This window comes from Halomonas korlensis (assembly GCF_900116705.1).
Lineage (GTDB): Bacteria > Pseudomonadota > Gammaproteobacteria > Pseudomonadales > Halomonadaceae > Halomonas > Halomonas korlensis.
The window spans coordinates 1-46460 of record NZ_FPBP01000018.1; the positions used below are offsets into that span (position 1 = coordinate 1).

Below are 46460 nucleotides of genomic sequence, written 5' to 3' on the forward strand. Positions count from 1 at the left end.
TTGTAGTGGTCAACTAATCCCGGACAGTATTTTAAGTTTTTCTTCAGCGACCACGGGTGGCATGCCGTCATTGAAGGTATGAGGACGTTGCCTGTTGTAGTAGTCCATCAGGTAGTCGCCAATATCCTTTCGTGCATCAGGAATTGAGCGGTAACCGAGTGAAGGGATCCATTCGCTTTTCAAGCTTCGGAAGACTCGCTCCATCGGGGCATTGTCCCAGCAGTTTCCCCGGCGACTCATGCTTTGCTCCATGCGATAACGCCAGAGCCTCTGACGGAACAATCGACTGGCGTACTGACTGCCTTGGTCAGTGTGGAAGAGAACCCCGGTCGGCTTGCCTCGTTGCTCGTAAGCATGAACCAGTGCCTTTACCACCAACTCGGCATCAGGTCGGTCCGATAATGCCCAACCCACAATACGACGGGCGTAAAGATCCAGAACGACCGCCAGATAGCTCCAGCGCTGGCCGGCCCACACATATGTGATATCGCCGCACCACGCCTGGTCTGGGCGACTGACGCTGAACTCACGGTTCAACCGATTAGGAATGTCTGGCCTCTCCACGGTGGCCTGCTTGTAAGCGTGTGGCCCTGGCTGTTTGCAGATCAGCCCCAGCTCACTCATCAGTCGACGGACCTTGAAGCGTCCGATTTTGACACCTTCGTCATTGAGCATGCTGGTGATCATCCGGCTGCCCGCTGAGCTTCGGCTCTTGCGGAATATCCGGCTCACATCGGCTCGCAGCACGACTCTTTCGGCATCCACTACGGACCGTCTGCGGCGATAGTCGTAATAGCTGGACCGGGATACCTCAAACGCTTTACAGACCATCTCAACCGGCTCCTGCTCACTTAACTGGTCTATCAGCGCGTACGATTCATCTCGTCCGACATCAAGAGAGCGGTAGCCTTTTTTAGGATCGATTTTTCCCGTTCCAGGCGCTCACAACGGGCTTCCAATTCCTGGATCCGCTGCTGCTCCGGCGTCAGCGCTTTGGACTGGGGAGTCACCCCGCCACGCTCTTCAGAGAGCTGCTTCACCCATCGCCTGAGGGCGTTTTCGCCGACATTCAAAGAACGGCTGGCTTCGGCAACAGAGTAGCCTTGGTCAAGCACCAGACAGGCCGCTTCCTGCTTGAACTCCGGTGTAAAAGATCGTCGTTTCCTGGTCATCAGACACCTCGTGAACGGTGGCAATGTTACCACCTACGTTGGTGTCCGGTTTCATTGGACCACTACACCTACCTACATGAAAGAAGGCCGCCCGGAGGCAGCCTTCTGTTAAAGGTCATTTTGGTAACGTTCTGTTAAAGGTCATTTTGGTAACGTTGTCAGTGTGTCGATGAAACCAATTCTACAGCAGCTCGTGCGTCTTCAGAAATGCTTCGGCGACCTCATCGACCGACTCTCTTTCGACATCTACCCGGGCATTGAGCTCGGCCATGGTGGCATCGTCGAGTAGCGCGGAAACCGTATTCATCAGCTCGGCCAGCTCAGGATGTGCTTCCAGAATTTCGGCACGAACCACTGGTGTCATGGCGTAGTCCGGGAAGAACGTTAGGTCGTCCTCCAGCACCGTCAGGTCCAGAGCCGGTATGCGGCCGTTGGTGGCAGTTGTCATGGCCACGTCGACCTCTTCCTGGTCCAGCGCAGTGAGCGTAAGGCCCTGGTCCATGCGCGAAACGTTGCGGCGGCCGAACTCGAAGCCGTAGGTCTCCTGCATCGGCCTTAGGCCATCGTCTCGGGAATAGAAGGTCGCGTTGGAGGCCAGAGTCAATTCATGCCCGTCATTTATGGTCGAGGCTAGGTCGGAAATGCTGTCGATGCCCAGTTCCTCGGCCTGGCCTCGGCGCATGGCTAGGGCATAGGTATTGTTGGCCTCTGATGGATCGAGCCACACCAGGCCTTTTTCGCCGTCCAGTTCCTTGACGCGCTCGTAGGTCTCTTCCGGCGACAGCTTCTCCTCCACGCCGTTGTAGCTGATCAGCGAAGTGCCGGTATACTCCCAATAAAGGTCGACCTGGCCGCTCTCTTGGGCTCGGCGAAGCACGGCAGTGCCCATACCCGAGCGTTCGTCCACCTCGTAGCCATGGGCCTCAAGGTACTGGCCTGTCATGGAGGCCATGATCAGCTGCTCGGTAAAGTTCTTGCCGCCCACCGTAATGGTCTCGGCGGAGGCCAGGCTGGACGTCAGACCTGCCGTGAGCAAGACGAGGGTTGGAAATATTGGCTTCATAAAGTTTCCTTTTGCGAAAATATGCGTCGTAGGCCGATGCCAAGCATCGGCCTACGAGCAGGGGGTTATCGAAGAAAAAGCGTTACAGCAGATCGTTGTCCTGCAGGAAGGACTCGGCCACGTCCTCTATGGTCTCGCGCTCCACGTCGACGCGAGCGTTGAGCTCGGCCATGGTTTCATCGTCGAGCAGGCTGGAGAGGGCGTTCATTTGCTCCGCCAGTTCGGGATTGGCCTCAAGGGTTTCCTCACGCACTACCGGGGTCAGGGCATAGGCCGGGAAGAAGCCTTCGTCGTCTTCCAGAACGCGGAAGTCAAAGGCCGGGATACGACCGTCCGTCGCGAACACCAGGCCGACATCGACGTCGCCATCGCGCAACGCCGGGTAGACCAGGCCGGTGTCCATGCGCTGGATATCGCCGCGGCTGACACGGAAGTCATAGGCTTCCAGCAGCGGGCGCCAGCCATCCTCGCGCGCATAAAACTCGGCATTCAGCGCGAAGCTCAGCTCCTCGCCGTCGTTGATCGTCTCGGCCAGATCGCTGAGCGTTTCGATACCACGCTCCTCGGCATCCTGTTCACGCATGGCGAGGGCATAGGTGTTGTTGGCATCGGAGGGCTCGAGCCATACCAGGCCCTTCTCGGCGTCGAGCTCCTTGACGCGCGCGTAGGTCTCTTCCGGCGACAGTTGCTCGGTGACGTCGTTGTAATTGATCAGTGACGTACCGGTGTATTCCCAGTACATGTCGATTTGACCGTTCTCTTGCGCCTGGCGCAGGATGGCCGAACCCATCCCGGCGCGCTTTTCGATCTCATAACCCAAGCCTTCGAGGTACTGGGCGGTCATGCTGGTCAGGATCTGCTGCTCGGTGAAGTTCTTGCCCCCCACCACGATCTCGGCTTGCGCGGCCGACAGGGTGCTGGCCAGGGCGAGGCCGGTCAGGGTGGTCATCAATGGTTTAATCATATTATTTGTCTCCTGCTTGTCGATTGGTGTTGTTTCAAGGGACTGTCAAGCGCGAGCGGGGTTGACCCCGCGTGGCACGACAAGAAAGGCGATGGACGCGATCAGCGCATCGACGACGATCGCCAGCAATGCCGTGGGAATGGCCCCGGAAAGCATCATCACCGTGTCGTAAAGATCAATGCCGGTAAAGATCAGCTCGCCGAGGCCGCCCGCCCCGATGAGAAACGCCAGCGGCACCGTGCCGACATTGATGGCCAGTGCGGTACGGATACCGGCGAAAATCACGTACAGGGCGTTGGGCAATTCGACTCTGAACAGGCGCTGGGCCGGCGACATGCCGATCCCGGCGGCGGCTTCCATCAGCGCCGGCGACACCCCTTTCAAGCCCACGTAGGTGTTGCGCGCGATCGGCAGCAGCGTGGCGACGAACAGGCCGAACACGGCCGGGACGATGCCGATGCCCAGAAAGCTCATCGACAAGGCCAGCACCGCGAGGGTCGGAATGGTGGTGCCAACGTTCAAGACCTGCATCAGCGACTCCGCCCAGCGCGCCATGCCGGGGCGCGACAGCAGTATCCCCAACGGCACGGCGACCGCGATGGCCAGGCCGCCCGAGATGGCGGTCAGCTGCAGGTGCCCGACCACCAGGTACTGCACGTCGGGCAAGTAGAAAAGGAACTCGTCGATCAAGCCGCTGCTCTGTGCCCAGACGCCGGCGATGAAAATCAGCACGGCCAACAGCGCGGTAACGCCTCCCTTCAGCGATCGAATCGGCATCGGCGTTCACTCCTTCGCGGCATTGCTGTCGGGGCGAATGCTGGCGCTGTTGTCGGGGCGCGAGCGAAAGCGCGAGCCCAGATGGTGCGTCATGGCGCGCTGGGTAATCTGGCCGCTCACGCGACCCTCATCATCGACACAAGGCAGCCAGGTGGTGTCGTTGGCGAACATGAGGGAAGCCACCTTGCGCAGGTCATCGTCCAGCCTGACCACAGGCGGCGCGCTCTGGAAATGATCGCGACAGTAGCCCTTGGTGGTGCGGGCGACGGCGCGGGTGATCACCCCGGCCGGCTGGTGGCGGTCATTCACCATCAGGATCGAGTTCTGATAACCGAAGTCATCGATGCGCGATAGCGCCGTTTCCAGCGTGTCGTCGGGGCGCACGCTGCCGATATCGGCACTCACCACCTCGCTGACCTTGACCAGGTTCAGGCGCTTGAGGGCGCGGTCCTCGCCCAGGAACGACTCGATGAAGGCATTCTTGGGCGCCGCCAGCAGGTCGTCCGGCGTGGAGTATTGCACCAGCTTGCCTTCACGAAACACCGCGACGCGATCACCCATCTTGATCGCCTCATCGATATCGTGGCTGACAAACATGATGGTCTTCTTGAGCTCCTGCTGCATCTTGAGGAACTCGTCCTGAATCACTGCGCGATTGATCGGGTCGATGGCCCCGAACGGCTCATCCATCAGCATCACCGGCGGATCGGCGGCCAGGGCGCGAGCCACGCCGATGCGTTGCTGCTGGCCGCCGGACAACTCGCTGGGATAACGCTTGAGAAACGCCTCGGCGTCCATGGCAATCATATCCATCATCTCGCGCGCGCGCTTCTTGTAGCGGTTCTTGTCCCAGCCCAGCAGCTTGGGCACGATCGTGATGTTTTCCTCGATGGTCATGTTGGGAAACAGGCCGATCTGCTGGATGACATACCCGATATTGCGACGCAGGTCCTGGGTGTTCATGCCGCTGGTGTCCTCATCATTGATGAAGACCTTTCCCGACGTCGGTTGAATGATGCGGTTGATCATCTTCAGCGTGGTGGTTTTTCCGCAGCCCGACGGACCAAGCAGAATGCAGATCTCACCGTCCGGCACGTTCATGCTGATGTGGTCGGCAGCGACCACCGCCTCTTTGGGGGTCTCGAAGACTTTGGTCAGATTGTCGAGTTGAATCATAATGATCCTGTTCTGGTGAGCAGCAAGCGGTTCGCACAGGGCACGCCTCAACCGGCGGAAGCGTCACGCTCCATGCCCTTGGGCGTCAGGCGTTTCTGCAGCGCCAGCAGGGAAAAATCGACAACGATCGCCAGCAGGCTCACGGCAATCGAACCGACGATCAACTGGCGTGGGTCGGACTGGGAAATGCCGCGGCTGATGAAGGTGCCCAGGCCGCCGGCCCCGATATACGCCGCGATCGCCATGACCCCGATATTCAACACCACGGCCGTGCGTACCCCCGCCATGATGACCGGGACTGCCAAGGGGATTTCCACCATGCGCAAGCGCTGGTTCGAGCTCATGCCGAGCCCGCGAGCCGCTTCGCGCAGTGCCGGATTGACGTTATTGATCGCCGTATAGGTATTGCGAATGATCGGTAATTGCGAGTACAGCAGCACCGCCAGCACGGCCGGTACGTAGCCGATCCCCTGGCCGAAGATCGAGAGTATCGGGATCATGATGCCGAACAGCGCAATCGACGGAATGGTGACGATAATCGAGGCGACATACAGCACCGACTTCGCCACGTTTTCGTTCTTGGTGATGGCAATGCCGATGGGCACGCCGGTCAGCGTGGCGATGCCCACGGCAACCCCGACCAGCGCGATGTGCTCTAGCGTCCGGCTGCCGAGCAGCTCAATATTGTCGAGCGCGTATTGCAGCAGTTCCAAGCGACGACTCCTCTGTTGGCAGCGTTATTGTTGGCAGGTTGCGATTGACATAGTTAGTGACGTCATGAAACGACTTGATTTGCTGGAGAGTTTGCTCGCTCCATGGCAAATCAAGTCGCTCGTAGCGGTGCAATATCCTTTGCATAGCGAAAAAACCAGCCTAACAGATAAGCCGATCCCTTTTTTACGCCAGTCAATTACGATACAAAATCTCAATCATTAATAATCGTCATACTGGCGCCTGCACAGCGTTGTGCCGGTGCCGAGGAGGGAGCCAAGGGTATATGAAAGCGCCGCTAACCTGGTGCAAAGTAGCGCCAATGCCTTTTCAGAGACAGACCCATGCCCCATCGCGTCAGCCACGACCAGAATTTCAAGAACCTGATTCTCGACTACCCCCGCGAGGCGTTGGCTTTCTTTGCCGCGGACGAGGCAGGGGATATCGATGCCAGCGTGACCATTACTCCGCTGCGCCAGGAGCAGCTCAAGGAGCGACTGGGCGAGCGCTTTCGCGAACTGGACGTGCCGTTGCTGGTGGAATGGCCGGACGGCCATCGCGAAGCCCTGCTGTTCGTGCTCGAGGAGGAGACGAATCCGCAGCGCTTCTCGATTCACCGCCTGGCCCACTACTGCCTGGACCTGGCCGAGCTGCTGGCCACCGAGCGGGTGGTGCCGGTGGTGATCTTTCTACATGACAGTACGGCGATTCCCCGGCAGCTGGCGCTAGGCAGCGAGCGGCATCGCTACCTGGCCTTCGACTATCTGGCCTGTGTGCTGGCGGCGACCCCGGCGGAGCGGTACCTTGATAGCGACAACCTGGTGGCGCGGCTGAATCTGCCTAACATGCAGTGGACGCCGGAGCAGAAGGTCGACATCTACGCCAAGGCGATCGAGGGGCTGCTGACGCTTGAACCGAATATCGAGAAGCAGATCAAATACTTGGATTTTATCGATATTTACACGGAATTAAATGATACCGAACGGCAACTTTACGAATCCCGATACCCTCAGGAGAGCACCGCCATGACCGGACTAGTAGAGCGTTTGCGAACAGAAAGCATACAACAAGGCATGGAACAGGGCATGCAACAAGGCATGCAACAGGGCATGCAACAGGGCATGGAACAGGGCATGCGACAAGGCGAGCAGTCCCTGCTGAGCAAGATGCTGGTGCGCCGTTTCGGCCCACTCGATGACGAAATACAGCAAAGATTGGCACAGGCCACCACCGGCGAACTGGAGCGCTGGGCCGAAAACCTGCTGGATGCCCAGTCACTCGCCGAGGTCTTCGGCGATAACGGTGCATAGAGCCTTTTATCCTGACCGGCCAGGTCCGCCATCTGAATGTAATTGTATAAGCACTTGACGCGTTTCAAGGCCGGCTGATGGCGTCTGGGGAATCTTCACGTCATTGCAATGTGTTCGCTATATTCCATGCGCGACCAAAGGCTGCCCTGCAAGTAGTCGCAGCCTTGGCGACCCAGATAATCGGCTTGCGCGCGGGTCGCCACGCCGTTGGCGGTGACCCGTATGCCGCGTTCGTGCGCCAGGGCGATGACCGAGCGAACAATAGCCTGATGGCGGGCATTGTCGAGGCAGCCATGAATGAAATGCTCGTCGAGCTTGAGGGTATCGATGGGAAAGCGGGAAATGTGGTCGAGCATCGAGTGTCTACTACCGAAGGCATCGACAACCACGCCCACGCCCAGCGCCTTGAGGCGTTCCAGGACCTCCTGGGTCCGCCTGGGGTCGCGCATGAGCGTGCTCTCGGGAAGCTCCAGTTCGAACCATTCGGCCGGAAGCCCGCTGCGTGTCAGGGTCTCATTTACCCCATCAACGAGATCGCCATTCAACAGGTCTTCGGACGTCAGCAGCGCCGCAACCCGCATATTGGCGCCCGCCTCGACCCAGTCCCTTGCATGACGGCAGATATCAAGAAGCACCCACCGGCATAGCTCGGCGAGCTGGTCGTTTTCCTCGGCGATGGGCATCCAGCAGGACGGCGCCAACATACCAAAATCAGGCGAATGCCAGCGGGGCTGGGCCGACAACGCGACGATCTGACCGCTCTGCGCACAGAGCAGCGGGCAATAGTGGAGCGCGAACTCTCCGCGCTTGGGCGCTTCGCGAAGCGCGCGTTGCCGTGCAAGGTGATCGGGGCCGGGATCACCAAGCGCGTGGATGGCAAGCCGGTCGGGGCGAAGGCCGCGATACGGGTCGAGACCTCTGGCCAGGTTGGCATGCCGCATCAGCGCATCGTGAAAGGCCTGGTCGGCAAACGCCTGCAACTTCTCGTCACACAGTTGCTGCACGGCGACCAGGTTGCGTTCCGCCTGCTCCCGTGTGGCGACTTCGTGACGGAGCACCTGGGCCTGCTGTTGCAGCCGCGAGACCTCGCGCAGCTGCTGATCCGGTACTAGCTGACAGAATCCCTCGCCTGGCAACACGCGGGAATGGTGATCGCAGATGGCCTGGAAGGCGTTCTTATCGCCCGGGCGGCGAAAGTGCTGCAGATCATAGCTGCACAGCAGCGTCAGCGGCAGGCGTTGGCACGCGGCATGCCATAACGCCTCCAGGCGCACCGCCGCCTCGGCGTTGCCATCGGCACACAGCAGATTGACCAGCTCGCCGAAGGCGCGCGTCGGCCGGGGTGAGCCGGCCTCGATGTCAGCCAAAAGGTGCCGCTCGAACAGTACCTTATCCGGCATATCATCGCGCATAATGGCGGATAACAAAGAGCGTGCATCTTTTGCGACCAGTTCACCACTGGCCATGGCCGCTTGGGTATTCAGGCCGCGTGCTTCAAGCTGCTCGAGCAGTGCCGAGCGGTGGATCGGCGTCAACAACACCACCAGACGCTCCCCGATCCGGGCGCCCGACTCAAGGAAGTCGGCCACTGCCTCCGGTAGGGTCGTAGCATCCGCGTAGAATTGTACGACGTGATCATGGGGCTGACACTGAGCGGCTAACGACATGAAAGAGCCTTTTGGAAGAAGCGTGTACCAGCATCACTTCGCGTCATGCTTTATAAGAATAAATTACTTTAAAATGTTGATATCACCCGTTGGCGGCCAAGGCGATTCACGTCTTGTAACACCCTGCTGACGAAGGCGTCAAAGCAAAAGAATTAGAAAAAGGCTTCACCCTTCCCGCCACTCTCGGCCGAGCGACGCAAGGGCTGCGGTAGGCAGTCGATGTTAGCGCGACCGTAGAAGCGATAACCCTCGCCTGATTATTCGGGACCCTGCCTCTGACCACTCGCGTCATAAGAAAATACGCTGAAGGTTCGCTTGTGGCTGAAACGGGAACTTCAGACTATGCTGATTAGATACCTGCTTCAGCTGAAAACTCGAAGCGAACCTCCCGGGAAATGCATCCTGCACGATGAGATGATCTGCACGGTGAGATGATTTGTAAGGTGAGATGATTTGTAAGGTAAAGAGTGCAGGGCGGCCGGTTTGCGCTTCATTTCTCTGCATTCCAGAGGGTTGGGCTGTTATAGCGGGAAGGAGAATTGATATGTCTTGTGCTGAACGTGTCGAAACTCAAGCAAGGGTATGGACGTGGTGCAAGAAATGGGGCATCCCGTATCCTTGTCGGCGAGTCAGAACCCAAGTTTTGTATCAATACGAATTTTATCAAACTCGCTATGTTCCCTCCTGGTTCCCCTTCTGGGAGAAAAACGAGGGATGTTGTGAACTTATCGTCTATGAATGGAAAAAAGCAGTTGGGTGGAAAATTCCCAAGCCATATGGATGGTCCTACCACAACCCCCCTGTAGTAAGACTATTTCGAACCAAGCTTGAAACCAATGGGGCTTGCCCAGCCAGGGAGGGGGCGATGCGCGGCCGGCCGGCCGTAACAGCGGAATAGCCGAGACTGGCCGTGTTAACGTTACGGTTCGATATTCTGATGTTGGTAATGAAGATAGTTGGGTTTGAATCCTGAGAACGCTTTCATCTTTTCCCAGTCACAAATAATCAAGCGTTTTTTCTCGAATTCTAACAAACCGTCCTTGCGCATTTGCTGTACCACTCTGTTGATATGCACGTTGGTCAGGCCCATCGCCTCGCCGAGTGCTTCCTGGGTCAGGGGAAGTTCAAAGCTATTGTCGCGTGTGAGCCCGGCTGCGCGCGAGCGCAATAATAGCTCACAGAAAACATGGGCCAACCTTGCATCCGCGATACGGCTTCCTGCACTGACCAGCCACTCACGCAGGATTGCTTCATCAACGAGTGTCGACCAAAAGAGCGCACGCGTAAGCCGGGGGAAATTTTCAAAAATACTATTCATTTCCTGGGCAGAGATGCGAGTGAGCTTCACCGGCGTCAGCGCGCGGATCGAGTGATCCATCTCGTCAAGAATCGTAATGTGGATGTCGCACATATCGCCGGGAAGGAGAAAGGCCATGGTATGTTGATCGCCCCGTTCAAGAAGCTTGTAGCGACACGCCCACCCTTCTTCAATAAGGTGAATGTGATCAGGCTTTTCACCTTCGACGATGATGTCTTCGCCTTTTTCAAAGCTGATACTTTCCTGGGCGGCATTGTTCAACGCTGCTTTCTCTTCGTCAGACAAGTCGGCGAAGTTGCTTAGCTTGTGCAACAAGGGTTGTATCATTGTTCTCTCCATTGCCGACTGCCGGTTAAGTGACGTAAGGAGTTGCTGAACAAATTTATCCTGATTTGCTAAAACATTAAGCGTGGCAGATAACCCCACAGCAGTCGCTGTTTGTTTCCAAAGATAGACTATTTTATCTGGCTGAAGGGTTACCCGGAGCATTAGGAAAGTAATGCGTCGATATAGGGCGGTCAGTCGATAGCATGACGCTAGAATCGCCGTCTCGCCCATTAACAATTCTCTCTATTTCTTAATTATTATACGCTACTCCCAACTCTTGTCGTAATCCTCCCAGTAACGGCCCATGTCGCGTTCGTGGGTGATGTCATACAGGGTGTAGCGGCGGCCGAGGCGGGCGCCGCCATCGCGGGTGAGCGGGCGCCAGGCGATATTGGCGCGCTCGCGGCTCGAGCGGGTGAAGAAGGCGTCGAAGGGAATCGACAGGTAGAGCCCCTTGTCGAAGCCGCCTTCGCCGAAGTCGTCGCCGGCATCGGTCCAGGTGCCCCAGGCGCCCATGCGCACGCCGGAATCGAATTCTCGCGAGAGATCCAGCGTGCCGCCCACGTCCCCGGCCAGGTACTTGCCGACGCTGACCTTGGCCAGCACGTCCTCGATGCCGGTCTCGACGTAGGCGTTGAAATGCCCGGTCCAGGTGTCGTAGTCCCGCAGGCCCACGCCCTGGTCGAAATCGCGCTGCTTGACCCAGTTGACGTCGGCACCGAAGGCAACCGGGCTGTCGAAGGAGCGATACAGCACCTCACCGCCGACCCCGGCGTACATCATCTCGAGCAGCCCGCCATAGCCCATGGCATAGACGTTGTCGCTCAAGTTGCCGGTGCGCGTGTACTGCAGGTGCTCGATGCCGACGGGTGACTCGCTCAGGTAATCGCCGATGAAGGTACGCACCCGCGGCAGCTCGGAATTGGCGATGTAATCGTAGTTGTCGAGGTTGTCGAGCGCCGTCCATGTCACTTCGCCGGAGAACCAGCCGTTGGCGTCGGTACGATACTCGGCGTTGGCCGCGACCATCAGCCGATACAGATAGCCATCTGGCCCGCCGAAGTTCTGATCCAGGCGCGGCCCCAGCCCCCAGCTCAAGCGTTGCGGCGGCGCCTCGTGCAGCACCTCGCCTTCGGGGCCGTCCAGGTTGGCGTGGGCGTAGACGCCATAGCGATGCGCGTATTCCTGCTCGGCCGAGCCGGCGGCGGCGACCAGCGCGGCGCGGTCGTGCACGCTTTCGCGCAGCGCCAGGCCGCGCTCCTGCCACTCAAAGCGGAAGGTGTCGATGTCGTCGTCCGCCTGGGCATGCAGGATGCGCCCGGCGCGCCCCTCGCTCTGGGCCAGCGAGCGAAAGCGCACCGGCTCCGCCTCGACGCGCAGGTCATTGCCGCGGCGCGTGATGCGGTTCACCCGCACCCCCGCGTTGTCGTTCAGCGCCTCGCTTGCCGCCTGCCAATCCTCATAGGACTGGGCGCCGATCGGCAGCGGTTCCGGGTCATTCTTGACCTGGCGCAGCCCGGCCAAATCGACGTTGTAGCTGATGCCGCCCATCGCCGTATCGCCACGCTGCCAGCCGCCATGCAGCGAAAGATTCTCGGTCAGCGCCAGGCGGGCGCCGAGGTTCACGCGGGTGTCTTGCGCCTGGTTGTTGGCCTGGGGCTCGTTGGCGTAATCGTTGCCTTCCACTTCAAACTGCAACACCAGCGGGTCCCACGGCGTCTGGTATTCGACCCCGCCGAAGAAGGCCATCGGGCCGCTAAACAGCTGATCGACCGCGAATTCCCCGCCGAAATCGCCGCCGGCGCGATCCGGGCGCTCATCGAAGCGCTCGGCGAGCCAGCCCAGCGGCGAGCCGATATCACCCGCGTTGCCCAGATACCCCCAACCCAGCCCCAGGCTGACATCGAAGTCGCCCCAGCGCTTGTTGGCGACCAGATACTCCGCCCCGAACAGCGTGGTACCGCCGACATCGCGAAAGCCAACGGCAAGCTCCGGCCAGTAGCGGGTTTCTTCCAGCAGGCGCAGCTTCACATCGAAGCCCTTGTCGAGCATCCGCCGATCGCCGGCAATCGCCTCGCCGAAGCGGCGGTTTTCCACCTCGACGTAGCGAAAGCCACCCTCCAGCCACTCGGTCGGCTGCAGGAACACGTTATAGCGACGGTAGGGCGCAGTGCGGCTGAAGCTCGCCGACAGGGTGCCGACGGGCGCCATACGCGCCGTGGGTGTCTGCATCAGGCCCACGCCACCGAAGTCGCTCTGCCCGCTGCCGAGCCCGCCTGACTGGGCACCGGATTGGACCGGAAGCGCCATCGTCGTCATCATCACGATCGGCAGGGTGAAAACCCGCGTTTTGGCAACGCTTGAGCGGTAAAACATGATCAGTTGGCGTGCCATAGGGCGCAGTCGTCTCCGGGCAGGCGGGTGGCGAGCAGGGCGGGAAGCCGGCGGTTGACCAGGTCGCTTTCAATGCGGGTGCCGGGGAAGGCCGCGCTGGTATTGAAGGGCAGGGCGCCCTGCAGGCCCTGGCGGTTGGGCAGTTCGAACACCACGCGGCTGCCCGGCGCCAACGGCGTAGCCTGGCGGTTCCAGGCGGCCACGCCACGGCGCAGTACCTTGCCGCTGGGCACGATCAGCGCGGCATGGTCGGCCTGGCGCGCGGTCGATGATAAGTCACGATAGACATCGACCAACTGCAGCTCGGCGGACCAGGGCACGCGACGAACGCCATCGAGGCTCCACACTTCCACCCAGTCCGGCACCGTGCAGAAGCCCCAGTGGGCGATCGCCGAGAGCGGCGGCACCTGGCGCAGGTTGGCGCCCAGCCACGGCAGATCGAAGCGCCCCGGCGTGCGGGTGCGCTCGTCGTCTAGCTCACGCAACGTCGCCTGCCAACGGGCCAGGCCTTCGGCCACCGCCGGCTGGCCGGCGGCCCGGGCGCTGATGTTGAGCGTCTGCAGCTCCTCGATAAGCCGCTGGCGCGCCTGAGCGGGCCGCGCCGCCTCGTCACGGCGCAGCGCAAATGCGTGGCTCCACGGGATCGGCGCGGCGTGCTGCTCCAGCGTGCTCTGCCAGCCCTCGACCAGGCTGGGGTTGACCTGCTGGGCACTGCTAACCCATGGCACCAGGCTCAGCGCCAACGCCATCAAGAGCTTAAGACCTACCACCATGGCCGGGCGACCTCCCAGTGAATGCGCGGCCCGCCAGGCCAGGGTGTTTCGTCCACCGCCCACAGGCGCCGCGTGCTCGGGTCGCGCCACAGCGTGGCCTGGGTCTCGCGGCCATCGTCCCACTGGCGCTCGGCCACGCAGCGCTCCACTTGCTGCTCGCCCAGCGGCAGCGCAAGCGCAGCGGGCGACTCGCAGTTCAGTCGAGCATCGGCGCCCAGCGCCCGGGTCAGGCCGTCTGCGTCTTCCCACAATCGCTCGAGGCGATACGCCACCGGCGTTTCCTGCTGCCACGGTACGTAATCCGCCGGCCCTTCGCCCTGCGTTGGGGCGTAACGCGTGCTCAGCAGGTTCTCGCGCAGTCCCGCCGTTGCCTGCAGGCCATCGTGATAGAGGCTGAGCATGCCGTTGTTGCCGGTCGGCCAGAAGGTCGCCGGGCCGCCGGCGGCGCCCAGCACCACCAGCCCGCTGCGATCCCCCGTATCGGCGATGAGCGAGGCAAACGAGATCGCCTCCGCTCGTTCGTTGATGTCGTCATCGCCCGGCAACAACCCCCGAATGGCCGCCCCCTGCGGTGAAACACCGCCACTCGCGCAGCCGCCCAGCACCAGCGCACTGGCGATCAAACCGCCAATACGCCACGTCAAACTATAGAGACGCCACGACCGAGGAAAAAACCGCCAGGAACGCGAAAGAGCCGCCCGTTGGCGGCTCTTGCGTTCACGCAGCAGAGTGATGACTTGCCTCATGCAGAAAGCTCGATCAGTTGGTGCCGGTAGTGCCAGTCGTGCCGGTCGTACCCGAAGTGCCGTTGGACCCGCTGGACGCCGATGCCGCCACTGCAAGGCCCAGGGATGCGGCAATACCAGCGCCGGCCAAGGCCGCAGTGGAAAGCCCCGTGGCCGCCGCCAGGCCCGCCAGGCCACCGGCGGCCGAACCGCCTGCCGCTGCACCCCCCGCTGCTGCGCCGCCGGCTGCACCGCTACTTGCAGACGCGCTGGTCGCGGCACCCGTCGAGCCAGCTGAGCTGGAAGAGGCGCTGCTGGCGCTTGAAGCGCTGGCCGGCGCCTGCGCGACCGCCAGCGGGGACGCCAGCGGGGACGCCAGCAGGCTGGCGATGGCGAGCAGTGCGAAAGCTTTCTTGATCATTTTTCTCTCCCTCTTCCTCTCATGTCATCAGCGTCGGGCCCGATGCACCTGGCCCAACGTCAGCAATTCTCATGGCAGTAATGTAGCAACCGACGCCAATACGAACGCATGGTAGACGCTGAACGAAAGGCTGACTACTCCTTAACGCCCTTGATGTTCACCTCATGCTTGATGAGCTGATTTTTTGTAAGATATCGCTTACAAAGTGCGTAAGACATTCACCTTAGGCCACACAAAAAAATAGCTCGCGCTAGTCACCCTTTCGACTGATGTGTAGGATGCGCTACCGAAGTGCTGAATTAGCTAAGCCAGTAAAAGTAATAACATTTTTTAATAATTTAGTTAACTACGTTTATAAGAAATAACGATACAGCCTCGGCTGCTAAGTCACAACTAAGCCATAACGGCATTTTATTCTCACGCGATCGCCCCTGTAGCGGTCGCGTGGGGCGTGCACGGCACCCTCAGGCCTCGGGAATGCGCCAGCATCCCGGGGCGGTAGCGTGCCCGAATGAACTACAAGGCCTCGACCGCATGCGCACACTTCCCCCGTTGTTCATCGCCCCGTTGTTCATAGCCTTGCTGCTCGGCGGCCTGCTGTCCGGCTGCGCCCTGGCGCCCGGTGGCCATATCGAATCGGACTCCCGCGCCGCGCCCATCGACGACCTGGTCGATATCCAGCCGATCACCCCCGGGCTCGTCGCCACCCTGAAGCAGCGCCAGGCCAGCGCCCAGCCGATGAGCCCCGAGCTTCGCCAACAGCTCGAGGCCTACGACTACCGCGTCGGCCCCGGCGACGTGCTCAGCGTAACGGTGTACGACCACCCCGAACTGACGATCCCCGCGGGGGGCGAGCGCAGCGCCGAGGAAGCCGGCAACCAGGTCGGCAGCGACGGCAGCATCTTCTACCCGTTCATCGGGCGGGTCGACGTCGAGGGCAAGACGCTCGATGAAATCCGCAGCATTCTGGCGCGCCGCCTGGTCGACTTCATCGCCGAGCCCCAGGTCGATGTCACTGTCGCCGCCTTCCGCTCGCAGAAGGTTTACGTCAGTGGCGCCGTGGAAGAGCCCAGCACCCTGCCGGTGACCAGCGTGCCGCTGACCCTGGCGGACGCCATCAGCCAGGCCGGCGGCGCCATGGAGAGCGCCAACTGGCACGAGGTCATCCTCACCCGCGATGGCGAAGAGCAGCGCCTGTCGCTGTATGCGCTGATGCGCGAGGGCGACCAGCGCCAGAACCGCCTGCTGCGCGACGGCGACACCGTGCACGTGCCGAATGCCGACACCCAGGCCGTCGCGGTGATGGGCCAGGTCAACAACCCCGGCAACCTGCCCGTGGGCAACGAGCGCATCTCGCTCACCGACGCCCTCTCGCGCGCCGGCGGGATCGACGAGGAAACCGCCGAACCGACCGGCATCTTCGTGGTGCGCGGCAACACCGGCACAACGGATCGCCTGGCGACCGTCTACCAGCTCGATGTCAGCAACGCCGTCGCCTTCACCCTCGGCAACCGCTTCCCGCTGCAGCCCGAGGATGTGGTCTACGTCACCACCGCGCCGCTGGCCCGCTGGAACCGCGTGATCAGCGCCCTGCTGCCCTCGATCCGCCTGCCCGGCACGGCCGCCGCCACCGGCAATGATGTGGGCGATCTTTAACTGATCCGCCAGCCGCCCCCTTCCTGACTTCAGCACCCGAGCACAACGTTAATGTCCGATACCCCCACCCAGACCTCTCCCCCCGCCGATGACGAGATCGACCTCGGCCGCCTGTTCGGCCTGCTGCTCGATCACAAGTGGCTGATCATCGCCGTCACGGCCCTGTTCAGCGTCATGGGGGTGATCTACGCCCTGCTGGCCACGCCCATCTACAGCGCCGACGCCCTGGTGCAGGTGGAAAGCGAGTCGGGCATGGCCAACCCCCTGGAAGACGTGCGCACCATGCTCGGCGAGGAACCCAGCGCCGATGCCCAGCTGGGCATCCTGCGCTCGCGGCTGGTGCTCGGCCGCGCCGTCGATCAGGAGCGCCTGGATGTCGTCGTCACGCCCAAGCGGCTGCCCATGGTCGGCGATTTCCTGGTGCGCCTGGGCATCGAGCGGCCCGCTTTCGCCGAGAACGGCATCGGCGGGAGCAGTGTCTGGGCGGGGGAGGCGATCAACATCGGCGAGATCCATGTCGATGCCCCCTGGCAAGGCGAAACCTTCACCATCGTCAACGGCGAGGGCAACCACTACGCACTGCGCCTGGCAGGCGAGACCCTGGGCGAGGGCAAGGTCGGCCAGACGTCGGCCTTCCGGGAGGGCCAGGTGCAGTTGAGGGTCGCGGAGATTCAGGCCGCGCCCGGCGCCGAGTTCACCATTACCCAGCGCTCGAAGCTCGCGGCCATCAACAGCCTGCGGGGTAGTTTCTCGGTGAGCCAGCAGGGCAAGGACAGCGGCCTGCTCGACCTCGCCCTGACCGGCCCGGACCCGCAGCGTGCCGTGCGCTCCCTGGACGCCATCAGCCAGGTGTATCTGGACCAGAATATCCAGCGCCAGAGCGCCGAGGCCGAGCAGAGCCTGAACTTCCTGGAGGGCCAGGAGCCGGAGATCCGCGAGCAGCTGCGCGCCGCCGAGGATGCCCTGAATGCGTATCGCATCGAGCGCGACAGCGTGGATCTGTCGCTTGAGACCCAGTCGATTCTGGAGCGGCTGGTCAACCTGGAGGCGCAGCTCAACGAGTTGGAGTTCGCCGAATCGGAAGTCTCCCGGCGCTTCTCGCCCAGCCACCCGACCTATTCGGCGCTGCTGGAGAAAAAGCAGCAGCTGGTCAACGAGCGCGAACGGCTCAACGAAAGTATCGATGACCTGCCAGAAACCCAGCAGCAGGTGCTGCGCCGCACCCGCGACGTCGAGCTCAACCAGGAGATCTACCTGCAGCTGCGCAACAAGATCCAGGAAATGAAGATCGCCAAGGCCAGCACCGTGGGTAATGTGCGCATTCTCGACGAAGCGGTGGTGCAGCCTGGCCCGGTCGAGCCCAAGAAGCCGCTGATTGTGGTGCTCGCCACGCTGCTGGGCGGCATGCTCGCGGTGGGCCTGGTGTTGGTGCGCGGCATGCTCAACCGTGGGATCGAATCGCCCGAGCAGATCGAGGAATATGGCCTGCCGGTGTATGCCACCGTGCCGCTCTCGGACGCGCAGGAAAAGCTGATCAAGCGCATCAAGCGCCGCGGCGACAAGCAGGGCAGCGCCGTTGCCACCGGCGTGCTCGCGCACAAGGCGCCCACCGACACCTCCGTGGAGGCGCTGCGCGCCCTGCGCACCAACCTGCACTTCGCGATGATGGAGGCGGACAACAACCGCCTGGTGATTACCGGCCCCAGCCCCAGCATCGGCAAGAGCTTTATCTCCATCAACCTGGCGGCGGTATGCGCCCAGGCCGGCCAGAAGGTGCTGGTGGTGGATGCCGACATGCGCAAGGGCCATGTGCATTACGCCTTCGATGGAAAGGGCGAGGGCGGCCTTTCCGAGCTGCTTTCCGGCAAGCTGAACTTCGATGACATCCTGCGCGACGGCAACCCGCCGGGGCTGAGCTATATCGCCCGGGGCAGCGCACCGCCCAACCCCTCCGAACTGCTGCTCAACGAGCGCTTCAGCGAGTTTCTGGAAGAAGCCAGCCGCCGCTTCGACCTGGTGATCATCGACACCCCACCGATTCTCGCCGTCACCGATGCCGCAGTAGTCAGCAAGCTAAGTGGCACCACCCTGATGGTGCTGCGCTTCCAGCTGAACCCGATCAGGGAATTGCAGATCGCCCAACGCCGAATGGAAACCGCCGGCGTTACCGTCAAGGGCGGCATCCTCAATGCCATGGAGCGCAAGGCCGCGACCAGTTACGGCTATGGGTATTACAACTATTCGTACAATTGAGTCACACAGTTAAGTCATATAGCTATGTCATAAGGCATATATCATCTATGACAAGTCGATGATCTATCACCAGCCCGACAACCAGGCGTCCCCCGCATATTGGAGTGTGAGAAGTGAGGCGAGCAATCTGCCACGGGTACCTCATGGCTACGTTATACTGAACGGTATTCAGGAGGTGATAGATATGGCGGACAAGAAAAAGTTATTAAAAAACCGTATGTTGCTGGCAGCTGGCTCAGTGATGGAGGTGTGGCCCGATCGTGACTATGCCGAATATATGCCTCAGCGGAGTACTGAACAGCGCTTGGGTGAGTACTGGCGTAGCGTAGGTCAGTACCTGGATACGGGGATTGAGCGTTACAGAAGCCAGGAGCCTGCCAGAAATGGCAACTGAGTGGCCGGAACATGGTTCATCACCCACGCCTGAAACTATGCCACCCGGCTCGACGGAGCCGGCTGAAATTGCCGAGCTATTCGAGAAACTGGAGTCTGGCGTTCTCTCTCATGATGAGCATATACAGCTACCTGGCTGACGCAGGAGTGGGCCGAGCGCCAGGCACCATAGTGACGGTGCCCGTTGGGTTGCTATTCTGGCGGCATGGAGTGCTAGAGGAGGAGAGAGACCATGTACGCAATTGAGTTTGAGACAGATATTCAAAATGGCATGGTAAGGATTCCGGCTAAATATGAGTCGCTGAAGAACAGGCATGTGCGAGTGGTTATCCTGCTTGATGCCGAGGTTGTCGGCAGCCCTGAAAATAACCGCGATGACATGGAGTTGCGTGCCATGTCTGAACACTCTGCTGGTTTGGTAGAAGAGTGGCATGATCTGGCCGAGGACGAGGTATGGAAGTAAAGCAGGGCGAACTCATGCTTTGTGAGTTCTATTTTTCGGACTTCAAGCATTACAAGCTAAGGCCTGTTGTGGTGTTCAGGGATAACCTGCCTTTCGGCGCCAGCTAGCGATGCCGCGGCGGCGTTGCGTAAGGAGCTCCTGCTGGCAAACTGGGGTAGCGGGCCGTCCCGGCTACGGCTATTACAACTATTTATATAATTAAGTCATGCAGTTAAGACATACAACTAAGTCATACAGCTAAGTTCGCTCGTAGCCCTTAGCTCGTCGCTCGTTCCTCATTCGTTGCCCTTTATGACCACCTACCCTCACATCACTCACCACGGCGGCGCCGAAGGCGTCACCGGCAGCTGCCACCGCCTGCAGCTCGCCGAGGACCGCGCCCTGCTGGTCGACTGCGGCTTGTTCCAGGGCGAGGATGCCGACCGCACGCAAACGACGCTCGAGCAGCACCGGATCGATTTTTCGGTCAACGACGTGCTGGCCCTGCTCGTCACCCACGTGCACATCGACCACATCGGCCGGCTCCCATACCTGCTGGCCGCGGGCTATCAAGGCCCGATTCTCTGCTCGGTGCCCTCCGCCCGGCTGTTGCCGCTGGTCATCGAAGACGCCCTGAAGATCGGCTTCACCCGCAACCGCGCGTTGATCGAGCGCTTCCTTGACGAAGTGGCAGCGCGCCTGGTGCCGCTGGAGTATGACGACTGGCACACCCTGGTCGATGACGACCGCCACCAGGTGCGCGTGCGCCTGCAACACGCCGGCCACATCCTCGGCTCGGCCTACGTTGAGGTAGAGAGTCACGAGGTAGAGAGTCTGGATCACCACAGCGACCAAACGCAGCGCACCGTCTTCAGCGGTGACCTGGGCGCGCCGCACTCACCGTTGCTACCCGCCCCCCAACCGCCCGAGCGTGCCGATGTGCTGGTGCTGGAAAGCACCTACGGCGACCGTTGCCACGAAGACCGCACCACGCGAAAGGCACGGCTCAAGGCCGCCATCGATCGGGCCCTCGAGAACCAGGGCACGGTGGTCATCCCCGCCTTCAGCATCGGCCGCACGCAAGAACTGCTCTACGAGCTGGAAGGGCTGATCCACGCGGCCAGCGACCCGCGCTGGCAGGGCCTCGAGATCATCGTCGACTCGCCCCTCGCGGCACGTTTCACCACGGTGTATCGCGAGCTCAAACCCCGCTGGGACGCCGAAGCCCAAACGCGCCTCGACACTGGCCGCCATCCGCTGGCCTTCGACAATCTCTACACCGTGGACAGTCACGACGAACACCAGCAGACCGTCGATTACCTGGCGCGCACCGGGCGCCCCGCGGTGGTGATCGCCGCCAGCGGCATGGTCGCCGGCGGCCGCGTGGTCAACTACCTCAAGCGCATGCTGAGTGACGCCCGCCACGCCGTGCTGTTCATCGGCTACCAGGGCGCCGGTACGCCTGGCCGCGACATCCAGCGTTACGGCGCCCGCGGCGGCTGGGTGGAACTCGACGGCGAGCGCATCGACATACGCGCCCGTGTCGACACCATCGGCGGCTACTCCGCCCACGCCGACCTGCTCGCTTTCCTGAAAGGCATGCCAACGCCACCCCGCGAAATCCGCCTCGTTCACGGCGACCGCGGCGCCAAGCAGGCGCTCAAGGCCGAGATCGAGCGCTGGGCGAATGCCAGCAACCACGACATCGAAGTCGTGCTGTAGCGCACGCTTCATCCCTCCCAAAAGAGGAGCGAGCTCAGTTGATCCAACGATTGGCCCTGAGCCTGGAACCTCCGACAGCAGAAGAGCTTAGGGCTGACGGGTTGCTTGAGGCTCGTCGGCGAGCAGACGAACTTGATAATGGCTCGGTGCAAGCGGTGCGGCACCACCCTGATGGTGTTGCGCTTCCAGGTGAACCCGATCAGGGAATTGCAGATCGCCCAGCGCCGCATGGAAACCGCGGGTGTTAACGTCAAGGGCGAGTTTCTCAATGGCATAGAGCGCAAGGCCACGACCAGTTATGGGTATTACAACTATGGCTATAAATAAATCAAATAGCATGTATTGATAACGCTATCGAAGGTTAAAGATAAAATCGGCAACTATTACCACTGTTTCAAATGCACCGCTGACTAGAGTTATTCGCAGGCAGGCTCTGAAAAAGTGTTGCAGAAACTTCCTTAATTTACTTACGCTCAAGCATTTTTAGGCTCGACTTTTGCCAAACCCTAAAGACCAGCTCTTCAACGCCGACCACCTAAAAACCGGCATGAAAGAACGAGCAGTAAAAAGCGCTGGCATCACCCTGGTAGCTCAGGGCATCAAGCTTTTACTCCAGCTTGGCTCTATCGCCATCTTAGCGAGGCTATTAGAGCCTGCCGATTTCGGTTTGGTGGCTATGGTCACAGTGTTTAGTAACCTGGCTCTCCAGATGATGGAAGGCGGCCTTTCCATGGCCACGATCCAGAGAGACCAAATTACAGATGCCCAAGTGTCCAACCTGTTCTGGGTAAATGGAGCACTAGGAGCAAGCCTGTGTCTGCTCGGCATCCTAATATCACCCTTGGTTGCCTCAATCTACGACGAACCCCGCCTTACCTTGGTAATGGCCGCAATGAGCCTCACTTTCTTGATTGGGGGGCTCTCTGTACAGCACGATGCCCTGCTACGCAGGCAGATGCGCTTCAAGGCCATCTCCATAATCGACATAGTGTCGATGGCGGCTGGAATAGTGGCCGGAATTGCCGCAGCCCTTGGTGGCTTGCAGTATTGGGCGCTCGTGATCAGCCCCATTACCACCTTCGCGACCAAAACCGTCATGCGCTGGTTCAGCGCACGATGGTTGCCATCTATGATGAGCCGTGGCTCAGGGGTACGTCCGATGTTGGGGTTTGGGGCGAACCTGACTGGGGCTAATTTTATCGGATATGTTGCAACTAACCTGACACCGTTCGCAGTAGGTTACATTGGTGGTGCACAATCACTGGGGTTGTTTAACCGCGCGAACATGCTGACGTCTATACCGTCAAGCCAAATGCTTCCACCAGTGATGAATGTAGTGCAGACAACCCTCGCGAGGGTCGCAAACGATCCTGCTCGGCTCAGAAACACAATTACCTCCATTATGGGAAAACTGGTTCTGGGCACAATGTTTGTAACACTCACTATGGCCGTTCTTGCTGATTGGATAGTTCACCTGTTTCTGGGATCGGGTTGGGATGGCGCAGTGTCCATTTTCAGAATGCTCGCGGTTTTCTCGTTGGTGGAGCCCATAGCCGGATTTTTGGCAGTTTCACTTGTGTCTATAGGCAATGCGAAGGCGCTACTTCGCTGGAAATCGATCACACTGTCAATTCTTATCGTTTCGATTGGTATCGGATCATTCTGGGGAGCGTCCGGTGTTGTCGCGGCCTACGCTCTTTCCGGAGTGTTTATCCGGTTACCCGGCTTCCTCTTTTATGCCAGCCGCTTCTTACCTGTGACTTTTGGTGAGTTCAGCAAGGCTCTATTACCTTCCGCAATTTGTGCGACGGGTACTGTGGCGACTTTGTATGCATTGAGAGAAAGCCTTTATATAGAGAGCCCAATTGTAGGGTTGTCAGTGTTTATGGTACTTGCAGCGGTGATTTACACCATGCTGAGCACATTGATAAGGCCAACGCGCCGGGAACTACTCGAAATCATCGGTCTGCTCAAACTTTTAACTTCCAGGAAATTAGCTTCAAAGTGACTATTATACAAAGCCACCAAGCGCTTAACGATACAGTAATCGCTAACGGCTATTGTGTAGGATGCGGTGCCTGTGCCGTGCCGGAACAAAGCCCGTTCAGAATCGTTATGGACGACTACGGGAAGTATCAATCACGTCTGAGCAGTTCTAACGTTTTTGCCAAAACCGAGATTGACTACGAAAAACTCTGCCCATTCGGTACCTCTACACCCAATGAAGATGAAATAGCCAAACAGCATTACGGAGAAACCTGCGAATACAATACGCAAGTAGGTTATTACAAGGGAGTGTATGCAGGGCATGTCACTGAAGGCGATTTCCGCAAGCAGGGAAGCTCTGGCGGTATGGGCACCTGGGTGCTTAATGAGCTGCTAGAAAAGGGGTTGGTTGATTACGTATTACACGTTAAATCCGAGACTGCTGATCAAGACTTGAACAACTTACCTTTCAGGTATCATGTTAGTAAAACTTTAGATGAAACTCAGCAAGGTGGGAAGTCTCGCTATTACCCTATTGAGTTATCTGAAGTGCTGAAAACTGTTCGGAATCAACCAGGGCGATACGCTGTGGTCGGTCTTCCTTGTTTTATCAAAAGCATTCGGTTGCTTCAGGCTCAAGACTCGGTTCTTGCAGGACGAATCCAATATTGTGTGGGTCTGGTATGTGGCCATCTGAAAAGCTCGCACTATGCAGAAAGTTTGGCTTGGCAAATGAGCATCGCCCCGCAAGAGCTTCAGGGCATAGATTTCAGAATCAAAGATCCTTCGGAACCTGCAAACCGTTATAGCACCTACGCCAAAGACACTTTTGGCGAAAAAATAGTGCCAACCAAACAATTGTTCGGTGCAGATTGGGGCGCGGGTGCATTCAAGTACAAAGCCTGTGACTTCTGTGATGACGTTTTTGCTGAAACAGCCGACGTGGTCTTGGGCGATGCCTGGCTGCCTGAGTATGTACAGGATAGTTATGGCACGAACGTAGTCGTAACTAGAAAAGGTGCCATTCAACAGCTTATTGTAAATGCTCGCCGAGAAGGGCGTTTAGAACTTGATGAGCTTGGAGTGGAGAAAGCTGTACAGTCTCAGGATGCTGGGTTGCGGCACAGAAAGGTCGCAATAGGCTACAGGTTGCATTGTGAAAAGGCCGATAACTCTTGGGTCCCAACGAAAAGAACTAGCCCTTCCAAGAGTTTGAACCCCCGGTATGAAATGAAACGGCAGCAGCTGAGGACAGAGCTTAGAGATCTATCGCACCGGTCGTTCCTTAACGCGAAACATACCAACGATCTATCTGCATACATAGGTGCGGTTCAGCCGGTATATAGCCATTACTCTCGTCAAGGGCATTCGTTTTTACGTAGGCTACTTTCTTTTACAAAAAGAAAAATTAAGGCGGTGGTTAGGCTTTGAGTATCTTTTGATCATGAACCGTTTAAAGTTTGGTATTTTAATGAAAAAAGTCGGAATCTTGAACTTCCAGTACTCAACACATAACTACGGTGCAGTACTTCAAGCCGCGGCTCTTGAGAATATTTGCCGCCAACTGGGTCACGAAGCCCAGCATCTCGATTATATGGCCAAGCCAAAAGCTAACCTCAGAAGCTTTATTGGCAAATTACTGCGAAAACTGGGAATAAGAAAAGCGCCGCAGGCAAATCAGGTTGCCAATGAAGAAGCGTTTGAGCGGTTCAGGCAGAACTTCATTAAAAGAACACAGCGCATCAAATCAGCGAAAGAGTTTCCTACCGCCGCAAAAGGCTTTGATTCCGTTATTGTCGGCAGCGATCAGGTTTGGCGCCCGGCATTCGCCAAAGACATGCTGGCCTTTTTCCTCGGCTACGTTCCGAAGGGCGTAGACCGTATCGCCTACGCCGCCAGTTTTGGAACGGCGGCATGGGAACAGGCAGATGACACTGTGTTGACGGAGGCGGTGCGGCAAGAGCTGCAGCAATTTAGAGCGATTTCTTGCCGCGAAGAGTCCGGAGTACAGATCTGTAGGGATGTATTCGGAGTTGGTGCGGAGCATGTTCTCGACCCTCTGCTACTGGTTGATGAGCCGTTTTTTGAAAAGGTTGTTGCCCCGTCTTCAATTCAGCCTGCCGCCAAGCTTGTTTACTACAAACTGGATAGTTCGCCTGAGTTCCAGGAAGATCTGAAGGTGGTGGGTAAAGAGATCGATAGTGATGCGGTAAACATCTACCTGAAAGATTCCAGCGTTCGCGAGTACCGGGAAGTGCCGGATTGGGTAGCGTTGATTCGCAACTCTGAAGTTGTGGTTACCGATTCATTCCACTGCATCTGTCTTGCGCTGCGGTTTGGAAAAGAGGTGATTTTCTGCCCCAACGAGAAGCGAGGGCAAACCAGACTGGATAGCTTGTTTAACATGCTGAACGTTAGCGCAGAGCCGCTGACAGTTGAGCTGAAAACGCCCATGTTCAAACTGGTCAGGCGCGGCGATATCGCCGGTACTCTCGAAAGTTTACGTTCACACTCTATGAAATTCCTGGTGGATGCGTTAAATGATTGATTGTTCAGTTTCAATCATCATCCCCGCCTACAACGTCGAGAAATATCTCAAAGCGGCGCTGGATTCGATAAAAGAGCAGACGGAGCTTCCAGATGAGGTGATCCTGATTGACGACGGAAGCTCTGACAGTACCTTGGCAGTTGCAAAAGCTTTTGCGTTGCCGGTGCCTTATCAGGTTGTGTCCGTTGAGAATGGTGGGCAGGGGAATGCCAGGAATCTTGGCGTAAGCCTGGCTTCAAGTGAGTATGTTTACTTTTTTGATTCTGACGACCTGCTCACGAAAAACTTTGTCAGCACAATCAAGGATCAGATTCGGTACAACCAACGCCCGGATATCATTCTGTTTTCTGGTGAGTCTTTCAATGACAGCGAGTATCAAGGTAACCGCTGTGTAGATTATTCTAGGGGCTTCTCGGGTGTATTTTCAGATCGTGCGCAGTTTCTAGATAAGGCGCTTTCACAAGGTGCCTTGTTTTGTTCGCCTTGTTTGTATGTTTCCAAGATAGCGCTCTGGGGACCGGAAGGCTTAGAGTTCGGTCCGAATTTCCTGGAGGATGAGGCGCTATTCTATCCAGTGATCTTTGCCTGCAGCACATATGTGGTAATTGATGAAGTGCATTTTCTGCGGAGAAACCGAGATGGTTCAACCATGACAATGGCGCCGAATGCAAAGCATGTGAACGGTGCCCTGAATTGCATGGAAACCACTTTGAGCTTGTACAGCTTCAAGAGCCTTGCCACGCGGGAGCGTTGGCATATTCGTAAGCGGCTGGGCTCGCATTGTGTTGTCTATATTGTTACTGCCAGGCGGGCAGGGCTGCCGGTGAGAGTGGGGGAGGTGGTTAGCACTATAGTCAAGAGTAGAAGTGTGAGCTTGGCTGTCAAAGCTTTGTTATATGGCTTGCGAGCTGATCAGTCCGATACGGTTCGCAAGATTAGTAGGGCTGTGAAGCGAGTTGGGGGCTTTGCTAGCGGATGAAAAACCGCTTTACGACGGGCCTCGTAGCACCTTAATTGTAGTAGCTAATGTGGTCATCTGGCGCTTTTGCTTATGGGAGGCACGATGCTGACACCATCTCTTATGCATTATATATCGATCGTTCACGACTTCCGCTAGACGTGGAAAGTGCAGCATCAACTGTCTGAAGTTTAGTGATCTTGAAAATCCACTGCGGTTATGCCGCAGAGAACCACGAGAGACTGTCATATCGTGCTGAATTAACTCAAGGAGAAATACACTTTAAAAAGTAGCATTCGGCGTAAACAGAAAAAGCGCACTGGATGAAAAACACCTAGAAATATTTTTATGCGTTTTCATGAGCGCTATTTAAGATTTTTGTGAGTTAAAGCATGGAATATGATATAACAGTTATAACTCCTGTATACAACGGAGAAGATTACATTAGAAAGTGTATAGAAAGCGTCTTGAACCAAGATGGTGTTAAAGTTCAGCATATCGTTGTTGATGACGGGTCTGTCGATGGATCATATGAAGCAGCGAGAGGGTATAATTGCGTTTCTTTAATTAAACAAAAAAATGCTGGAGCGCCATCTGCTAGAAATTTGGGTCTAACAAAAGCATTGGGTAATTATATAAAATTTTTGGATGCTGATGACTATCTCCTGCCGGGCTGTTTGGAAAAGCAGTTTCATGCTGCGGAGATGAATGAGGGAAAAGTAATAAATTACGGTTTTCGTGATATTGTTTGGGAGCATCGTAGAATATGTAAAAGAAAAACCTTGAGAGCTAATTTGGATGATGCAGTTGCTAGTGGTTCGTTGCCTCAACAAGTGTCTAGACGTATATCTAAAAATTTAATGACATCATTGCCGCTCTATCCCGCAAAAGCGATTAAAAAGGTTGGTGGGTTTGATTTACGGTTAATGTCTTCCCAAGAATGGAATTTGAATATTCGCTTAGCAATAGCAGGTTATAGATTCATGTTCGATGATGTGCACTGTTATACACAAAGGATTCACGACTCACCTTCAAGAATTACCAATAGAAAATGTGACCCGAAAAGTGAATTATTGAATGATAAATATACTTACGAATCTGTAGAAAGCTTACTCGAGCACCAGTGTGTGCGTGACGCTTGGGCTAAAAGGCTAAGGGGAAAAGCCTCAAATTTCATTATGGCGGGCTTTATAGAGGAAGGTCAGAGAATGCTTGATGAAGCTACTTTGTTGAGTGGGCACTCTGTCGTTTCTAACATTTATGGGTATCCATACCGCACTCTCGGTAGTCTCTTTAGCGGAGTTAGTGCAGCAAGATTACATGGACTGTTAATCAAGTCTGCTCGAAAAATCTTATACCGGAAATGATACCATTCAACTGTTTTCAGTCCGAGTTTTTTGCTGGGGCGTATATCCTGCAATATAAGCTTGATTTCCGAGATATAGCTTTCCTATTTTTGGCTCTCTTCCTCCCCTTGCTCCTACGCCTAGCTTCAATCCCAACCAAAAACCTAAGCTTCTTTTCGCTAGCTGCGTATGACACCAGGAACAACGCATGAAAAACCGCGCTATGACGGGCTTCGTAGCGCTTTACCCCTAGGAGCTGTTGTGGTCATCTAACGCTTTTTTGCTCATGGATGGCCCCATGCTGACACCGTCCCTTATGCACCATTTATCGATCATTCCCGACTTCCGCCAAGCCTGGAAAGTGCAGCATCAGCTGTCGGATATCCTGTTTATGACCGTTTGCACGGTGATTTCTGGTGCGGAAGGTTGGGATGAAATCGAGGATTTTGGCCACGCGAAGCTGGATTTTTTGCGTCAGTACGGCGATTTTAGCGCTGGGGTGCCCAGCCACGACACCCTGGCGAGGGTCATGGCCCTGGTGAATGCTGATCAGCTGCAAAGCGCGTTCGCTGAGTGGATGAAAGCCTGCCATGACGTCACCGATGGGGCGGTGGTCGCCATTGATGGCAAGACGCTACGAGGCTCCTATTGCCGAGGCAAGAACAAGGGCGCCCTCCATATGGTCAGCGCCTTCAGTGCGGCCAATGGGGTGGTGCTGGGTCAGGTCAAGATAGCGGAAAAAAGCAACGAGATTACAGCGATTCCTGAGCTGCTCAAGCTGCTTAACCTCTACGGTTGCCTGGTGACGATCGATGCCATGGGCTGCCAGAAAAAGATCGCCACCCAGGTGCTGCAACAAGGCGCGGATTACCTGCTGTCAGTGAAGGGTAATCAGCCCGCCTTGGCAGACGCATTTGAGGCGGCATTCCCCATGGCGAAGGTGGTCAATTTCGAAGGGGATGCCTACGTCACGGATGAGAAGAACCGCGGGCGCCAGGAGACGCGCTACCACATTGTCAGTGATGTTACTGAAGAGTTTCAGGAGCTTAGCTACGAATGGCCGGGCTTGAAAACGGTCGGTGTGGTGATGAGCTTCCGCCAAGAAGGTGACGAAGCGCCCGACGCCCCGATGATTCGCTATACCATCAGCTCAGCCAAGCTGAGCGCCAAAAAGCTCGCCGAAGCGGCTCGCCAGCATTGGTTTGTCGAGAATAAACTCCACTGGTCACTAGACGTCGCCCTTAGAGAAGACGCCTGCAAAATTCACCGCGGACAGGCAGCCGAAAACCTCGCCAGGGTCCGGCATATTGCTTTGAACTACCTGAAAGGCGAGAAGCGTTTCAAGGGTGGAATTCGGCGAAAACAGAAGAAAGCCGCGCTGGATGAGACGTACCTGGCGGACATTCTCGCGGTGTGAGAGTTTTTATGCGTTTTCCCTGCGTATGACACCACTAGCAGTATGCTGGTGTTTCGAGCTTTGGGATTGTGTAAGCGACTTTAAGGTTCGAATTTTTATGAAAGTCTGGTTCTGGCAGTTAATCATAAGCCCTCACATGGTAAATCTTGCATCTGAACTTGCAGAGATAGGAGTAGATGTCTCGTATATTGCTAATCAGGAGATGTCTGAAGATCGAAGGAAACAAGGATGGCTGACACCTCCCTTGGGCAAAGCTGATCTAAAGCTGGTTCCAACTAAAAATGAAGCTGTAGCACTCGCGAACTCGGCCCCTAATGACGTTCTCCATATCTGCCAAGGAATTCGTGGAAACGGCGTTATTTCGGCTGTACAGTCAGCTTTAAAGAAGTCAGATCGAAAGCAAATAGTGGTCATGGAAACAGTGGATGATCATGGTTTTTTCGGTTATTTTAAAAGGTTAATATACTTTTGCTTATTCAAAGTTGCAGATAAAAATTTATTAGCAGTTCTGGCCACAGGCTTGAATACGGCCGATTGGGTTGTTGCCAGAGGAGTAAATCAAAATAAGGTCTTTCCATTTGCCTATTTTCTACCTGAGGCTGAGAGTAGCCATAACTATCCTAAAGCCCCATCTAGCAGGTTTCGTTTTATCTTTGTAGGACAATTTATACAGCTAAAACGATTAGACCTGCTAATTGAGGCGCTAGCCTCGTTGCCAGAAAACCGAGATTTTGAGTTGGCGGTTGTGGGTAGTGGGGCATTGGAAACCGAATTAAAAGAAAAAGCTGAAGCCATGCTTCCTGACCGAGTAGATTGGATTGGTTCGCTTCCAATGGCTCATGTTCGCGAGGAGATGAGAACTGCAGATTGCCTGGTGTTGCCTAGTCGGTACGATGGCTGGGGGGCAGTGGTGTCGGAAGCGCTAATGAGTGGGACGCCTGTGATTGTGAGTAATGCCTGTGGGTCTGCTGTTGTTGTTAAGGCAAGCGGTGTCGGTGGAGTGTTTCGTTCTGGGATTTTAGAAGAGCTTATCTTGCTTTTGCACAAAAGCTTGCTGGCCGGGAAAATCGACCCCAAACAAAGATTGTGTATCTCTAAATGGGCTTCTTGTTTGAGTGGTAAGTCTGGAGCAAGTTATTTGCTTCAGGTACTTGATTCATTGTATTGTGATTCATCTACGGTCTTGCCTCCCTGGCACTCTGAATTAAGTTAATATCTTACTATTCACTAGATAAAAAGTAGGCAATTAGTTGTTAAAGACGTTCTTTTTTCTGATGTTGATGGTTCTATTGCTTATCGGGCTTTTTGTGCCTAATGGTCACCTCGCTTTTTTTATTGCGTTAGTGACTTACATATATATTGGCTTAATCGTAGAGAGGCGTTCAAGTGTTCACATGATGTTTTTTCTAGGCTTTTCTACTTTTATATTTTTGCCGGCAATTTTAAATTGGTACTATTTGGGGGTTGAATTCTCTCTGTATTTTTTAACTACGATTGCGTCTCTCTTGTTTATTTTCTTGACTAGAAAGACCAAAGTAAAGCCCTTTTATGAGCGTGGAGCTGTTGTTTATTTATTCATTTCAATGTGCTTTTTTTGCTTGGCTCTTGTGGTGCTTGGCGAAGGGGGGCTCGTTAAAGGTTTGTTCGCCTTTCTTATTATCCTAATGTCAATGTCCTTTTCTCAGAATAACTTTAGAAGAAACTCGGCAATATTTTCTGCGTTTTTTCTTGTGTTTATTGCTTATGCTTTGTTTTCTTGGAGCGGTTTTGGTCGAACTGTAACTGTTGGATGGTTGCTTCTAGCAGGGCTGCAGTTTGCATACTCAGTTGGGTTTCATATAAACAAATATGTTTTTGGCTTGATCCCAGGCTTAGCTGCAACTCTTTTTTCCAGCAGAGATTTGCTTAAGCTAAAATTTAACAGCTTCGAAGCTGCCCTGTATGATTCTGCCTATGCGCCTTACAGGTTCGCATCTTCATTAATCGAGCAGTTTGAGCAGCGGGGTTATGATTTTGCAGGGTTCTTCGATCAAATAATCTTCACACTCTTCGTATTCGTTCCTCGGGATATATGGCCTAGCAAGCCGTATGGTTTCGGTTTTGAATATACGGTTCGTCATCTCGATACCTATCTGGTTGATGCTGGCCATTCCGTTGCTTCTACATTGATTGGGGATCATATATATTACCTTGGGTATCTGGGTGTTTTCACGTCACTAATTATCATGGCAGTTTTAGCGGTTCCTGTGAATTTTCTATACCGAATCAAAGGGCTGAATGGAAATGGAGTGCTTCTTTTTTCCGCAAGCATGATGGTGCTTGTTTGGGGGGGGATGACATCATTCTCTGCACGTGTCGCGTTGCCGAGTATCATGTTTGTAATTTTATTTATACTTCTCAGGCGTTTTTTGACTCGTAAAGTTAAATTTGTGTGGGAGCATTAAAAGCAATGTCAGAAAGAAAATTGCGTATCCTCACGTTCACTGGCTGCTATCTCCCCGGCTACAAAGGCGGCGGCCCCATAAAAACCATTAAAAACTTGTTCGACCAGGCTGGTGATGAAATAACCTTCAAACTCATCACCAGCGATAGAGACCTAGGTGACTCCTCCCCATACACTTCTGTAACCTGTGGCGCATGGAACCAAGTAGGTAATGCATCTGTCTTTTATTCGCAACCCGGCAAAACCTGTTACGCACAAACCGCTCGTGAGTTGCGTGCCAAAGACTATGATATTGTCTATTTAAACAGTTTTTTCTCGCCCCGGTTTTCTTTTTTTCCGATTTTGATAGCGAAGTCGCTTCGGCAAAAGGTGGTGCTTGCGCCCCGAGGAGAGTTTTCAGAAGGCGCGCTGGCTTTTAAATTCATGAAGAAGCGGTTGTTCATCACAGCATTCAGGTTACTTGGACTGCACAAAAGTACTGTGTTTCAGGTGTCCAGCGATTTTGAAGCTGAAGACATCCGTCGGGCACTTGGCTCCGGGGTGGATATCCGCGTTGCTGAGAATATTGGCTCGCAAGAGTTTGCGGTGTATCTGGAGTCTCGTACTTCTGGCCCTTTGAGGGCCGTTTTTGTTTCCCGTATCTCACCAATGAAGAACTTGCTTGCTGCGCTTGAGATGCTGAGAAACGTTCAGCAACCTCTGGCTTATGATATTTATGGCCCAATCGAAGACCATGATTATTGGCGCGAGTGTGAGAAGGTGATCTCGGCTATGCCATCACACATTCAGGTTCAGCACAAAGGGACGTTAAATCCCGATGAAGTGGTTAAAACGCTAGTGAAATATGATGTGTTTTTCTTCCCGACGAAGGGTGAAAACTATGGTCACGTAATCGCAGAAGCACTTTGTGCGGGTTTGCCTATTTTGATTGCAGACACTACTCCCTGGCGAAACCTTCAAGACCTCGGCATTGGCTGGGATCTTCCGTTGACTAATCCTGAAACGTTCAGCGCCATACTTGATGAGTTGGTGGCAATGTCCGCTAAAGATCACTTCTGTATGCGCCAGAAAGTATTAGCCTGGGCCAAGAATAAATTTGTAAATCCTGAGGCCATTGAGGCTAACAAGGCCATGTTTGAATACGCGTTGATGAAGAAATAGGACTTCGCATGTCATTGGATAAAAAAACCGTATTGATCACCGGCGGCACCGGTTCCTTCGGCAAGACCATGGCCCACTATCTCCTTGACCATGGCTGCAGGGAAATTCGCATCTTGAGCCGTGACGAGACCAAGCAGGAAGAGATGCGCATTGCTTATGGCCGGCCTGAGCTGAAGTTCTATATTGGTGACGTTCGCGATCGACAGTCGGTCGACAAGGCTATGCGGGGTGTCGATCTGGTGTTCCACGCCGCGGCGCTCAAGCAGGTGCCGTCGTGTGAGTTCTTTCCGCTGGAGGCGGTGAAAACCAATATCCTCGGCAGCCAGAACGTGATCGATTCCGCCGTGGAGGCCGGCGTCAGGAGCGTGGTATGCCTGAGCACCGATAAGGCGGTAATGCCTGTTAACGCCATGGGCATGACCAAGGCCCTGATGGAGAAGACCGCCCAGGCCGCAAGTCGCCAGCTAGTGCAGGGGGAGACCACCGTATCGTGCGTGCGCTACGGCAACGTGATGTGCTCCCGTGGCTCGGTTATTCCGCTGTTCATCAAGCAGATCAAGGAAGGCAAGCCGCTGACTATCACCGAGGCCAGCATGACGCGGTTTATGCTGTCGCTGCCGGATGCGATCGAGCTGGTCAACTTCGCCTTCGAGAATGCTCGCCAGGGCGACATCTTCATCAAGAAGGCCCCGGCCTGCACCGTCAAGCTGCTGGCCGAAACGTTGCTTGAGATGTTTCACGCCGAAAACGAGCTGCGCATCATCGGCATGCGCCACGGCGAGAAGCTCTATGAAACCCTGGCCAACCGAGAAGAACTGCGCCGCTCCGAGGATATGGGCGACTACTACCGCGTCAGCTTCGACGACCGCGACCTCAACTACGGCAAGTACTTTACTGAAGGGGACGTGGAAGAGGCCGCCACCGATGACTACCACTCCCACAACACCTATCAGCTCAACAAGCATGAGCTGAAGGATCTGCTGCTGACGCTGCCGGAAGTGCGCGCCGCCCTGGATCGCTGATTTAGCGTCCTCACCCTGCCTGCTAACCCATCAGAGAGTTTCCATGAAGATCGTTATCACCGGAGCCAATGGACTGCTCGGCCGGCACGTCCACCTGCATCTGCGTGCCCAGCCGGCCTACCGCGACAGCCTAGTGCTACTTGATCGGTACGCCTTTCAGGATGACGACAAGTTGGCGGCTGCCTTGGAAGGCGCTAGCTGGGTGCTTCACTGCGCCGGTATCAACCGGGATAGTGACGAGCGGGTTGAGCAGGGCAACCGCGAACTGGCTGAGCGGCTGACTGGGGCGCTTGAGCGCGTTGCCGCCACCCCGCATCTGTTCTATGCCAACAGCACCCAGCGCGACCGCGATGTGCCTTATGGCCGCGGCAAACAGGCTGCGCATCGTGTATTTGACGAGTGGGCGGTGCGCCAGGAGGCCCGCTACACCGAACTGGTACTACCGCATGTGTTCGGTGAAGGCGGGCGGCCCCATTACAACTCGGCGGTGCATACCTTCTGTCATCAGCTAGCGGCGGGAGAAGAACTGGCGATCAACGGTTCAGGCCAGCTGGAGTTGCTGCACGCTCAGGATATCGCGGCGGCAATCGTTGCCGCCTTCGAGCGTGGCCAAACCGGCGAGCTGCGCCTGGAAGGGCGCACCATGAGCGTCGCCAGCGCCGCGGGCAAGCTGGTCGATATGCACCGCAGCTACACCGGTGATGTGATTCCCGACTTGCGCGATCGCTTCGACCTGCAGCTGTTCAACACGTTGCGCTCGTTCCTCTATCCCCATTACTACCCCAAGGCTTTGACGCTGCATAGCGACGAGCGCGGGGCGCTGTTCGAGGGGGTCAAGAACCGCAACGGCGGCCAGGCGTTTCTCTCCACCACCAAGCCCGGTATTACTCGCGGCAACCACTACCACTTCTACAAGGTCGAGCGCTTCCTGGTGGTCAAGGGCGAGGCGGTGATCCGCATTCGCCGGCTGCTGGATGACAAGGTCGAAGAGTTCCACGTCAGTGGAGAGGCGCCGGCCTACGTCGATATGCCGACCCTGCACACCCACAGCATCACCAACACCGGAGACGAGGAGCTGCTGACGATGTTCTGGAGCCACGAGATCTTCGATCCGGAGAAACCGGACACCTACTTCGAGCCGGTGCTGGACCCTGAACCTCCTCATTAAGCGAGCCAGTCGATGAAAGTCATGACCATTCTGGGTACGCGCCCGGAAATTATTCGCCTTTCCCGCGTGATGGCCGCCTTGGATCAGGTGGTGGACCACAAGATCGTGCACACCGGGCAGAACTACGATTACGAGCTCAACGATGTGTTCTTCGAGGAACTGGGCGTGCGCCGCCCGGATCACTTCCTCAACGTCGACACCTCGTCGCTCGGGCGTAGCCTGGGTGAGATCCTGATCAAGACCGAGCAGGTGCTGTTGGAGGAGAAGCCCGATGCGGTGCTGGTGCTGGGCGATACCAACACCGCCATCGCCACTCTGATGGCCAAGCGTATGAAGATCCCCACCTACCATATGGAAGCCGGGAACCGCAGCTTCGATGCCAACGTGCCGGAGGAGATCAATCGCAAGCTGGTCGATCACCTGGCCGACTTCAACCTGGTCTACACCGAACATGCGCGACGCCACTTGATCAGCGAGGGGCTCTCGCACCGCTTTATCTATCTGACCGGCTCGCCCATGCGCGAGGTGCTGGAGCACATGCTGCCGCAGATCGAGCAGTCGCGCATTCTCGAGACGCTTGGGCTGGAGGCCGGCAAGTATTTCATCGTCAGTGTGCACCGCGAAGAGAACGTAGATAGCTGTGACAACCTACGCGAGGTGGTCGAGGCGCTGCAGGCTCTGCACCAGCACTATGGCTACCCGGTAGTGGTCTCCACCCATCCGCGTACACGCAACCGCCTGGAGTCACTTGGGCTGGCCGAAGGCGGCGAGGGCATTCGCTTTCTCAAGCCGTTCGGCTTTCTCGATTACAACCACCTGCAGATGCACGCCCACTGCGCCATATCGGATAGCGGCACCATCAGCGAAGAAGCCTCGATTCTCGGCTTCCCCGCGGTGACGCTGCGCCGCTCCATCGAACGCCCCGAAGCGCTGGATACCGGCGCCATCGCGCTGACTGGTCTCGGCAAGGAAGGGCTGCTGGACGGCGTGCGTATCGCCACCGCATCACGCGAGGTATTTTCCGGCACCGAGCGTGAGACACCCGAAGCTTATCAGGTGCGCAATACCTCCGAGCGCGTGGTGCGGCTTATCACCGGCACCGCCAAGCTGGCCAACCGCTGGCGCAATATGGATGACTTCAACAGGTACGAATGGTAATGCTCAAAAAAAAGACAGACCTGGCCATCGTCAATCGGGGTTTCTGGCCCCAGGGACAGGTAGTTGGCGAAGCGCTGCTTCGGCTGGCAGAAACCTGCGCCATGGAACAGCGAGTGGCTGTCGTAACCCAATCTGAAGATGGTCGTCTGCGCCAGAAGCTGGACCAGGCAGACCGGGGCAAGGGCGTAGATATTTTGGACTGCCGCTCTCGCGCAGAGTCCTCCTCCGGCCTTATCAAGCGCAGCCTGGATGCGTTGATTTTCATGGCGTGGACGTTTGCCAGCCTGATCAGATACCGCCCCGCAAAGGTGTATGTTTCCACCAACCCGCCGGTGGTGGTGCCCTTTATCGTGATGCTCTACTGCAAGCTGTTCGGCGCTCGCTACTATTACCATCTGCAGGATATCCACCCAGAGGCCGCGCATATCGTGGTGCGGCTGAATCCGATTCTTTCCTGGCTGCTCACCTCGATTGATGATTTCACCATGCGTCATGCTGAGCGCCTGATCACGCTCACGGAGGATATGCGCCATTACATCCGCGAGCGTTCGAATACCCAGGCCGAGATCGATCTGCTCGACAATCCAGCCTTTCCGGTAGAGCAGGACACAACCGTCAATCGCGGTGGGGACGTGGTGTTCTGTGGCAATGCGGGTCGTCTACAGCGTATTCCGCTGTTGCTTGATGCCATCCGCGATTATCTAAAGCAAGGTGGCAGCATGCGCTTCACCTTCGCCGGCGCCGGTGTGTACGCCTCGCAGATCGCAGGGTTAGCCGAGGAGTTCGAGGCAGTCACCTATCACGGCGTCGTGCCTGCCCTTGAAGCTGCGGCGCTTGTTAATCGCCATCGCTGGGCGTTGTTGCCTATTGACGACGAAGTGACCCGTTACGCCTTTCCCAGCAAGTCATCTGCCTATGTGTTGGCCGGCTGTCAGATCCTCGCCATCTGTGGTCGAGGCACCAGCGTGGCTCGCTGGGTGGAAGAGCATAAGGTTGGGCTTGCCGCTGCACCGGATAAAGACAGCGTGATAGCCGCCTTCCAGTCAATGGAGCCAGTCTACGCCCCAAAGCAAAGTCTAGAGGCTGAAGATACAGGCCAACATCCGCTGAGAGAACGCCTAGAGTTTAGCTACTTCACCGAGCGCCTTTGCGAGACCATGGGGATTAGAAATAACCATCATGCAGAAGCTGCTATTTCTACCGAGTCTAAGCGCTTTCATGGTGCTGGACGGTCAGGCGAGAAAGCGCTGGCAAGATAAAAAACCTGTCCCGTGGACGGCAAAGTTTTTGTTTGTATCGTTTATTAGCCGTCAAATTTCTCTCTTTTCTAATGACCTATATGATTAAGCGTCTGTTTGATGTCCTGCTGTCTCTCTTTTTCCTGATACTGCTTTCTCCTTTATTGCTGATCGTGGCCTTGCTTATTCGGTGGAAACTGGGGGCGCCGATACTGTTCCGCCAAATACGACCCGGTATGAATGGTCAGCCGTTTGAAATGGTCAAGTTTCGTAGTATGCGTGACGCCACGGACGCCGACGGCTATCCGCTGCCGGACGCCGAGCGCATGACGCCGTTCGGCAATTTTTTGCGTGCTAGCAGCCTGGACGAGCTGCCCGAGTTGTGGAACGTACTAAAGGGCGACATGAGCCTGGTGGGGCCGCGGCCGCTTTTAATGGAATACCTGCCGCTCTATAGCCAGGAACAGTATCGTCGCCACGAGGTGCGTCCGGGGGTAACCGGCTGGGCCCAGGTCAATGGGCGCAATGCGATCTCATGGGAGGAGAAGTTTGATTTTGATATCTGGTATGTCGATAACCATAACTTTTTTCTGGATATGAAAGTGCTTTTTTTGACAGCAAAGAAAGTGTTCGCCAGAGAAGGAATTACTCAACAAGGAAGTGTGGCAATGCCTAGATTTAAAGGCACAGTTAGAAATAGTAAGAATAATTGATATTTTGGTGTTGCGAGGTAGGCATGAAAAAGTTGGCAGTTTTTGGTGCTAGTGGCCATGGCAAAGTGGTTGTCGATATTGCCTTGCAGTTGGGGTGGGATGTTGTTCACTTCTACGATGATGCCTGGCCCACGCGCTCACGCTTGGAAGAGTGGATGATTCATGGCTCCTTTTTTACTCTTTTGCAAGGTGTCAATTATTATGATGGCGTTGTGGTGGCAATAGGAAATAACAACGTCAGAAGCGATAAGTTAAAGGACTTGGTTTCGCACGGCGCAAAACTTCCTACTCTGGTTCACCCTAACGCTGTCGTCAGTCGTTTCGCCAAGGTAGAGGAAGGTTGTGTCGTCGTAGCGGGGGCCGTTATTAACGCCTTTGCAAGAGTCGGCCGTGGCTGCATTGTTAATACAGGCTCAACTATCGACCATGACTGCCAGCTTGGTGAGTGCGTGCACATCGCGCCTGGTGCAAATATATCAGGTGATGTCACGATAGGTGATCGTAGCTGGGTGGGTGTTGGCGCTTCTGTCAGGCAAGGCATCCGTATCGGCGAGGATGTGATGATCGGGGCCGGTTCTGTTGTTGTGTCTAATCCTTTATCCAATAGCATCGTTGCTGGTGTGCCGGCCAGGAGTTTAAAAGCGACCGGTGATGTAAAACATCAGGATGTTCGCGATACGGCTTCTGGCTCATCTCGCAAGATGGGTGGCGTTAATGTGGAAGAGAAATCTTAATGCTCAACGGACCCTTTTCGCCTTGGCCTTCCTTTAGTGAAGAAGAGGCGCAGGCGGTGCAGCGCGTGCTGCTTTCCAATCAAGTGAACTACTGGACCGGCAAGGAGGGTCGCCAGTTCGAGCGCGAGTTTGCGCAGTTTGCCGACAGCGACTATGCCATCGCCGTTTCCAACGGCACCACGGCGCTGGACCTGGCGCTGAAGGGGCTGGGTGTCGGCTGTCATGACGGCCCGGCGGATGAGGTCATCGTCACCTCGCGCACCTTCTTGGCCTCAGTCTCGAGCATCGTCACCGCCGGGGCCGTGCCGGTGTTCGCCGACGTGGATCGCGATTCGCAGAACATTACCGCCGCCATGGTGGCGGACAAGATTACCCCGCGCACCACGGCGATCATCGCCGTGCATTTGGCCGGCTGGCCCTGCGAGATGGATGCGCTGATGGCGCTGGCCGAACGGCACGGTCTTTACGTGATCGAGGATTGCGCCCAGGCCCACGGCGCCCGCTACCGCGGGCGTAGCGTCGGCAGCATCGGCCACGTCGGCTGCTGGTCGTTCTGCCAGGACAAGATCATGACCACCGGCGGCGAAGGCGGCATGGTCACCACCAATGATGAGGCGCTGTGGCGGGGCATGTGGGCCTACAAGGATCACGGCAAGAGCTGGGAGGCGGTCTACGAGCGTGAGCATCCCCCGGGCTTTCGTTGGCTGCACGAAAGCTTCGGCACCAACTGGCGGCTGACCGAGATGCAGTCCGCCATCGGGCGCATCCAGCTTGCGCGTATGCCCGAGTGGAAGGCCGCCCGCCAGGCCAACGCCCAGCGAATCTGGCAGGCCGCCGGTGAATGCCCCGGGTTGCGGGTGCCGGAGGTGCCCGCGCATATCGAGCATGTCGCCTATAAATGCTACGTGTTCGTTAAGCCTGAACAGCTGGCAGAAGGCTGGAGCCGCGACCGCATCATGGGCGAGATTGCCGCCCGAGGGGTGCCGTGCTTCTCCGGCACTTGTTCGGAGGTGTATCTCGAGAAGGCCTTCGATGGCGACTCTGATGACAATTCCGGCGGCCCCGGCTGGCGCCCCAAGCAGCCGCTGCCTGTCGCCCGGGAGCTGGGCGAAACGAGCCTGATGTTCCTCTGCCATCCCACCTTGACCGAAGCAGAGATCGACAAGACCTGCCGCGTGATTAACGCGGTGATGGGATTGGCCACCGCGTAGCGCCCTTGGGTCAGGCCCCTGCCTACCCCCTCCCGAGTCTGACCTGCATGCGGCGGCGTCTCGCAATAATCAAATGAACCAAATATGGAAACTTGAATGGACATGGATAACGTGCGCCTGGGCGTGATCGGCCTGGGCTATGTGGGGCTGCCGTTGGCGGTGGAGTTCGGCAAGGTGCTGCCCACGGTGGGCTTCGATATCAATACCCAGCGCATCCGTGAGCTGAACGATGGCATCGACCATACCCTCGAGGTGGAGCCGGACCTGCTGGCACAGGCGACCCAGATCAGTTTCTCGAGCGAGCTTGAGGCGCTGCGCAGGTGCAATGTGTATATCGTTACCGTGCCGACGCCGATCGATGCCAGTCGGCGGCCGGATCTCACGCCGCTGATCAAGGCGAGCGAGACCCTGGGCCAGGTAGTGAGCAAGGGCGACGTGGTGATCTTTGAATCCACCGTTTACCCGGGCGCCACCGAGGAGGACTGCATTCCGGTGATCGAGCGGGTCTCGGGGCTGGTCTACAACCAAGATTTCTTCGCGGGCTACAGCCCGGAGCGCATCAACCCGGGCGACAAGGAACACCGCGTTACCACCATCAAGAAGGTGACCTCGGGCTCCACGCCGGAGGTGGCCGAATTCGTGGATTCGCTGTATCGGAAGGTGATCACTGCCGGTACCCACAAGGCCAGCTCCATCGCTGTCGCCGAGGCCGCCAAGGTCATCGAGAACACCCAGCGCGATATCAACATCGCACTGATCAACGAGTTGGCGGTGATCTTCGGCCGCCTGGGGATCGATACCGAGGAAGTGCTGGAGGCCGCCGGCACCAAGTGGAACTTCCTTCCGTTCCGCCCCGGGCTGGTGGGCGGCCACTGCATCGGCGTCGACCCCTACTACCTGACCCACAAGGCCGAGCAGGTGGGTTACCACCCGGAGATGATCCTCGCCGGTCGGCGCATCAACGACGGCATGGGCGCCTACGTCGCAAGCCAGCTGATCAAGCAGATGATCAAGCGGCGCATCCATGCGGAGGGCGCTCGGGTGCTGGTGATGGGCCTGGCCTTTAAGGAGAACTGCCCGGACCTGCGCAACACCCGGGTGGTGGATATCGTCCGTGAGCTCGCCGACTACAACGTCGCCGTGGATGTCTACGACCCCCAGGTCAACAAGGCCGAGGCCGAGCAGGCGTACGGCATCCGCCCGGTAGAGGCCCCCGAGGCCGGCGCCTATGACGCCATGATCCTTGCTGTCGCCCATCGCGAGTTCCGCGAACTCGGCGCCGAGGGCATCCGAGCGTGGGGCAAGCCGACGCACGTACTTTATGACCTGAAATATGTGCTGACCAAGGAAGCGGTGGACCTGCGGCTGTAAGCGCCGAACCCCGATTCGATACCTGACCCCTTGATTCTCATAGGATGGCAATGAAAATTCTTGTGACCGGCAATGCCGGCTTTATTGGCTTCCACACTGCCAAGCGCCTGCTGGAGCGCGGCGACAGCGTGATCGGCTTCGATGTGGTCAACGACTACTACGACCCCACCATCAAGGAAGCGCGGCTCAAGATCCTGGAGGAGACGGCGGCGCGTACCGGTAGCGAGTATGTGTTCGTGCGCGAGAATCTTGCCGACCTGCAGGCGGTAAACGCGGCGTTCGAGGCGCATCGGCCGGCGCGGGTGATTCACCTGGCCGCTCAGGCGGGTGTGCGCTATTCGCTGGAGAACCCCCACGCCTATGTGCAGAGCAACGTGGTGGCCTTCACGAACATTCTTGAGGCCTGCCGGCATCACCAGGTACAGCACCTTACCTACGCCAGCACCAGCAGCGTGTACGGCGCCAATACCAACATGCCGTTCTCCGAGCACGAGGGCGTCAATCATCCGCTGCAGTTCTACGCCGCAACCAAGAAAGCCAACGAGCTGATGGCGCACAGCTACAGCCACTTGTTCGGCCTGCCGACTACTGGGCTGCGCTTCTTTACCGTCTACGGCCCCTGGGGCCGCCCGGATATGGCGCTGTTCCTGTTCACCAAGAAGACGCTGGCCGGCGAGCCGATCCCGGTGTTCAACCACGGCCACCACACCCGCGACTTCACCTACGTCGATGACATCGTCGAAGGAGTAGTCCGCGCCAGCGATGATATCGCCAAGCCCAACCCCGAGTGGAACAGCGACAGCCCCGACCCGGCCACCAGCAACGCGCCGTACCGGATCTTCAATATCGGCAACAACGACCCGGTAAAGCTCTCTGCCTATATCGAGGCAATCGAGGCGGCGCTGGACAAGAAGGCGATCAAGGATCTGTTGCCGCTGCAGCCGGGCGATGTGCCGGATACCTACGCCGACAGCACCGAGCTGGAAAAGGCCGTGGGCTACAAGCCCGCCACGCCGGTGAAGGAGGGCGTCGCCAACTTCGTCGCCTGGTACCGAGAGTTTTACAAGGCCTGAACGGCCAAATGGGCGCTTTGCTGGCGCTACCTGTCGTCAACCTGCCCCCTTATCTCCCCTTCTTCATGGAAGCGAGGTCTCCTCCTATGCTCATGACCATCTTCAAGCCTTTGTTTGGGCTGCCGCGGCGGCAGAAGCGCATGCTGCAGCTGGCGGCGGATAGTCTGCTGATCACCGTCAGCTTCCTGTTGGCGATGCTGCTGCGCCTGGACAGTTGGGCCTTCGTGACGGAGCCGAGGGTGTGGTGGGTGCTGCCGGTGGTGATCCCGGTGAGCCTGCTGATCTTCATTCGCCTGGGCTTCTACCGGGCGGTGATCCGCTACCTGAGCATGAAGGCGGTGAAGGCCGTGGCGATTGGGGTCGGGGCGTCGGCGCTGGCGTTGATGCTGGTCAACTATCTCTTCCAGCTGCCGGTGCCGCGCTCGGTGCCGTTCATCTACGCCATGCTGGCGCTGCTGACCGTGGGCGGGGTGCGCTTTGCGCTGCGCGGGGTCTACCTGCGCAACCGGCTGCGCTACAAGACGCGCGTGGTGGTCTATGGGGCCGGTTCGGCGGGGCGTCAGCTGGTGCAGTCGCTGCGCCAGGGCAGCGAGTACGAGCCGGTGGGCTTCGTGGACGATGCGTATGCGCTCAAGGGCGTCTACATCCAGGGGCTGAAGGTGTATGTGCAGGAGGACATCGGCCGCCTGATCGAGGACTACGGGGTCAAGAAGGTGCTGATGGCGATTCCCAGCGCGCCGCGGGCGCGGCGCCGCGACATCCTCGAGAGCCTCGAGCCCTTGGAAGTGCCGGTGCAGACCATCCCGGGCATGGCCGACGTGGTGGCCGGCCGGGCGCAGATCAACGACCTGCGCGATGTCTCGGCGGAGGATCTGCTGGGCCGCGACCCGGTGCCGCCGGACGCCTCGCTGATGGGCGCCAATATCACCGGCAAGGTGGTGATGGTAACCGGTGCCGGGGGCTCCATCGGCAGCGAGCTGTGCCGCCAGATCCTGCGCCAGCACCCGGCGCAACTGCTGCTGCTGGAGCTTTCCGAGTTCAGCCTCTATCAGATCGAGCAGGAGCTTGGGCAGATCGCCCGGGACGAGGGCATCGATTGCCCGGTGAAGGCGCTGCTGGGCTCGGTGCAGCATCGCAACCGCGTGCAGAAGATCATGATCGCCTTCCGCGTGCAGACGGTCTACCACGCCGCGGCCTACAAGCACGTGCCGATGGTCGAGCACAACGTGGTGGAGGGGCTGCGCAACAACGTGATGGGCACCATGGAAACGGCCTGGGCGGCGGTGGAGGCCGGGGTGGAGAGCTTCGTGCTGGTGTCCACCGACAAGGCGGTGCGGCCCACCAACGTGATGGGGGCGAGCAAGCGCCTGGCGGAGCTGGTGTGCCAGGGGGTGGCCAGGGCCCAGGCGGGCACGCGCTTCAGCATGGTGCGCTTCGGCAACGTGCTGGGCTCCAGTGGCTCGGTGGTGCCGCTGTTCCACCGCCAGATCGCCGCCGGCGGCCCGGTGACGGTGACCCACCCGGAGATCACCCGCTACTTCATGACCATCACCGAGGCTGCCCAGCTGGTGATCCAGGCCGGCGCCATGGCGCGCGGCGGCGATGTGTTCGTGCTCGACATGGGCAAGCCGGTCAAGATCGCCGAGCTGGCCGGCCATCTGATCCGCCTCTCGGGGCTGGAGCCGAGCTACCCCGATCGCAAGGCGGGCAGCGCCGGGGGCGGTGAAATCGAGATCCGCTACACCGGCCTGCGCCCCGGCGAGAAGCTCTACGAGGAGCTGCTGATCGGCGAGTGCGTGGAAGCCACCAGCCATTCGCGGATCATGACCGCCAACGAGATCTCGCTGCGCTGGGAAGAGCTGGAAGGGCTGCTCGAGACGCTGTTCGACGCCTGCCTGACCTTCGACGCCCCGCGCATTCGCGAGCTGCTGGAACAGGCGCCGCTGGGCTATCAGCCGCAGAGCGACCCGGTCGACCTGGTGTGGGAGCAGCAGGGCCCCTTGCCGCTGGGGCAAGCCCCGGCGCCGGTAGCGCAAGGCAACGGCATGGCAGCGATGCGCACCTGGTCTGCCTAACGCTGCGCCGCGCCCTGGCGGGCGTGACGTAACGCCCTGATCCTCTCGCCCCCGATTCGCACTACTCCCGCACCACGCTTGCATCGCTCTTTCATTAAATAGGCACCCGACGAAAAGCCGCCGCTTCGAGGCACCGAAGCGGCGGCTTTTTGTGTTTCAGAGTAGGCACAAGGGCGAAATGGACGCCTTTGCTTGAAGCGGCTATGATGCAAATATGTAGCATTAAGGTTGCATGCAAATTGCGAGCTGCTGCCCAGGAGCATATGCCTATGAGTGGTGACGCTATCATCGACCTGGACGACTACCAGGCGCCCGAGACTTTTGAGCGATTCGTGGAGGATCTCAAGCGATCCGCTACGGTGGCGGGTAAGCCGATCATCGATCCCAAGCTCTTCGCGCGAGCATTGAGCATGGATCTACAGACCTTGGCCACCGATGCCCATGTCCACCGGGTCACGCTTTCACGGGCGCAAGGCTCAGAGAAGCTACAAGGCTTTCTGCGAGACTCCTTGCAAGTGCTGCGTGCAGCTACCGACATCAACGGCAATTTTCGACATGCCCTGTTCTGGTTTCGCAATGAGCCCATCAGCACTTTCGATTACCGAACCCCCGAACAACTGGTCAGCGAGGGACGTAGCAAGGATGTCGTGCGCTACCTTCAGGCATTGAGGGCCGGGGCGGTGGGATGAAAATGCAATATGGGCTGGATTGTTTGGCCTATCGCATTCATACGCCCCGTTGGGCTTATGCGCCAACTTGCCGATGTTGCTTTGGAGAGTGGAGCCGTTGGCATCTTGTTTCCTTCAATGGCCAATCCCGAGGGAATGAATCTCGTGGTCTATACGGATGCAATGGTAGAGAGCGATCGGCTGGTCGCTTATGACCCTGCAGGCGATCTGCCCAAGAATCAGCGCTCATGGGAGTAGCACATGTTTTGCTGGTGAGCGTATGGTCAGCTTCCCGCCAGGATAGGGCTGGCCAAGCCGAGCCGAGCCTTGGCTGTGGTGATGTAACGCCCTGACAGGCTCGCGCTGTCATTCATGCAACAGGCCTGCACCGCTTTTTCACTAAATAGGCACCCGACGAAAAGCCGCCGCTTCGATGCACCGAAGCGGCGGCTTTTGGGTTTCAAGGCCTGGTTTTGTGCTGCTGCAAGATGGCGCTGCTGCAAGGGGGTGCGCCAAGGATGAGCTGTGGCGAGTATTCGCAAATGGCTGGATGAAAACGGAGTAACGCCATGAACAACCTCATGGTCATTGATGGCTATCGGGCCATCATCCAGTACGACCCCGAGATCGAGATGTTCCGGGGAGAATTTACCGGCCTGAATGGTAGCGCGGACTTCTACGCAGACAGTGTGGAGGCGCTACGGGAGGAGGGTAAGACGTCGCTGCGCATCTTCCTGGAGGTGTGCCAGGAGAAAGGGATCGAACCCACCAAGGCCTACTCGGGAAAATTCCAGGTGCGACTGCCGGAGGGACTGCATCGGGATGCGGTGGACGCAGCGAGGGCGCGCGGTGAAAGCCTGAATCAGTTTGTCGCCCACGCCATCCAGCATGAATTGTCAGCGTAGA

40 protein-coding genes and 1 pseudogene are annotated in these 46460 nt (G+C 57.4%); 29 read left to right on the forward strand and 12 right to left on the reverse strand.

What is annotated here, in order from left to right; translation table 11 throughout:
- Positions 1-9: 9 nt before the first annotated feature.
- From BM341_RS17520 to BM341_RS17545, 6 genes are all read right to left on the reverse strand, one after another.
- Positions 10-1172 (reverse strand): IS3 family transposase gene (locus BM341_RS17520; protein ID WP_089792638.1). Its coding sequence is split into 2 segments (ribosomal slippage): positions 10-917 and positions 917-1172, totalling 1164 coding nucleotides; the frame shifts between segments, so codons are not numbered across the junction.
- A 181-nt stretch (positions 1173-1353) separates the two neighbouring features.
- Positions 1354-2235: a glycine betaine ABC transporter substrate-binding protein gene (locus BM341_RS17525; RefSeq protein WP_089797381.1), complete on the reverse strand. Its 882-nt coding sequence runs from the start codon at positions 2233-2235 to the stop codon at positions 1354-1356.
- A gap of 82 nt (positions 2236-2317) precedes the next feature.
- Positions 2318-3199, reverse strand: a complete 882-nt coding sequence (locus BM341_RS17530; protein ID WP_089797383.1) for a glycine betaine ABC transporter substrate-binding protein — start codon at positions 3197-3199, stop codon at positions 2318-2320.
- A gap of 45 nt (positions 3200-3244) precedes the next feature.
- Entirely contained in the window at positions 3245-3976 is a 732-nt protein-coding gene (locus tag BM341_RS17535; RefSeq protein ID WP_089797385.1) for an ABC transporter permease, read from the reverse strand.
- Positions 3977-3982: 6 nt separating this feature from the next.
- Positions 3983-5152 carry an ABC transporter ATP-binding protein gene (locus BM341_RS17540; RefSeq protein WP_089797387.1) on the reverse strand — a complete coding sequence of 390 codons (1170 nt, stop codon included), beginning with the start codon at positions 5150-5152 and terminating at the stop codon, positions 3983-3985.
- Between the two features lie 47 nt (positions 5153-5199).
- Entirely contained in the window at positions 5200-5865 is a 666-nt protein-coding gene (locus BM341_RS17545; protein ID WP_089797389.1) for an ABC transporter permease, read from the reverse strand.
- A gap of 342 nt (positions 5866-6207) precedes the next feature.
- Between BM341_RS17545 and BM341_RS17550 the strand changes: the two genes are divergently transcribed.
- The gene (locus tag BM341_RS17550) at positions 6208-7173 is read left to right on the forward strand and encodes a DUF4351 domain-containing protein (protein ID WP_089797391.1); all 966 of its coding nucleotides are present in this window, start codon (positions 6208-6210) and stop codon (positions 7171-7173) included.
- A gap of 95 nt (positions 7174-7268) precedes the next feature.
- On the opposite strand, the gene BM341_RS17555 is transcribed toward BM341_RS17550, so the two are convergent.
- The 6 genes from BM341_RS17555 to BM341_RS17580 all read right to left on the reverse strand — a co-directional run bounded on the left by BM341_RS17555 (position 7269) and on the right by BM341_RS17580 (position 14798).
- Complete coding sequence (locus tag BM341_RS17555; protein ID WP_089797393.1) at positions 7269-8840, reverse strand: EAL domain-containing protein; 1572 nt, start codon at positions 8838-8840, stop codon at positions 7269-7271.
- Between the two features lie 919 nt (positions 8841-9759).
- Positions 9760-10485 carry a Crp/Fnr family transcriptional regulator gene (locus tag BM341_RS17560; RefSeq protein WP_089797395.1) on the reverse strand — a complete coding sequence of 242 codons (726 nt, stop codon included), beginning with the start codon at positions 10483-10485 and terminating at the stop codon, positions 9760-9762.
- 264 nt (positions 10486-10749) lie between these two features.
- Complete coding sequence (locus BM341_RS17565; protein WP_245784321.1) at positions 10750-12879, reverse strand: YjbH domain-containing protein; 2130 nt, start codon at positions 12877-12879, stop codon at positions 10750-10752.
- Complete coding sequence (locus tag BM341_RS17570; protein ID WP_089797397.1) at positions 12864-13652, reverse strand: capsule biosynthesis GfcC family protein; 789 nt, start codon at positions 13650-13652, stop codon at positions 12864-12866. The genes BM341_RS17565 and BM341_RS17570 overlap by 16 nt, the downstream gene beginning before the upstream one ends.
- Positions 13643-14398, reverse strand: a complete 756-nt coding sequence (locus tag BM341_RS17575; protein ID WP_089797399.1) for a hypothetical protein — start codon at positions 14396-14398, stop codon at positions 13643-13645. Before BM341_RS17575 ends, BM341_RS17570 begins: the two co-directional genes overlap by 10 nt.
- A 13-nt stretch (positions 14399-14411) precedes the next feature.
- On the reverse strand, positions 14412-14798 hold the full coding sequence (locus BM341_RS17580; protein WP_217646253.1) for a hypothetical protein: 387 nt from the start codon (positions 14796-14798) through the stop codon (positions 14412-14414).
- 534 nt (positions 14799-15332) lie between these two features.
- On the opposite strand from BM341_RS17580, the gene BM341_RS17585 reads away from it, so the two are divergent.
- From BM341_RS17585 to BM341_RS17720, 28 genes and pseudogenes are all read left to right on the forward strand, one after another.
- Entirely contained in the window at positions 15333-16454 is a 1122-nt protein-coding gene (locus tag BM341_RS17585; RefSeq protein WP_089797401.1) for a polysaccharide export protein, read from the forward strand.
- Positions 16455-16505: 51 nt separating this feature from the next.
- The gene (locus BM341_RS17590) at positions 16506-18707 is read left to right on the forward strand and encodes a polysaccharide biosynthesis tyrosine autokinase (RefSeq protein ID WP_089797403.1); all 2202 of its coding nucleotides are present in this window, start codon (positions 16506-16508) and stop codon (positions 18705-18707) included.
- 184 nt (positions 18708-18891) lie between these two features.
- Positions 18892-19101 carry a hypothetical protein gene (locus BM341_RS17595; RefSeq protein WP_089797405.1) on the forward strand — a complete coding sequence of 70 codons (210 nt, stop codon included), beginning with the start codon at positions 18892-18894 and terminating at the stop codon, positions 19099-19101.
- Between the two features lie 231 nt (positions 19102-19332).
- Entirely contained in the window at positions 19333-19563 is a 231-nt protein-coding gene (locus BM341_RS17600) for a hypothetical protein (RefSeq protein WP_089797407.1), read from the forward strand.
- 291 nt (positions 19564-19854) lie between these two features.
- Positions 19855-21264, forward strand: coding sequence for an MBL fold metallo-hydrolase RNA specificity domain-containing protein (locus tag BM341_RS17605; RefSeq protein ID WP_089797409.1), 1410 nt, complete (start codon positions 19855-19857; stop codon positions 21262-21264).
- 50 nt (positions 21265-21314) lie between these two features.
- Positions 21315-21362, forward strand: a pseudogene (locus tag BM341_RS19810) (hypothetical protein); the annotation flags it as partial.
- A 40-nt stretch (positions 21363-21402) separates the two neighbouring features.
- Positions 21403-21591 carry a hypothetical protein gene (locus tag BM341_RS19580; RefSeq protein WP_245784322.1) on the forward strand — a complete coding sequence of 63 codons (189 nt, stop codon included), beginning with the start codon at positions 21403-21405 and terminating at the stop codon, positions 21589-21591.
- A gap of 169 nt (positions 21592-21760) precedes the next feature.
- The gene (locus BM341_RS17615; protein WP_089797413.1) at positions 21761-23272 is read left to right on the forward strand and encodes a lipopolysaccharide biosynthesis protein; all 1512 of its coding nucleotides are present in this window, start codon (positions 21761-21763) and stop codon (positions 23270-23272) included.
- Between the two features lie 77 nt (positions 23273-23349).
- Entirely contained in the window at positions 23350-24681 is a 1332-nt protein-coding gene (locus BM341_RS17620) for a Coenzyme F420 hydrogenase/dehydrogenase, beta subunit C-terminal domain (RefSeq protein ID WP_139233035.1), read from the forward strand.
- A 13-nt stretch (positions 24682-24694) separates the two neighbouring features.
- Positions 24695-25798 carry a polysaccharide pyruvyl transferase family protein gene (locus BM341_RS17625; RefSeq protein ID WP_175507901.1) on the forward strand — a complete coding sequence of 368 codons (1104 nt, stop codon included), beginning with the start codon at positions 24695-24697 and terminating at the stop codon, positions 25796-25798.
- Entirely contained in the window at positions 25791-26777 is a 987-nt protein-coding gene (locus BM341_RS17630) for a glycosyltransferase family 2 protein (protein ID WP_089797419.1), read from the forward strand. The genes BM341_RS17625 and BM341_RS17630 overlap by 8 nt, the downstream gene beginning before the upstream one ends.
- Positions 26778-27148: 371 nt before the next feature.
- Positions 27149-28123, forward strand: a complete 975-nt coding sequence (locus BM341_RS17635; protein ID WP_089797421.1) for a glycosyltransferase family 2 protein — start codon at positions 27149-27151, stop codon at positions 28121-28123.
- Between the two features lie 277 nt (positions 28124-28400).
- A complete protein-coding gene (locus BM341_RS17640; RefSeq protein WP_089797423.1) occupies positions 28401-29519 on the forward strand; it encodes an ISAs1 family transposase in 1119 nt (372 codons plus the stop codon).
- A 97-nt stretch (positions 29520-29616) separates the two neighbouring features.
- Positions 29617-30732 carry a glycosyltransferase family 4 protein gene (locus BM341_RS17645; protein ID WP_175507902.1) on the forward strand — a complete coding sequence of 372 codons (1116 nt, stop codon included), beginning with the start codon at positions 29617-29619 and terminating at the stop codon, positions 30730-30732.
- A gap of 61 nt (positions 30733-30793) precedes the next feature.
- Positions 30794-31963: a hypothetical protein gene (locus tag BM341_RS17650; protein ID WP_089797427.1), complete on the forward strand. Its 1170-nt coding sequence runs from the start codon at positions 30794-30796 to the stop codon at positions 31961-31963.
- 5 nt (positions 31964-31968) lie between these two features.
- Entirely contained in the window at positions 31969-33123 is a 1155-nt protein-coding gene (locus BM341_RS17655) for a glycosyltransferase (protein WP_089797430.1), read from the forward strand.
- Positions 33124-33131: 8 nt separating this feature from the next.
- Positions 33132-34145: an SDR family NAD(P)-dependent oxidoreductase gene (locus BM341_RS17660; protein WP_089797432.1), complete on the forward strand. Its 1014-nt coding sequence runs from the start codon at positions 33132-33134 to the stop codon at positions 34143-34145.
- A 43-nt stretch (positions 34146-34188) separates the two neighbouring features.
- Positions 34189-35313 carry a polysaccharide biosynthesis C-terminal domain-containing protein gene (locus BM341_RS17665; protein ID WP_089797434.1) on the forward strand — a complete coding sequence of 375 codons (1125 nt, stop codon included), beginning with the start codon at positions 34189-34191 and terminating at the stop codon, positions 35311-35313.
- Positions 35314-35325: 12 nt separating this feature from the next.
- On the forward strand, positions 35326-36471 hold the full coding sequence (wecB, locus tag BM341_RS17670; protein WP_089797436.1) for a non-hydrolyzing UDP-N-acetylglucosamine 2-epimerase: 1146 nt from the start codon (positions 35326-35328) through the stop codon (positions 36469-36471).
- Complete coding sequence (locus BM341_RS17675) at positions 36471-37730, forward strand: glycosyltransferase (protein WP_089797438.1); 1260 nt, start codon at positions 36471-36473, stop codon at positions 37728-37730. The genes wecB and BM341_RS17675 overlap by 1 nt, the downstream gene beginning before the upstream one ends.
- 80 nt (positions 37731-37810) lie before the next feature.
- A complete protein-coding gene (locus BM341_RS17680) occupies positions 37811-38422 on the forward strand; it encodes a sugar transferase (RefSeq protein WP_089797440.1) in 612 nt (203 codons plus the stop codon).
- Between the two features lie 23 nt (positions 38423-38445).
- Positions 38446-39156, forward strand: a complete 711-nt coding sequence (locus BM341_RS17685; RefSeq protein ID WP_089797442.1) for an acetyltransferase — start codon at positions 38446-38448, stop codon at positions 39154-39156.
- Positions 39156-40367 (forward strand): DegT/DnrJ/EryC1/StrS family aminotransferase, encoded by a 1212-nt coding sequence (locus tag BM341_RS17690; RefSeq protein WP_089797443.1) that lies wholly within the window; start codon positions 39156-39158, stop codon positions 40365-40367. Before BM341_RS17685 ends, BM341_RS17690 begins: the two co-directional genes overlap by 1 nt.
- A gap of 96 nt (positions 40368-40463) precedes the next feature.
- Positions 40464-41738, forward strand: coding sequence for a Vi polysaccharide biosynthesis UDP-N-acetylglucosamine C-6 dehydrogenase TviB (gene tviB / locus BM341_RS17695; protein WP_089797446.1), 1275 nt, complete (start codon positions 40464-40466; stop codon positions 41736-41738).
- A 50-nt stretch (positions 41739-41788) separates the two neighbouring features.
- Entirely contained in the window at positions 41789-42811 is a 1023-nt protein-coding gene (locus tag BM341_RS17700; RefSeq protein ID WP_089797448.1) for an NAD-dependent epimerase, read from the forward strand.
- An 86-nt stretch (positions 42812-42897) separates the two neighbouring features.
- Positions 42898-44886, forward strand: a complete 1989-nt coding sequence (locus BM341_RS17705) for a polysaccharide biosynthesis protein (RefSeq protein ID WP_245784324.1) — start codon at positions 42898-42900, stop codon at positions 44884-44886.
- A 269-nt stretch (positions 44887-45155) separates the two neighbouring features.
- A complete protein-coding gene (locus BM341_RS17710; protein WP_089797450.1) occupies positions 45156-45575 on the forward strand; it encodes a DUF2384 domain-containing protein in 420 nt (139 codons plus the stop codon).
- A gap of 548 nt (positions 45576-46123) precedes the next feature.
- Complete coding sequence (locus tag BM341_RS17720) at positions 46124-46459, forward strand: type II toxin-antitoxin system HicB family antitoxin (RefSeq protein WP_089797454.1); 336 nt, start codon at positions 46124-46126, stop codon at positions 46457-46459.
- Position 46460: the final 1 nt, after the last annotated feature.

Excerpts from the sequence above, each read along its gene's own strand:
- BM341_RS17525 (WP_089797381.1), bottom strand. The coding sequence starts at position 2,235 with ATGAAGCCAATATTTCCAACCCTCGTCTTGCTCACGGCAGGTCTGACG.
- BM341_RS17530 (WP_089797383.1), bottom strand. The coding sequence starts at position 3,199 with ATGATTAAACCATTGATGACCACCCTGACCGGCCTCGCCCTGGCCAGC.
- BM341_RS17535 (WP_089797385.1), bottom strand. The coding sequence starts at position 3,976 with ATGCCGATTCGATCGCTGAAGGGAGGCGTTACCGCGCTGTTGGCCGTG.
- BM341_RS17540 (WP_089797387.1), bottom strand. The coding sequence starts at position 5,152 with ATGATTCAACTCGACAATCTGACCAAAGTCTTCGAGACCCCCAAAGAG.
- BM341_RS17550 (WP_089797391.1), top strand. The coding sequence starts at position 6,208 with ATGCCCCATCGCGTCAGCCACGACCAGAATTTCAAGAACCTGATTCTC.
- BM341_RS17555 (WP_089797393.1), bottom strand. The coding sequence starts at position 8,840 with ATGTCGTTAGCCGCTCAGTGTCAGCCCCATGATCACGTCGTACAATTC.
- BM341_RS17560 (WP_089797395.1), bottom strand. The coding sequence starts at position 10,485 with ATGATACAACCCTTGTTGCACAAGCTAAGCAACTTCGCCGACTTGTCT.
- BM341_RS17565 (WP_245784321.1), bottom strand. The coding sequence starts at position 12,879 with ATGGCACGCCAACTGATCATGTTTTACCGCTCAAGCGTTGCCAAAACG.
- BM341_RS17570 (WP_089797397.1), bottom strand. The coding sequence starts at position 13,652 with ATGGTGGTAGGTCTTAAGCTCTTGATGGCGTTGGCGCTGAGCCTGGTG.
- BM341_RS17575 (WP_089797399.1), bottom strand. The coding sequence starts at position 14,398 with ATGAGGCAAGTCATCACTCTGCTGCGTGAACGCAAGAGCCGCCAACGG.
- BM341_RS17580 (WP_217646253.1), bottom strand. The coding sequence starts at position 14,798 with ATGATCAAGAAAGCTTTCGCACTGCTCGCCATCGCCAGCCTGCTGGCG.
- BM341_RS17585 (WP_089797401.1), top strand. The coding sequence starts at position 15,333 with ATGCGCACACTTCCCCCGTTGTTCATCGCCCCGTTGTTCATAGCCTTG.
- BM341_RS17590 (WP_089797403.1), top strand. The coding sequence starts at position 16,506 with ATGTCCGATACCCCCACCCAGACCTCTCCCCCCGCCGATGACGAGATC.
- BM341_RS17595 (WP_089797405.1), top strand. The coding sequence starts at position 18,892 with ATGGCGGACAAGAAAAAGTTATTAAAAAACCGTATGTTGCTGGCAGCT.
- BM341_RS17600 (WP_089797407.1), top strand. The coding sequence starts at position 19,333 with ATGTACGCAATTGAGTTTGAGACAGATATTCAAAATGGCATGGTAAGG.
- BM341_RS17605 (WP_089797409.1), top strand. The coding sequence starts at position 19,855 with ATGACCACCTACCCTCACATCACTCACCACGGCGGCGCCGAAGGCGTC.
- BM341_RS19580 (WP_245784322.1), top strand. The coding sequence starts at position 21,403 with ATGGCTCGGTGCAAGCGGTGCGGCACCACCCTGATGGTGTTGCGCTTC.
- BM341_RS17625 (WP_175507901.1), top strand. The coding sequence starts at position 24,695 with ATGAACCGTTTAAAGTTTGGTATTTTAATGAAAAAAGTCGGAATCTTG.
- BM341_RS17630 (WP_089797419.1), top strand. The coding sequence starts at position 25,791 with ATGATTGATTGTTCAGTTTCAATCATCATCCCCGCCTACAACGTCGAG.
- BM341_RS17635 (WP_089797421.1), top strand. The coding sequence starts at position 27,149 with ATGGAATATGATATAACAGTTATAACTCCTGTATACAACGGAGAAGAT.
- BM341_RS17640 (WP_089797423.1), top strand. The coding sequence starts at position 28,401 with ATGCTGACACCGTCCCTTATGCACCATTTATCGATCATTCCCGACTTC.
- BM341_RS17645 (WP_175507902.1), top strand. The coding sequence starts at position 29,617 with ATGAAAGTCTGGTTCTGGCAGTTAATCATAAGCCCTCACATGGTAAAT.
- BM341_RS17650 (WP_089797427.1), top strand. The coding sequence starts at position 30,794 with ATGTTGATGGTTCTATTGCTTATCGGGCTTTTTGTGCCTAATGGTCAC.
- BM341_RS17655 (WP_089797430.1), top strand. The coding sequence starts at position 31,969 with ATGTCAGAAAGAAAATTGCGTATCCTCACGTTCACTGGCTGCTATCTC.
- BM341_RS17660 (WP_089797432.1), top strand. The coding sequence starts at position 33,132 with ATGTCATTGGATAAAAAAACCGTATTGATCACCGGCGGCACCGGTTCC.
- BM341_RS17665 (WP_089797434.1), top strand. The coding sequence starts at position 34,189 with ATGAAGATCGTTATCACCGGAGCCAATGGACTGCTCGGCCGGCACGTC.
- wecB (WP_089797436.1), top strand. The coding sequence starts at position 35,326 with ATGAAAGTCATGACCATTCTGGGTACGCGCCCGGAAATTATTCGCCTT.
- BM341_RS17675 (WP_089797438.1), top strand. The coding sequence starts at position 36,471 with ATGCTCAAAAAAAAGACAGACCTGGCCATCGTCAATCGGGGTTTCTGG.
- BM341_RS17680 (WP_089797440.1), top strand. The coding sequence starts at position 37,811 with ATGATTAAGCGTCTGTTTGATGTCCTGCTGTCTCTCTTTTTCCTGATA.
- BM341_RS17685 (WP_089797442.1), top strand. The coding sequence starts at position 38,446 with ATGAAAAAGTTGGCAGTTTTTGGTGCTAGTGGCCATGGCAAAGTGGTT.
- BM341_RS17690 (WP_089797443.1), top strand. The coding sequence starts at position 39,156 with ATGCTCAACGGACCCTTTTCGCCTTGGCCTTCCTTTAGTGAAGAAGAG.
- tviB (WP_089797446.1), top strand. The coding sequence starts at position 40,464 with ATGGACATGGATAACGTGCGCCTGGGCGTGATCGGCCTGGGCTATGTG.
- BM341_RS17700 (WP_089797448.1), top strand. The coding sequence starts at position 41,789 with ATGAAAATTCTTGTGACCGGCAATGCCGGCTTTATTGGCTTCCACACT.
- BM341_RS17705 (WP_245784324.1), top strand. The coding sequence starts at position 42,898 with ATGCTCATGACCATCTTCAAGCCTTTGTTTGGGCTGCCGCGGCGGCAG.
- BM341_RS17710 (WP_089797450.1), top strand. The coding sequence starts at position 45,156 with ATGAGTGGTGACGCTATCATCGACCTGGACGACTACCAGGCGCCCGAG.
- BM341_RS17720 (WP_089797454.1), top strand. The coding sequence starts at position 46,124 with ATGAACAACCTCATGGTCATTGATGGCTATCGGGCCATCATCCAGTAC.